At 63.4% G+C, this 57,671-nt stretch carries 46 protein-coding genes and 1 other RNA gene (1 of these 47 running past the window's edge); 23 read left to right on the top strand and 24 right to left on the bottom strand.

The features are described from left to right. Window positions 1-65 precede the first annotated feature (65 nt). A complete protein-coding gene (locus tag AC1ECK_RS21595; RefSeq protein ID WP_480322518.1) occupies window positions 66-1,319 on the bottom strand; it encodes a LysR family transcriptional regulator in 1,254 nt (417 codons plus the stop codon). A gap of 144 nt (window positions 1,320-1,463) precedes the next feature. Here AC1ECK_RS21595 and AC1ECK_RS21590 point away from each other — a divergent pair, with 144 nt between their 5' ends. From AC1ECK_RS21590 to flhC, 7 genes are all read left to right on the top strand, one after another. Then, a complete protein-coding gene (locus AC1ECK_RS21590; RefSeq protein WP_480322516.1) occupies window positions 1,464-2,315 on the top strand; it encodes an amidohydrolase family protein in 852 nt (283 codons plus the stop codon). 54 nt (window positions 2,316-2,369) lie between these two features. Continuing rightward, window positions 2,370-3,281 (top strand): substrate-binding domain-containing protein, encoded by a 912-nt coding sequence (locus AC1ECK_RS21585; RefSeq protein WP_480322514.1) that lies wholly within the window; start codon window positions 2,370-2,372, stop codon window positions 3,279-3,281. 75 nt (window positions 3,282-3,356) lie between these two features. Continuing rightward, a complete protein-coding gene (gene dctA / locus AC1ECK_RS21580; protein WP_480322512.1) occupies window positions 3,357-4,700 on the top strand; it encodes a C4-dicarboxylate transporter DctA in 1,344 nt (447 codons plus the stop codon). A 163-nt stretch (window positions 4,701-4,863) separates the two neighbouring features. Further along, window positions 4,864-5,904, top strand: coding sequence for a porin (locus tag AC1ECK_RS21575; protein ID WP_480322510.1), 1,041 nt, complete (start codon window positions 4,864-4,866; stop codon window positions 5,902-5,904). A 64-nt stretch (window positions 5,905-5,968) separates the two neighbouring features. Continuing rightward, window positions 5,969-6,994, top strand: coding sequence for an amidohydrolase family protein (locus AC1ECK_RS21570; protein ID WP_480322508.1), 1,026 nt, complete (start codon window positions 5,969-5,971; stop codon window positions 6,992-6,994). Between the two features lie 1,572 nt (window positions 6,995-8,566). Next, window positions 8,567-8,884 (top strand): flagellar transcriptional regulator FlhD, encoded by a 318-nt coding sequence (flhD, locus tag AC1ECK_RS21565; protein WP_480322506.1) that lies wholly within the window; start codon window positions 8,567-8,569, stop codon window positions 8,882-8,884. An 11-nt stretch (window positions 8,885-8,895) separates the two neighbouring features. After that, window positions 8,896-9,501, top strand: coding sequence for a flagellar transcriptional regulator FlhC (flhC, locus tag AC1ECK_RS21560; RefSeq protein WP_480322504.1), 606 nt, complete (start codon window positions 8,896-8,898; stop codon window positions 9,499-9,501). A 409-nt stretch (window positions 9,502-9,910) separates the two neighbouring features. Here flhC and AC1ECK_RS21555 read toward each other — a convergent pair whose 3' ends face one another. Next, window positions 9,911-10,093 (bottom strand): hypothetical protein, encoded by a 183-nt coding sequence (locus AC1ECK_RS21555; RefSeq protein WP_480322502.1) that lies wholly within the window; start codon window positions 10,091-10,093, stop codon window positions 9,911-9,913. A 290-nt stretch (window positions 10,094-10,383) separates the two neighbouring features. Between AC1ECK_RS21555 and AC1ECK_RS21550 the strand changes: the two genes are divergently transcribed. Further along, window positions 10,384-11,550, top strand: coding sequence for an NHL repeat-containing protein (locus AC1ECK_RS21550; protein ID WP_480322500.1), 1,167 nt, complete (start codon window positions 10,384-10,386; stop codon window positions 11,548-11,550). Between the two features lie 185 nt (window positions 11,551-11,735). Here AC1ECK_RS21550 and AC1ECK_RS21545 read toward each other — a convergent pair whose 3' ends face one another. The 3 genes from AC1ECK_RS21545 to AC1ECK_RS21535 all read right to left on the bottom strand — a co-directional run bounded on the left by AC1ECK_RS21545 (window position 11,736) and on the right by AC1ECK_RS21535 (window position 13,857). Next, complete coding sequence (locus tag AC1ECK_RS21545; RefSeq protein WP_480322498.1) at window positions 11,736-12,497, bottom strand: hypothetical protein; 762 nt, start codon at window positions 12,495-12,497, stop codon at window positions 11,736-11,738. Then, a complete protein-coding gene (locus AC1ECK_RS21540) occupies window positions 12,494-12,784 on the bottom strand; it encodes a hypothetical protein (RefSeq protein ID WP_480322496.1) in 291 nt (96 codons plus the stop codon). The genes AC1ECK_RS21545 and AC1ECK_RS21540 overlap by 4 nt, the downstream gene beginning before the upstream one ends. A gap of 113 nt (window positions 12,785-12,897) precedes the next feature. Beyond that, entirely contained in the window at window positions 12,898-13,857 is a 960-nt protein-coding gene (locus AC1ECK_RS21535; protein ID WP_480322494.1) for a LysR family transcriptional regulator, read from the bottom strand. A 130-nt stretch (window positions 13,858-13,987) separates the two neighbouring features. On the opposite strand from AC1ECK_RS21535, the gene AC1ECK_RS21530 reads away from it, so the two are divergent. After that, entirely contained in the window at window positions 13,988-15,154 is a 1,167-nt protein-coding gene (locus tag AC1ECK_RS21530; RefSeq protein ID WP_480322492.1) for a mandelate racemase/muconate lactonizing enzyme family protein, read from the top strand. Window positions 15,155-15,285: 131 nt separating this feature from the next. After that, window positions 15,286-16,668 carry a C4-dicarboxylate transporter DctA gene (gene dctA, locus AC1ECK_RS21525; protein ID WP_480322490.1) on the top strand — a complete coding sequence of 461 codons (1,383 nt, stop codon included), beginning with the start codon at window positions 15,286-15,288 and terminating at the stop codon, window positions 16,666-16,668. Window positions 16,669-16,965: 297 nt separating this feature from the next. Here dctA (AC1ECK_RS21525) and phaR read toward each other — a convergent pair whose 3' ends face one another. The 6 genes from phaR to AC1ECK_RS21495 form a co-directional block, all read right to left on the bottom strand. After that, the gene (phaR, locus tag AC1ECK_RS21520) at window positions 16,966-17,550 is read right to left on the bottom strand and encodes a polyhydroxyalkanoate synthesis repressor PhaR (RefSeq protein WP_480322488.1); all 585 of its coding nucleotides are present in this window, start codon (window positions 17,548-17,550) and stop codon (window positions 16,966-16,968) included. 141 nt (window positions 17,551-17,691) lie between these two features. Next, on the bottom strand, window positions 17,692-18,432 hold the full coding sequence (locus tag AC1ECK_RS21515) for a 3-ketoacyl-ACP reductase (RefSeq protein ID WP_480322486.1): 741 nt from the start codon (window positions 18,430-18,432) through the stop codon (window positions 17,692-17,694). Window positions 18,433-18,605: 173 nt separating this feature from the next. Beyond that, the gene (locus AC1ECK_RS21510; RefSeq protein ID WP_480322484.1) at window positions 18,606-19,787 is read right to left on the bottom strand and encodes an acetyl-CoA C-acetyltransferase; all 1,182 of its coding nucleotides are present in this window, start codon (window positions 19,785-19,787) and stop codon (window positions 18,606-18,608) included. A gap of 143 nt (window positions 19,788-19,930) precedes the next feature. Beyond that, complete coding sequence (gene phaC, locus AC1ECK_RS21505; protein ID WP_480322482.1) at window positions 19,931-21,790, bottom strand: class I poly(R)-hydroxyalkanoic acid synthase; 1,860 nt, start codon at window positions 21,788-21,790, stop codon at window positions 19,931-19,933. 437 nt (window positions 21,791-22,227) lie between these two features. Further along, window positions 22,228-23,124 carry a peptidoglycan editing factor PgeF gene (gene pgeF, locus AC1ECK_RS21500; protein ID WP_480322480.1) on the bottom strand — a complete coding sequence of 299 codons (897 nt, stop codon included), beginning with the start codon at window positions 23,122-23,124 and terminating at the stop codon, window positions 22,228-22,230. Then, entirely contained in the window at window positions 23,121-24,368 is a 1,248-nt protein-coding gene (locus tag AC1ECK_RS21495) for an RluA family pseudouridine synthase (protein WP_480322478.1), read from the bottom strand. The genes pgeF and AC1ECK_RS21495 overlap by 4 nt, the downstream gene beginning before the upstream one ends. Window positions 24,369-24,406: 38 nt before the next feature. Here AC1ECK_RS21495 and AC1ECK_RS21490 point away from each other — a divergent pair, with 38 nt between their 5' ends. Then, a complete protein-coding gene (locus AC1ECK_RS21490; RefSeq protein WP_480322476.1) occupies window positions 24,407-25,264 on the top strand; it encodes an outer membrane protein assembly factor BamD in 858 nt (285 codons plus the stop codon). 117 nt (window positions 25,265-25,381) lie between these two features. Here AC1ECK_RS21490 and rlmD read toward each other — a convergent pair whose 3' ends face one another. Continuing rightward, complete coding sequence (gene rlmD / locus AC1ECK_RS21485) at window positions 25,382-26,686, bottom strand: 23S rRNA (uracil(1939)-C(5))-methyltransferase RlmD (protein ID WP_480322701.1); 1,305 nt, start codon at window positions 26,684-26,686, stop codon at window positions 25,382-25,384. Window positions 26,687-26,886: 200 nt separating this feature from the next. Between rlmD and AC1ECK_RS21480 the strand changes: the two genes are divergently transcribed. Next, the gene (locus AC1ECK_RS21480; RefSeq protein ID WP_480322475.1) at window positions 26,887-27,750 is read left to right on the top strand and encodes an endonuclease/exonuclease/phosphatase family protein; all 864 of its coding nucleotides are present in this window, start codon (window positions 26,887-26,889) and stop codon (window positions 27,748-27,750) included. Window positions 27,751-27,776: 26 nt separating this feature from the next. On the opposite strand, the gene AC1ECK_RS21475 is transcribed toward AC1ECK_RS21480, so the two are convergent. Genes AC1ECK_RS21475 through surE form a run of 5 tightly spaced genes read right to left on the bottom strand, consistent with a single transcriptional unit; the run spans window position 27,777 to window position 32,431 of the window. Next, window positions 27,777-28,553 (bottom strand): 3'-5' exonuclease, encoded by a 777-nt coding sequence (locus tag AC1ECK_RS21475; RefSeq protein ID WP_480322473.1) that lies wholly within the window; start codon window positions 28,551-28,553, stop codon window positions 27,777-27,779. Window positions 28,554-28,558: 5 nt separating this feature from the next. Then, the gene (rpoS, locus tag AC1ECK_RS21470) at window positions 28,559-29,653 is read right to left on the bottom strand and encodes an RNA polymerase sigma factor RpoS (protein WP_480322471.1); all 1,095 of its coding nucleotides are present in this window, start codon (window positions 29,651-29,653) and stop codon (window positions 28,559-28,561) included. Window positions 29,654-29,664: 11 nt separating this feature from the next. Then, on the bottom strand, window positions 29,665-30,594 hold the full coding sequence (locus AC1ECK_RS21465; RefSeq protein ID WP_480322469.1) for a peptidoglycan DD-metalloendopeptidase family protein: 930 nt from the start codon (window positions 30,592-30,594) through the stop codon (window positions 29,665-29,667). A gap of 11 nt (window positions 30,595-30,605) precedes the next feature. Next, a complete protein-coding gene (locus AC1ECK_RS21460) occupies window positions 30,606-31,676 on the bottom strand; it encodes a protein-L-isoaspartate(D-aspartate) O-methyltransferase (RefSeq protein WP_480322699.1) in 1,071 nt (356 codons plus the stop codon). Then, window positions 31,673-32,431, bottom strand: coding sequence for a 5'/3'-nucleotidase SurE (gene surE, locus AC1ECK_RS21455; protein WP_480322467.1), 759 nt, complete (start codon window positions 32,429-32,431; stop codon window positions 31,673-31,675). Before surE ends, AC1ECK_RS21460 begins: the two co-directional genes overlap by 4 nt. Before the next feature lie 149 nt (window positions 32,432-32,580). Between surE and AC1ECK_RS21450 the strand changes: the two genes are divergently transcribed. Further along, window positions 32,581-33,555 carry an NADPH:quinone oxidoreductase family protein gene (locus AC1ECK_RS21450; protein ID WP_480322465.1) on the top strand — a complete coding sequence of 325 codons (975 nt, stop codon included), beginning with the start codon at window positions 32,581-32,583 and terminating at the stop codon, window positions 33,553-33,555. Between the two features lie 122 nt (window positions 33,556-33,677). Here AC1ECK_RS21450 and AC1ECK_RS21445 read toward each other — a convergent pair whose 3' ends face one another. From AC1ECK_RS21445 to ffs, 5 genes are all read right to left on the bottom strand, one after another. After that, window positions 33,678-34,901, bottom strand: coding sequence for a CaiB/BaiF CoA transferase family protein (locus AC1ECK_RS21445; protein WP_480322462.1), 1,224 nt, complete (start codon window positions 34,899-34,901; stop codon window positions 33,678-33,680). A gap of 4 nt (window positions 34,902-34,905) precedes the next feature. Beyond that, entirely contained in the window at window positions 34,906-35,502 is a 597-nt protein-coding gene (recR, locus tag AC1ECK_RS21440; RefSeq protein WP_480322461.1) for a recombination mediator RecR, read from the bottom strand. 148 nt (window positions 35,503-35,650) lie between these two features. Beyond that, window positions 35,651-35,977 (bottom strand): YbaB/EbfC family nucleoid-associated protein, encoded by a 327-nt coding sequence (locus tag AC1ECK_RS21435; protein WP_480322459.1) that lies wholly within the window; start codon window positions 35,975-35,977, stop codon window positions 35,651-35,653. 61 nt (window positions 35,978-36,038) lie between these two features. Next, complete coding sequence (locus tag AC1ECK_RS21430) at window positions 36,039-38,732, bottom strand: DNA polymerase III subunit gamma/tau (protein ID WP_480322457.1); 2,694 nt, start codon at window positions 38,730-38,732, stop codon at window positions 36,039-36,041. A gap of 251 nt (window positions 38,733-38,983) precedes the next feature. Continuing rightward, window positions 38,984-39,082: signal recognition particle sRNA small type (gene ffs / locus AC1ECK_RS21425), an RNA gene on the bottom strand. Between the two features lie 374 nt (window positions 39,083-39,456). Between ffs and trxA the strand changes: the two genes are divergently transcribed. From trxA to AC1ECK_RS21385, 8 genes are all read left to right on the top strand, one after another. Further along, window positions 39,457-39,783, top strand: coding sequence for a thioredoxin TrxA (gene trxA, locus AC1ECK_RS21420; RefSeq protein WP_006048864.1), 327 nt, complete (start codon window positions 39,457-39,459; stop codon window positions 39,781-39,783). A 208-nt stretch (window positions 39,784-39,991) separates the two neighbouring features. Further along, window positions 39,992-41,260: a transcription termination factor Rho gene (gene rho, locus AC1ECK_RS21415; protein WP_074298516.1), complete on the top strand. Its 1,269-nt coding sequence runs from the start codon at window positions 39,992-39,994 to the stop codon at window positions 41,258-41,260. A gap of 245 nt (window positions 41,261-41,505) precedes the next feature. Next, window positions 41,506-42,018: a MerR family transcriptional regulator gene (locus tag AC1ECK_RS21410; RefSeq protein WP_480322697.1), complete on the top strand. Its 513-nt coding sequence runs from the start codon at window positions 41,506-41,508 to the stop codon at window positions 42,016-42,018. Beyond that, entirely contained in the window at window positions 42,015-43,571 is a 1,557-nt protein-coding gene (locus AC1ECK_RS21405; protein ID WP_480322454.1) for an MFS transporter, read from the top strand. Before AC1ECK_RS21410 ends, AC1ECK_RS21405 begins: the two co-directional genes overlap by 4 nt. 3 nt (window positions 43,572-43,574) lie before the next feature. Beyond that, window positions 43,575-44,432, top strand: a complete 858-nt coding sequence (locus tag AC1ECK_RS21400; protein ID WP_480322452.1) for a M90 family metallopeptidase — start codon at window positions 43,575-43,577, stop codon at window positions 44,430-44,432. Between the two features lie 208 nt (window positions 44,433-44,640). After that, entirely contained in the window at window positions 44,641-44,904 is a 264-nt protein-coding gene (locus AC1ECK_RS21395) for a type B 50S ribosomal protein L31 (RefSeq protein WP_480322450.1), read from the top strand. Between the two features lie 306 nt (window positions 44,905-45,210). Then, window positions 45,211-46,983, top strand: coding sequence for an ArnT family glycosyltransferase (locus tag AC1ECK_RS21390; protein ID WP_480322448.1), 1,773 nt, complete (start codon window positions 45,211-45,213; stop codon window positions 46,981-46,983). Between the two features lie 2 nt (window positions 46,984-46,985). Further along, on the top strand, window positions 46,986-48,365 hold the full coding sequence (locus tag AC1ECK_RS21385; RefSeq protein ID WP_480322446.1) for an MATE family efflux transporter: 1,380 nt from the start codon (window positions 46,986-46,988) through the stop codon (window positions 48,363-48,365). Between the two features lie 21 nt (window positions 48,366-48,386). Here the strand turns inward: AC1ECK_RS21385 and AC1ECK_RS21380 are convergent, their stop codons facing one another. Continuing rightward, on the bottom strand, window positions 48,387-48,809 hold the full coding sequence (locus AC1ECK_RS21380) for a carboxymuconolactone decarboxylase family protein (protein WP_480322444.1): 423 nt from the start codon (window positions 48,807-48,809) through the stop codon (window positions 48,387-48,389). Continuing rightward, window positions 48,761-49,219, bottom strand: coding sequence for a MerR family transcriptional regulator (locus tag AC1ECK_RS21375; RefSeq protein WP_480322442.1), 459 nt, complete (start codon window positions 49,217-49,219; stop codon window positions 48,761-48,763). Before AC1ECK_RS21375 ends, AC1ECK_RS21380 begins: the two co-directional genes overlap by 49 nt. A 154-nt stretch (window positions 49,220-49,373) precedes the next feature. On the opposite strand from AC1ECK_RS21375, the gene AC1ECK_RS21370 reads away from it, so the two are divergent. Together AC1ECK_RS21370 and pbpC are read left to right on the top strand one after the other, a co-directional pair. Beyond that, window positions 49,374-55,532 carry an alpha-2-macroglobulin family protein gene (locus AC1ECK_RS21370; protein ID WP_480322440.1) on the top strand — a complete coding sequence of 2,053 codons (6,159 nt, stop codon included), beginning with the start codon at window positions 49,374-49,376 and terminating at the stop codon, window positions 55,530-55,532. A 197-nt stretch (window positions 55,533-55,729) separates the two neighbouring features. Continuing rightward, window positions 55,730-57,671: the 5' portion of a penicillin-binding protein 1C gene (gene pbpC, locus AC1ECK_RS21365; RefSeq protein WP_480322695.1), read on the top strand. It continues 278 nt past the right edge of the window; the window shows 1,942 of its 2,220 coding nt (coding positions 1-1,942); the start codon lies at window positions 55,730-55,732; its stop codon lies off the right edge, out of view.

Here is a 57,671-nt window from a genome sequence, read left to right as displayed (position 1 = left end):
AATGACAGCAAAGTCGAGAGTTTACAGCTATTTACGCTTCCCGGACCCGAAACAGGCTTTACATATTACTCCGCGAATCGCCCTACGCGGTCCCGTTCGTCGCTGCATTCTTCTCGCAAAACTTCGACAAACGCCTGTTGCACAGCCGTTCCCAGCCAGTCGGTTCGCACGGTATATCCTACCGAGCGGCTGGCCTCCGGCGTCTCCAGTTCCAACGCGACCAGCTCGCTCCCCGGATAGGCATCGCGAATCTGCGCACGCGAGAGCAGCGTGATGCAATCGCTCTCTATGAGCATGGCGATCATCATCGCGAGCGAACTCGTTTCGACCACGAGGGTCGGCTTGACCGGCAACCGGCCGAAGATCGCATCGATCACCGCACGCCGCGGCACGTTGTGTTGAGGCATCACCCAGTCGTAATCGGCGAGGTCGAGCACGCCGACCGCTTTGCGCTTCGCCAGGCGATGCCCCTTGCGCACGGCCACCACATAAGGATCGGGAAAAAGCTCCATTTCGAGCGCTGATCCCGTCAGCCGAGGCTCACGTAAGCCACCCACGATGATGTCGATCGAAGCGCTGCGCAACTCGCGCAGCAAATGAGCATGCGAGCCCTCTTCCACGGTCACGTGCGCCGCGGGATACCGCTCGCGCAGCCGTTGAATGGCACGAGCGACGAGGCGCGGCGGCATCAGCGGCAACACGCCGATCGCAATCTTCCCGGTGAGTTGCCCGCGCGCATACGCGAGGTCGTCGCCGGCCTGGGCGATCTCATGGAGCGCGAGGCTCAGGCAGCGCGCAAACTCGATTCCCGCGGGATTCGCCGACACGCTATGCACGCGCCGCCTGTACAGCGACACGCCGACGTTCTGCTCGATCTGCCGCGCCGCCCGATGCACCGCCGGTTGCGAAACGCCCAGCAGAAGCGCGGCTTCCGCCGCCGACCCCGTGTTGGCAATCGCGATGTGGCAGCGCACCTGCGCATCGGTCAGACGACGGCAAATCTTGGCCGCGCCCGTTGCCGCAGGCTGGCCGGTCAGGTTCATCACGGCGCGCTCCATCTGCTCGAGCATGCGGCGCACGCGCCGCTGCAGGATCACACCTTCGCCCGTCAGTTCGCTGCCGCCGAAGCCGCGCTCGAGCAATTTCCCGCCGAAACTCGCCTCCAGCTTGCTGATAGCGACGCTCACCGCCGGTTGCGTGCGCCCCGCGCGCACCGCCGCCTGACCGATGCCACCGGCTTCGCAAACCGCATCGAACAGAAAAAGACGCCTCAGCCGAGCCTGATCGTCGTCCGTCGACGCATGCTCCAGAGCCTCCATCCACCCTCCAAACCGACCGCGTAAAAACCCTTAGCTTAACGCAAATTTATGGGCTGGGCCTCACTTCCTATTAAGGAGTTCGGCGCTATCGCACTTACAGTTACGTCCATTCCATTCGATAAGTTTTCCGCCAGGAGCCCTTTCATGTCCGTCGTGATCGACACTCACACTCACGCAATTTCCGCGGATAAACAACGTTATCCGCTCGCGCCGGTCGGCGGTCATCAGTCGGAGTGGTCCGCGAAACGCCCGGTCAGCTTCGAGGGCCTGCTCGCATCGATGGACGAAGCGGGTATCGACCGTGTCGTGGTCGTGCAAGCCTCCACGGTCTACGGCAACGACAATAGTTATGTCGTCGAGGCGGTTCGCGCCCATGCCGACCGCTTCGCGGGCGTGTTCTCCATCGACGTACTGGCGAGCGACGCCGTCGCGCAGATGCAACGCTGGCTCGACGCGGGCCTGTCCGGTCTGCGTCTGTTCACGACCGGTAGCACGATGCCCGGTCAGGCCGGTTGGCTCGACGACGAGCGTTCGTTCCCGGTGTGGGAATACGCGCAGCGCCACAACGTGTCGATCTGCCTGCAGATGACCGCGCAAGGCATCCCCGCACTGCTGAACATGCTGGCGCGCTTTCCCGGCATCCGCGTGCTGCTCGATCACCTCGCCCGCCCGGAACTGGCCGAAGGGCCGCCGTATGCCGCCGCCGCGCCGCTGTTCAGCCTCGCGCCCTATCAAGGCGTGTACCTGAAGCTGACGAATCGCACGATCGCAGAAGCGGCACGCGGCGCATCGACGCCCGGCGCGTTCTTCCCTCGTGTGCTCGACGCGTTTGGCGCGCATCGCATCGCCTGGGGCTCGAATTTTCCGGCTGCCGAGGGTGCGCTGCCCCAGTTGCTCGAAGAAGCCCGCGAAAGTCTGTCGATGTTGCCCGCAGAAGCACGCGAAGCGATTTTCGGCGGCACCGCGCGTACGGTTTATCCGGCGCTCGCCGCCTGAGTTCGCTTGAAACAGCGGGATAAATCCACTTTGAACCAGACAGGAACAACGCTCGTGAGCACGCCTCTCCAACCTCCGCGTTTGAAAACCGCGCTGAAGACCTACCCGCATACGCAGCCTCTGAAAAGCGCAGAGTTGACCGACCCCGCCGTCGAGCTGGCGTTCGAAGAGGTCGAGCCGATTCATCGCGCGTTTGCACCGATGGCGCGGGCTCAGGCCTACGACGTCAGCGAGCTCGCGATCGTTACGTATCTGCAAGCAAAAGCCTATAACAAGCCGCTCGTGCTTTTGCCCGCGGTCGTGGCCGCGCGCTTTCAGCAGGCATGCATTATTTATAATGCGGCACGGGGCAAACTCGACGTCGGCAGCCTCGCGGGCAAGAAAGTCGGCGTGCGCGCTTACACGCAGACCACCGGCATGTGGGTACGCGCGATTCTCGGCGAGACTTATGGCGTGCCGCTCGATCAGGTCGAATGGGTGACAATCGAAGGCGCGCACCTGGACGAATATACCGATCCGTCTTTCGTCAAACGCGTCGGTCCCGGCAAACAACTGTTGTCGATGCTGCGCGAAGGCGAACTCGACGCCGCCATCCTCGGCAACGATCTGCCGGACGGCCCGGAATTCAAACCGCTGATCGACAACGCGGCAGCCGCGGACCGCGAGTGGTACGCGCAGCATCGATACGTGCCGATCAATCACGTCGTGGTCGTGACGAAGGAAGTGGCCGACTCGCAGCCGCAAGCCGTCCGTGCGGTTTACGATCTGCTCAAACGCGGCAAGGCGTCTGTCGCCGCGGCGAACGAAGGCAAGCCGGACAAGCTGCTGTTCGGCTATGACGCACTGCGCGGGCCGCTCGAAGAAATGCTTGCGTTCTGCGAGCAGCAGCGCCTGTTGCCGCGCAAGCTGAGTGTCGACGAGATCTTCGCCGACAGCGCGGAAATTCTGGGCGATGCCGGCCTCTAGCCGGGCATCCGATCGTTTCACGCGTCAAGATTCCTGAGCGAACCCAAGTTCGCCGCAGTTTGTTACGGAGACACCATGAGCTTGCCCCGCCAGTCCGCCACATCGAAACCGAGGGAACGTCGGCCGTTCTATCGCGACCTGTCCTTCCAGGTGTTGGCCGGCATGGCGCTCGGCATCATCACCGGTTACTTCTTCCCGAAGTTCGGCATCAATCTGCAACCGGTGGGCGACGCATTCATCCGCATCATTCAGATGCTGATTGGACCGATCATCTTCTGCACCGTGTGCAGCGGCATTGCTGGCGTCAACGACTTCAAGAAAGTGGGCCGCGTGGCGATCAAGGCGTTGGTCTATTTCGAAGTGGTGACCTCGCTCGCGCTGGTGCTGGGCCTCGTAGTCATCAATCTGCTCAAGCCCGGCGTCGGCATGAACGTGGACATGCATAGCGTGCACTCGGCCGCCGTCGACACCTACGTGGCCCAGGCGCATCACGTCATCACCACCAGCGAATTCCTGCTCAATGTGATTCCGCACACGGCGATCAGCGCATTCGCCGGCGGCGACGTGCTGCAGGTGCTGTTCTTCTCCGTGCTGTTCGCCTTCGGTCTCGCGGCGATCGGCGAGCGCGCACAGCCCGCGTTGAACCTGATCGATGCGGTGTCGGGGTCGCTGTTCTGGATCATCGGCCTGACGATGAAGATCGCGCCACTCGCCGCATTCGGTGCGATTGCGTTCACGGTCAGCAAATTCGGTTTCGGTACGCTGATCTCGCTGGGCAAACTGGTGCTCGAGTTTTATCTGACCTGCGCGCTCTTCATCCTGCTGATTCTATGGCCGATCGCCAGACTGAACGGTTTCAGCCTGCTGCGTTTGACGCGCTATATCGGCGCAGAGCTGCTGCTCGTCATCGGCACGAGCTCGTCGGAGACGGTGTTCCCGCAACTGATCGACAAGCTCGAACGGCTCGGCTGCGAGAAGTCGGTGGTCGGGCTCGTGCTGCCGACCGCCTACACCTTCAACCACGACGGCACGTGCCTGTATTTCGCCGCTGCCGCCGTGTTCCTTGCTCAAGCCACCAACACGCCGATGAACTGGCACGACCAGCTCGTGCTGCTGGCCGTGCTGCTGCTCACGTCCAAGGGCGCGGCCGGGGTCTCGGGTGCGGCGATTGCCGTACTGGCTGCGACGCTCGCTGCATCGAACACGATTCCGGTCGAATCGATCGCGCTGATTCTCGGCATTCACAAAGCCATGTCGAGCGGCTTCGTGTTCACCAACATTGTCGGCAATAGCGTGGCGACCATTGTCGTGGCCAACTGGGAAAAAGCGCTCGACCGCGTTGCGCTTCGCAATGAACTGAAGACCGGCTTCAGACCCGTCGAGACACCACAGGCCCATCTCAAGCAAATGAGCGGCTAGAAGCTGCATCGTTTGCGGGCCGGCGGCACATCCCAGTGAATGCCCCCGGCCCTGATAAACAGAAGTTCAAAGCAGGTTATTTATTTAGTCATACGAATGGTATGGAAGCACTGCTGTGGCGGGCCGTATCGAAAACACAATTACATTAAACCGGAGACACATGATGAAAAAGAAGGTTTGGAGATCCATTGGAGTGAGCGTGTCGGCAGCGGCCGGCACATTGATCGCGCTGCCGGCTCATGCGCAATCGAGCGTACAGATATACGGCACGGCAGACGGCGGCGTACGTTACCAGACAGATGCGGTCAAAGGCGGCGGCTCGGTAGTGACGATGAATTCGAACGGCTACTACAGTTCCAACAAACTCGGCTTTCTCGGCAAGGAGGATCTGGGCGACGGCTGGAATGCGCACTTCCGGCTCGAAAACGGATTTAACCTCGGCAACGGGGCGTTCGACAATACCACCGGCACGCTTTTCAACCGGCAGTCATACGTCGGTCTAGGCAACGTGAAGTACGGCGCGCTCGATCTCGGTCGCCAGTACACGATCTCGCACGACATCATCAACATTTACGATCCGTTCGGCTTTCACTTCACCCCTATCCTGCCGTTGACCAACGCGTCCGACGGCACACGCAACAACAACGCCATCAAGTACAAGAACAACTTCGGACCGCTGCTGTTCGAAGTGGACAACTCGTTTGGCGGCGTGCCGGGCAATTTCAGCAGCGGCGCGACACGCTCGGCGGGGATGAGCTACCACGCGGGGCCAGTCGACGTCGGCGGCGTGTACGGACACCGCAACATATTGACCGGCACGGCCTATCTGAGCGACAGCTACTACATGGCGGGCGTCGGCTACCAGATCGGTCCGGTGCGCGTGTCGGGCGGCTTCATGTCCGAAGATCTGAAAAATCCGACCACGCCGCACCAGGTCACCAACAACGCATTCGGCGGTCTCACGTGGACCGTCACGCCGGCACTCGTCTTCACGGGCGGCTATTACCAGACCGCCGTGTCGAACGATAAAGCCAACCTGCGTGGCCTCTCCATCCTTTCGCTCGCCTACCTGCTGTCCAAGCGCACCACGCTCTACAGCGAAATCGACTACACCTCGTACAAACACGCCGTGGTCAGCACCTTGAACCCGGCCGGCGCTTCCAGTCAGACCGCCGTGACGGTCGGTCTCGACGTGCTGTTCTAGCACCTCAGATTCACATGCAGACGCGCGTAGTCGATGCGCGCGCCCGACGACCCAGGAGCCATTCATGATCATCGATATTCACGGGCACTACACGACCGCGCCCAAAGCGTTGGAGAGCTGGCGCAATCGCCAGATCGCTGCAATCGGCCAGCCCTCCAGCATGCCGAAGCCGTCGGAGCTGAAGATCAGCGACGAGGAACTGCGCGATTCGATCGAGACCAACCAGTTGCGTCTGATGCGCGAACGTGGCCTCGATCTCACCGTGTTCAGTCCGCGCGCGAGCTTCATGGCGCACCATATCGGCGATTTCGAAGTGTCGAGTACCTGGGCGGCAATCTGCAACGAGTTGTGCTACCGCGTGAGCGAGTTGTTCCCGCAGAATTTCATCCCCGCGGCGATGCTGCCGCAAAGCCCCGGCGTCGACCCGGCTACCTGCATCCCCGAACTGGTGAAAAGCGTCGAGCAATACGGCAACGTCGCGATTAACCTCAATCCCGATCCTTCGGGTGGACACTGGACCAGCCCGCCGCTATCCGATCGTTCGTGGTATCCGATCTACGAGAAGATGGTCGAGTACGACATTCCCGCGATGATCCACGTGAGCACGAGTTGCAACGCGTGTTTTCACACCACCGGCGCGCACTATCTGAACGCCGACACGACCGCATTCATGCAGTGCCTCACGTCGGATCTGTTCCATGATTTCCCGACGCTGCGCTTCGTCATTCCGCATGGCGGCGGCGCGGTGCCGTATCACTGGGGACGCTTCCGCGGCCTCGCGCAGGAAATGAAAAAGCCGCCGCTCGAAGAGCATCTGCTGAACAACGTGTTCTTCGATACCTGCGTGTACCACCAACCCGGCATCAACCTGCTTACCGAAGTCATTCCGGTCGACAACATTCTGTTCGCGAGCGAGATGATCGGCGCGGTACGTGGCATCGACCCTTACACCCAGCACTATTTCGACGACACGAAGCGCTACGTCGAAGCCGCCGACATGTCGAGCGAGCAACGCTTCAAGATTTACGAGGGCAACGCCCGCCGCGTGTATCCGCGCCTCGATGCCGCCCTCACCAGACAAGGACGTTGATCATGGTCGAACTCGGCGTCGTTTATCGGGAGTCGTTCATCGCAACATCGCTCGCACGAATGCGGACGTAGCCGAGTGTGGCGCCGACAAGCTGACCCGCGCGCAGTCCGGTCGCGTAGGCAAAGTCGAAAAGGAAGCGCAGTCGCTGCTCCGTCGGTCGCACCGAATTCCCAGATGAACTTCCCGTGCGGTGCGTAGGGAGGAACACCTTCCGCATCGGGCACACCGTCAAAACCGTCTACCTGCCTCCTGTCGCAGCCTGGAAAACGTGTAGATGTGACGCCGGTCGCAGTTGCGCGAACCAGGTCTGCCACCAGTGCTGGAAAATATCGCACGTCGGCGCCGCCGGTGGAACTACGGCTAGCGTGCAGAGCCCACCCCCATCGAGACCGGATAACCGCCGCTCGAGACTAGCGCCAGCGCTGCGCGCTGCAAGGCGGGAGTTGCCGTGTCGGGAGTGCTCGCGCTGACGCTTGCGGCGTCCGTAGCGCATGCAGTGAGCAGTGATATCGCGGCCATTGTGGCCGCAATTCCTGAAGCGCGCAGTGCGCCCGTGATCGTAGAAATCGCCATTCTGCCCTCCGCTGTCGATATCGCGTTGACGATGATGCAGTCAGCCTTGCTGCTGCCTTTCTCACTATTTCAACGACACGGGCGCATGAAACTTGAGACGGGTGGACCTTACGCTTTCTTTCGAAGCCGGAGATCCCGGGGCCAGAAGCAGGCGCCTGGCACACCGAGGCCGACATCAAGCCACCGTGTATTCGATTCTTCACGCGACTTCAGCACCGGGTCTTTTGTGATGCCGTCCGTGTAGCAGCAGGCGATGGCTCATGGCCTTGTTTGGAAAGGGTGTGGTGGGTGCGTTACGGCTGCGGGACAAGCAAGGCTTCGGAGAACATCAGACTCGCCTTTACTCATTGCTGGTCCTACGCCGGGTATAAGTTAGCACTGCAGTACAACTAGGAAGCGCTCATGGGAGCACCTTTTTCGGCACGGTGTTTCCACCGCTGGACACATCGTCTGCCCCGAGCGACTCGGGTACGCATCTAGCAGAGAGGACACCGCTTTACATCAGGCTGGTCGGCGAGGCGTACGCGTATCGGAAGACCTCCATCAAATGTAACAAGCATTGATGCATGACCCGGTAAAAAACATGTATCACCAAGATGCGAAAACGACATCCGATGCTGTTGGCTTTCTGCAACAAGGGATAAAAGTACGGCTCCGCGGCCGTCGACTTAGCTTGGCAAGCAAGCTGTCGCCAATCTGCCTTACGGTCTGAAAAGCCTTTCTGCTATTAGGTTATGGCGCGCCAACAAGCTTCGTAGCATTCTCGATCAAGATAAATTTTTCCTGTTTTTACCGCTTCGATAGATTGTGAAAGAAACGGTCAAATTAACGTGCTTGCACCTCGCCATCGGTCAATTTTATGATGCTGTCAAGTTGTGACAAATTGTAAATTTCGTATCACAAGGGTCACCGGGCGATCGAAAAAGACGCTCGGGAAGTACAGATTTCGCACGGCAAAATGCCGGCGTAAAAAACGGGGTTTTCGAAGAGCGGGAAACCATGAATAGCAGCGAAGCGCTTGACTCGATCCGCGAGATCAACCTGTCATACATGATTTTTGCGCAACGCATGCTGCGTGAGGATCAGTCTGTCGCGATGCTTCGGCTCGGACTCTCACCCGAAGTGGCCGCTATCGTGGCGAACCTTACGCTTGCGCAAATTATCAAGCTCTCCGGATCGAACCAGCTATTGTGCGCGTTCCGGCTCAACGATCACCTGTTGCTGTCCGCGTTGACGCAACCGTCGACGCATGCGGACGTGGGAGCGACCCACGCCGCTATCCTGCTTGCGGGTCAGCCGGCCGAACAGTTGGCGTGAGGGGAAAGACCATGCTGCACAAAAGCATCTGTGACGACGCCCAGGAAGTCCTGCGTGCGATCAGCCTGATTGAACTGGGGGCCCGGATGCAGTTGCTCGAAACGGAACTGACGTTATCGCGCGACCGCATGATCCGTCTCTATCGCGAACTGAAAGGCGTTCCGCCGCCGAAAGGCATGCTGCCGTTTTCGGCGGACTGGTACATGACGTGGATGCCGAACATCCATTCATCGCTCTTCTACAACATGTATCTGTTCCTCAGGGATCAGGCGGGTTGTTCGCGTCTTGATGCACTGACGAAGGCTTACCGTTTGTACGTCGAGCATTGCGAGAGCAATCAGCTCGAGGTGGTCGTGAGCCTCACGCGTGCGTGGACGCTGGTACGCTTCTTCCAGGCGGACATCCTGCAGCGGACGCCATGCTGCCGGTGCACGGGCATGTTCGTCGCGCACAAACACGATCCGCAGTCGAATTTCGTGTGTGGCGCGTGTCAACCGCCGTCACGTGCCGGCAAGACGAAGAAAGCCGCGACTGCGCACAACGCGGAACTCGAACGCGCGCAACGCGCTGAAGAGAACGTCGCCGATGATCTGGAGAGGCAGTCGCTAGCTGCCTGAGTGGTGAGGGGCGTCCATCGATAGCATCGGCACATCGACGCTCAACGCGCCAGGCACGCAGACGTGTGTGCTCATACCGTCACGAGCGTGCGCTGATGGTGACTCAGCCGGGCCGCAATACAGCCCGCCGCACAGGTTGAGCAAGGGCCGGCCCGAATCCGCTTCGAGCCTGCGCCATGCGCCGTACGCCTGACGTGTCATAAGCACGTAGGCCGGGCCCTCGGAGGCCACGCGAAAGAGCCACGTATCTCGTCTATCTCGTCTATCTCGTCTATCTCGTCTATCTCGTCTATCTCGTCTATCTCGTCTATCTCGTCTATCTCGTCTATCACGGCTATGTCGCGCCGCTCGCGTCGCGGCAATCTTCAGATGTATCGGAGCATTTCGTGAAAATCGTCCGGACGATCATTCAGCAGAGCATGCGGGAATTCATGCTGCCTGTTTCCTGATAGTTTGCAACTGGACGCAGCAGCCGGCTGAGGAACTGCTTGGCCAGACGCAGCCGAAGCTGTCGAAAATGCTGTGCTGCCAGCCTCGCGGCGCGAGCGAAGCGCAGATGCTTTTGCATGCCCGCGCTGATCTGCGCGCCCACGATCGATATTCACCGCGTGCCTTGCAGGGCATGGAATATTCTCCGTCTCCGCTTCGTTTAGGTAATACGGTCCGCCCGAGCGCGTTCGTTCCCCTCGGACGCCCGTCCGCAGTTGTCTTTCCTGCAAGACGATCGGCCTGTCGTTGACGCCGCGCGCCACATCGACGCGTTCGGCGGCGGGTCCGCTCGTCCGTGCCACCCAGCGCCGGGCGCAACCGTTCGCGTCTGCCGCATGCCACCCTTGGCGTCGGCTGGTGTGCTCGCGGTCGCGATCTTCTTGGAGAATCGTCATGAATCGCGTTTTCTCTGGTCCTGAGTCCAGCGAAAGACCGTGGCTATCCGCGCATACGGCTCGCCGCAAAGGGTTGGCCAAGGCTGCACTAACGGCCGCGCTCTGTGCGCTCATCGTGTCCGGCGCAAGCGGCCCCGTGCTGGCCGAGGATGCTCAGTTGCTGCCGCCCGCGGCGGTCACGTCGTCCACGGTGCCGCCGAACGGCGATGTCAATCCGTACGGTGTCGCGTTCGTCCCGCAAGGTTTTCCGTCTCACGGAACCATCGGAGCGAGCGATCTGCTGGTGTCCAATTTCAACAATGCGAAGAACCTTCAGGGCACGGGCACGACGATCGTCAAGATCGTGCCGAACGGCAATCCGCTCGTGTTCTTCCAGGGGCCGGCTGGACTCGGCCTGTCGACAGCGCTGGGCGTGCTGCGCGCCGGTTTCGTCCTGGTCGGAAACGTCCCCACGGTCGACGGCACGTTTGCGACCATCCAGCCCGGCTCGCTGCTGGTGCTCAACCGGACAGGCAACGTCGTCGCGCAATGGACCCCCGCGAACGCGGGTCTCGACGGTCCGTGGGATCTGACGATCTTCGATCTTGGCGATCGCGCGAAGGTCTTCGTATCGAATGTGCTCAACGGCACAGTGGTGCGTCTCGACCTCGCGATCGACGACAACGGGGTGCATCTGCAAGGCAGCACGCGAATCGCGTCCGGTTACCCGTTCCGCGGCGATCCGGCGGCGCTGGTCGTCGGTCCGACCGGACTCGCTTACGATCCACAGCGGGATGTTCTGTACGTGGCGTCGACGGTCGACAATGCGATCTTCGCGGTCTATGGCGCCGGCAGTACACGGCACGACGCCGGCAAGGGTGTGCTGATCTACGCGGACAATCAGCATCTGCACGGACCGCTTGGGCTCGCGCTTGGCCCGAATGGCCATCTGTTCACGGCTAATGGGGATGCGATCAACGGTGACGCGAAGCAACCTAGCGAAATCGTCGAGTTCACGCCGCAAGGGCGCTTCATCGCGCAGCTCTCGGTAGATGCAGCGCAAGGCGGCGCCTTCGGACTTGCCTTCTCGCGGGTGAGCAATGGCGTGGTGCATTTTGCGGCTGTCGACGACAACGTACCCAATATCACCGTGTGGAGTCTGCCGTTCGACAACACCAGCCCTTGAGGACGACTTGTAACGTAAAGCGCCGATCCGTGGCCGCGTTCGCACGCACTGACGACATAACCGGCCACGATCGCCTCGCATCAGGTAGGCGGAGACTCCCGATCTCTGCCTAAATGAGCGCCATGCGAAGCCGAATACATCCTTACGACTAAACAGCGGCGACCTCGCACAGGGTCGTGGCCGTGTCACGAATTCAGCGAACGCTTCCGAAATCTTCGGCGTTCAAGTCCATTGCGCAATTGGCCCGCGACAAACGCACTGACGATGAGAGACAAGTAGAAGGTCACGAGATCGTGACGCCAGACATTCAGGGCGAGCTGATGCGCAACCAGGATTGGATCGGGGGCTGCAAGCACTACGCTTTTCGCCTCGACAGTTCGCATCATCCGGATAAAACCTGCCGCGGACAGCAATGGCAACAGGACGACCAATGCCAACAGTGCAGGCTTCATGCGGCGCGCCCACGGGAGGTGGCGCAAGCGAAACCATAGTCCGAGACATCCGTGTATCCATCCGGGCGCGAGCAGCGCAAGCTGCAAACCCTGCGTACCACTCGTCAGCAGGAGGATCACGACACGCTCATAGTCAGGCTCGAAGCCATAGAGCGAGGACGCGAGCCGGGTCGTCACCGCATGGCGGATAAGCAGCAGCGGCAGGCTGAGTCCGGCCCACAGGCGGACCCACTCGGCTAGCGGCAACACCCAGTGACGGCGCCCGTATATCGTGCGGACGGCCAACGCAAAATGGAGCGCGGCGGCACCGTACAACGCGATCGTTCCAGGTGCGCTACGCCAGAGCCGCAGCGCTAAAACAAGACCACGTCCGGCGAGTTCGAGTGACCAGATCCCGAGCGCATGATTGATCAGATGGAGAAAGAGATAGATCAGCAACACCACGCCGGACCCGAGTTGCAGCCGACGCAGAACGGCTTGCATCTGCGCCGTCATGCCGGCGTCCGGCGAGCGTTGTGCGACACGCGACGAGCAAACGCCGCCCTGCCCCCATGTTTTCCCGCACCACCGATAAAACCGCGGCGTAACCGTCCAGACAGATCATGCGCCGGCGACTGCGGCGCGGCAGACTCGCGCTGACTCGCCGCGCCCTGAGCCACCGCTTCGGCGAAGCGCTGTAATGCCGATACCGAGCCGCATACGCTCTGGTATTCCTCGCGGCCGATCCTGCCGTCGAGGATGACGGCCAATCCCGATGCACGGGCCATGTCGACGATGTTCATTTGATCACCCATTTTGTGTCTGTCCTACCTGCAAGACCGTGGGGATGCGTCGATTATTCCCTGATTCGAGAGGATGCAAGTGAGCGCGGTCCAACGGGCCCGATACCGGCGGCTCAGGGCTTTCGGCCAGGCTTCTTTCTTTGAGCGTAGATCAAGGCCCCCGTCTCTACCGGGACGAACGGCGCCTGAAAATGATCGATCAGAAAATCAATGAACGCCCGGGCGCGCGCGGTCTGATTTCGCTGACTGGGATAGTAGACAAACAGGTCGGCTGACGGCAGCGGTGTGTCTGGTAAAACCAGCTTTAGCCGGCCGCTCTGGACGTATTTCGCCAGATCCCATTCGGAACGGATCAAGATTCCGTGCCCGTCGAGTGCCCACCGCAGAACAATATCGCCGTCATTGCTCGAAAGCGCTCCTTTGACTTTCAGCGCTTCGAGGTGGTCGCCCTGTATGTATCTCCAGACGCCATAGGCGTCGTCGTTCTGGCGATGAACGATGCAACGGTGCTCTAGCAGATCTTCGACACGCTTCGGCGTCCCAAAGCGCTCAAGGTATTTCGGAGAGGCGCACAGGAAACGACGGTTGCTCATGATGCGCCGGGCGCTGAGGCGGCTGTCGGGAAGCTCGCCAAAACGGATCGCCATGTCGAACGCAGCTTCAATCAGATCGATCGGCCGGTCGGTTACCTCAAACTGGATTTCCACCTTGGGAAAGCGCTTCGCGAAATCGGAGACGAGGGGCGCGATGGTCGTGCGCCCGAAACCAAGCGTCGCGTTGATACGCAGAAGACCATGGGGATCGGAGCGAGACCCGGATATCTCCTCTTCCATTTGCCGGACTTGCCCCACGATCTGCATCGCGTAGCGCAGGTAAGTCTCGCCTTCCGGCGTCAGGCTGACGCTCCGGGTTGTCCTGTTGACCAGTCGAACCCCCAGTCTCTGTTCAATCAACCCGAGGCGCTTGGTTGCGGCCGGCGGGGTTAGATCGAGCGCCCGCGCCGCGCCGGACATGCTTTTGAGTCTGGCGAGGAGAATAAAGAAATCGAAATCGGACGCGACGTCAGTTGTCATTTTCGTTATTCACCAAAGGTAAAAAATGAAATGAATTTCAGTGAAGTATAACGTCTCGTTTCGCGGATAAGCTACGTCCCATTGCAGCCCGAAGCATGCAGTACGTGCTCAAAACTCAGGAGACACCGCCATGAGAATCGTTGAAATCCGCGAAAAGACCGTTCCGATCAGTTCCCCGATCCGCAATGCCTACATTGACTTCAGCAAGATGACGCTGAGTCTCGTCGCCGTGGTGACGGATGTCATCTGGGACGGCAAGCCAGTGGTGGGTTACGGCTTTAATTCCAACGGCCGCTACGGCCAGGGCAAGCTGATGCGCGAGCGTTTCATTCCGCGCATTCTCGAGGCCGATCCCGCCAGCCTCGTCAACGACGCCGGCGACAACCTCGATCCACACAAGATCTGGGCAACCATGTTCACCAACGAAAAGCCGGGTGGCCACGGCGAGCGCTCGGTCGCCATCGGCACCATCGACATGGCGATCTGGGATGCGGTAGCGAAGATCGAAGGCAAGCCGCTGTTCCAGTTGCTCGCGGATCGCTATGGCAACGGCCAGCCGGAGCGCAAGATTTTCGTCTATGCGGCGGGCGGGTACTACTACCCCGGTCAGGACCACGAGAAGCTGAAAGACGAGATGCGCAGCTACATCGACCGGGGCTATACGGTCGTGAAGAAGAAGATCGGCGGCGCGTCGCTCGATGAGGATCTGCGTCGCATCGACTCGATCCTGAGCGTGCTCGGTGACGGTCAGAAACTGGCCGTCGACGCCAACGGTCGATTCGACCTCGACACCGCGATCCAGTACGCGAAGGCGTTGTCGCAATACGACCTGTTCTGGTACGAGGAACCGGGCGACCCACTCGACTACGAATTGCAGGCAACGCTTCGCAACTACTACGACAAGCCGATGGCGACCGGCGAAGACCTGTTCTCCATGCAAGACGCCCGCAACCTGATTCGCTACGGCGGCATGCGCCCGGATCGCGACTGGCTGCAATTCGACTGCGCGCTGAGTTACGGTCTGGTCGAATATCTGCGCACGCTCGACATGCTGCGTCAGCACGGATGGTCGCCGAGCCGCTGCATTCCGCACGGCGGGCACCAGATGTCGCTCAATATTGCAGCCGGCCTCGGTCTCGGTGGCAACGAATCCTATCCGGACCTGTTCCAGCCCTACGGCGGCTTCCCTGACGGCGTGAAGGTGGAGAACGGCTACATCAGCATGCCCGATCTGCCCGGCATCGGCTTCGAAGGAAAGGCCGATCTCTTCGCCGAGATGCAAAAGCTATCTGCATAAGCCGTCAACCGGCAAACGCGCCGACAAGAAAGTCGGCGCGGCGTTCACAACAATAAACAAACTGAACGCAGGCGAAAGGGGTCGTGCCCGACCTTACTTTCATTAAAAGATACCACGCATAGGAGACAGTCATGCGGGTTTCAAAGATCGGAAAAGCGCTTTCCAGGCTCTATGTACAGGTTCTGATTGGCATTATTGCCGGCGTGCTCGTCGGCCATTTCTACCCTGACATCGGTTCTCAGCTCAAGCCACTCGGCGATCTGTTCATCAAACTGATCCGGATGCTGCTTGCCCCGATCATTTTTGCATCCGTTGTGGTCGGTATTGCCCGCATGAATGATCTGCATGAGGCCGGTCGTGTCGGCGTCAAGGCGATTCTCTACTTCGAGGTTGCATCGACGATTGCGCTCGCCGTTGGCCTCGTCATCGTGAACGTGATCAAGCCGGGCAGCGGTATGAACATCGACCCCGCGCATATCGACGGCCTGGCGATTGCTGCCTACACCCACGCGGCACAGCAGCATACGATGCTTGAGTTCTTCATGAGCATCGTGCCAAACAGCATTGTCGGAGCGTTCGCCAATGGCGACATCCTGCCGATTATTTTCTTCTCGCTTCTTTTCGCCATCGCTCTGGCCAGGCTAGGTCCCGGTACTGCACCCTTTGTCGACATGCTCGACATGTTCCTTCAGGGCATGTTCGGTGTCGTTCGGATCGTGATGTATGTCGCGCCTATCGGTGCCTTCGGTGGCATGGCATTCACCATTGCGACGTATGGGATCGGCACGCTGGCATCGTTCGGACAACTGATGCTGTGCCTCTATCTGACCTCGATTTTCTTCGTGGTCGTGGTACTCGGTCTGGTGATGCGGTTGAGCGGCCTTTCCCTGTGGAAGTATCTTCGCTACATCAAGGACGAGATCTTCATCACCCTCGGGACAGCCTCGACCGAAGCGGTGCTTCCGCAGATGCTTTTCAAAATGGAGAAGCTGGGGTGCTCGCGCCCGGTAGTCGGCATGGTGCTACCTACCGGCTATACCTTCAATGCCGATGGCACGGCGATCTATCTGACCATGGCCTCGATGTTCGTTGCGCAGGCGATGAATATCCATCTGACGATCTGGGATCAGTTGCTGCTTCTCGGCGTGCTGTTACTGACATCCAAAGGTTCAGCAGGCGTGGCGGGAGCCGGATTTGTCGCCCTGGCTGCCACGCTCGCCTCGATGCACAAGATTCCTGTTTCCGGGTTGGTGCTGCTGCTAGGGGTGGACCGCTTTTTGAACGAGGCGCGTGCAGTCACGAACCTGATCGGCAACGGGGTGGCGACCATTGTGGTGGCTCGATGGGAAGGCGCGCTGGATATGAACAAGGCCCGCGCAATGCTCAACCGCACCGACACGAGCGTTGGCGCACTGGAGTCTGGCGATGAGGTGCCGGTAGACCAGCCGAGCGAACCTGTTTTGCTCAAGCGCGGCCGCGATGGTTTGAGGGAAAAGACCCCAGGAGCTTTCTGAGAGCGCTCATCCCCCTTCCGGCAGCATGGATCGCCACAAGCGAGCCGGCCAGGATTTACGCCCGGGCGCAGTTGGTTGTTGCGTGCATGCGAGATGCGCGACGGCGGCGGAGCGAAAACACGCCTTGCGCACGCAACCTGTTATTGTGAGGCGCCACGGGCACATCTCACCCGGGCAGCTCGCTCACACGCCGCCTCCCGCCCACCAGAGCCACATAACCGAGCCGCCCGCATGGCCGGCTTATATCGCGCGCCCTGAGACAACCTCGACAAGCCAGCCGCTTCGCCCCAATCGCCGCTACTTCTTCTCCGGCTCCGGATCCGGATTCGTCTGCGGATTGGCAGGCGTGAACGGGAACGTGCTGAACATCGACTTGGCCTGGTTCTGCATCTGCTCCTGCATCTGCACGAACATGTTCTTCGACTGCTCGATATAGCTGGTCATCATGCCCTGCATCATCGGCGCCTGCATGTTCATGAACTGCGACCAGACTTCGGGGTTCATGGCCTTGCCTTCATACAGGTTCTTCGACTGGTCGGCGAGCTTGGCCTGAATGTCGATGAATGCCTGGATGTTCTTCTCAAGATACGTGCCCATCATGCCCTGCATCGCGTGTCCGTAAAAACGGATGATCTGCGAGAGCATCGACGACGAGAACATCGGCAAACCGCCGCTCTCTTCTTCAAGAATGATCTGCAACAGAATGGCGCGCGTCAGATCCTCGTTGCTCTTCGCATCGATGACCTTGAAATCCTCCTGATCCAGCACGAGCTGCTTGACGTCGGTCAGCGTGATGTACGTGCTTGTCTCGGTGTCATAGAGCCGACGGTTCGGATATTTCTTGATGAGTCGTTCGGCAGTTTTCTTTGTAGTAGTGGTCATTTAACGCCTTTGAGCGCCATTGAAGCGCAGAAACGGCGTCCTGTCGCACGAGCAATCGGGCCTTCGATTGCGCGCGCGAGACGCCGCCGGAAACACCTGAACCATGCAGTGCCGCCGTCTCGCGACGGCGCACTTCACGGATCAGCCCATGTGCAGACCGCCATTCAGCGAGAAATCGGCTCCCGTGGAAAAACCCGATTCGTCCGACGCGAGCCACGCTACGATCGAACCGATTTCATCCGGCTGGCCGAGACGGCGCACCGGAATCGTCGCGACGATCTTTTCCAGCACATCGGGGCGGATCGACTTGACCATATCCGTGCCGATGTAGCCCGGCGAAACGGTGTTGACCGTCACGCCCTTGGTCGCCACTTCCTGCGCCAGCGACATCGTGAAACCGTGAATCCCGGCCTTGGCCGTCGAGTAGTTCGTCTGCCCGAACTGGCCCTTCTGCCCGTTCACCGACGAGATGTTGATCACCCGCCCCCAGCCGCGCTCGACCATCCCGTCGATCACCTGCTTGGTGACGTTGAACAGACTCGTCAGGTTGGTGTCGATCACCGCCGTCCAGTCTTCGTGAGTCATCTTGCGGAACACGACGTCGCGCGTAATGCCCGCATTGTTGACCAGCACGTCGATTTCGCCGACTTCGGCTTTCACCTTGTCGAACGCCGCCTTGGTGGAATCCCAGTCGCCGACGTTGCCTTCCGACGCGATGAAGTCGAAACCGAGCGCCTTCTGCTCTTCGAGCCACTTCACGCGGCGCGGAGAGTTCGGGCCGCAGCCGGCGACGACCTTGAAGCCTTCCTTGTGAAGGCGCTGGCAAATGCTCGTGCCGATGCCGCCCATCCCGCCCGTTACATACGCAATTCGCTGTGCCATAAACCACACTCCGTTATCGTTTTTCGAGGCGCCGACCGGCAACCTCTTCCCTCGCCTTTACTGCATTATCTCCGTTGCCGCCGGGCGACCGGCTGGCGAGGCCACCAACACACCGCGCGCCACCTCGTCTCTTGCCGCAGACGAAGCGCGCGCGGCCCTCCTGCTCCGCTCGCTCAGAAGCGTTCGACTGCCAGCGCCACGCCCATGCCGCCGCCGATACACAGCGAGGCGAGGCCCTTTTTGGCGTCGCGCTTCTGCATTTCATACAGCAGCGTCACGAGAATCCGGCAGCCCGACGCGCCGATCGGATGGCCGATCGCAATCGCACCGCCGTTCACGTTGACCTTCGAGGTGTCCCAGCCCATTTGCTGGTGCACGGCGAGCGCCTGAGCGGCGAAGGCCTCGTTGATCTCCATCAGGTCGAGATCGGCCGGAGTCCAGCCTGCGCGCTCGAGACAACGGCGCGAAGCCGGCACCGGGCCCATGCCCATCACCTTCGGATCGACACCGGCGTTCGCGTAAGCCTTGATGCGTGCGAGTGGCGTCAGACCGAGCGCTTCGGCCTTCTTGGCCGACATCACGAGCACCGCGGCGGCGCCGTCGTTCAGGCCGGACGCATTGGCCGCCGTCACCGTGCCTTCCTTCGAGAAAGCAGGCTTCAGACCGGCGAGCGACTCGGCGCTCACGCCGTGGCGCACGAACTCGTCGGTGGCAAAGCGCAGCGGCTCGCCCTTGCGTTGCGGGATCTCAACCGGCACGATCTCGTCGTCGAAGCGGCCGGCCTTCTGCGCCGCTTCAGCCTTGTTCTGCGACAGGGCCGCGAACGCATCCTGCTGCTCGCGCGTGATGCCGTATTCCCTGGCGACGTTCTCGGCCGTCACGCCCATGTGGTACTGGTTGTACACGTCCCATAGGCCGTCCACGATCATGCTGTCGATCAGCTTGGCGTCGCCCATGCGGAAGCCGTCGCGCGAGCCCGGCAGCACGTGCGGCGCGGCGCTCATGTTTTCCTGGCCGCCGGCCACCACGATGTCTGCGTCGCCGGCGATGATGGCGTTGGCCGCCAGCATCACGGCCTTCAGACCCGAGCCGCAGACCTTGTTGATCGTCATGCCGGGCACCGCCAGCGGCAGCCCCGCCTTGATGAGCGCCTGACGCGCCGGGTTCTGGCCCGAGCCCGCCGTCAGAACCTGCCCCATGATGACTTCGCTGACCTGCTCGGGCTTCACGCCCGCGCGTTCGAGTGCAGCGCGAATCGCGATGGCGCCGAGATCGGGTGCGGCGATTTTCGCCAGCGACCCACCGAATTTGCCGACTGCCGTACGCGCGGCCGATACGATCACTACATCAGTCATTTCAGTTTCCTCCGGACTTCGCGGCCAACCGCTGCGTCGCCCGTCAAGTTAAAAATCCATTCACCTGCACAGTGCCGCTCTAACCCGCTTTAACCCACTCACCGCTCCAACCGACCAATACGCGAGCGCTCGTATGCGGCGTGTCATTCGCGTTGCATCACATAACGTCCGGGCGCCGCCTCGATCACCGGGAAATCGGCCGAGCCCGCGGTAGCACGCGCCTTGACCTTCTTGCCGCCATACTGATCGAGCCAGCGGGTCCACTCGGGCCACCAGCTACCGGGCACTTCGGTTGCCTGTTCGAACCAGTCGTCCGGATTCTCCGGCAAATGCTTGTCTTCTGTGGTGAGCACCCAATAGTTGCGCTTGTTCTTGGCAGGCGGATTGATCACGCCCGCGATATGCCCGGATGCCCCGAGCACGAACTCGAGCGGCCCGCTCAGCAACGGCACCGAAGCATAGGCCGTGCGCCACGGCACGATATGGTCCTCGCGTGAACCGTAGATGAAGGTCGGCACGTCGATCAGCGACAGGTCCACCGTCTCGCCGCACACCGTCAACGCGTTCGGCTCGCGCAGACGATTCTCCAGATACGTGTTGCGCAAGTACCAGACATACATCGGGCCAGGCAAGCTTGTCGAATCGCTGTTCCAGTACAGCAGGTCGAACGGCGTCGGCGTGCGGCCCTTTAGATAGTTGTCGACGACATAGTTCCATACGAGGTCGTTCGGGCGCAGGAACGAGAACGCATTGGCGAACTCGATGCCGCGCATCAGGCCAGGTTGCGTGCCGTTCTTGCCGCCGATGGTCTGCTCGCGCATCTGCACATGCGCTTCGTCGACGAACACATCGAGCACCCCTGTGTCCGAGAAGTCGAGCATCGCGGTGAGCAGCGTCATCGAAGCAGCCGGATGTTCGCCGCGCGCCGCTGCGACAGCGAGCGCCGTGGCGAGCAGCGTGCCGCCGACGCAGAAACCGAGCGTATTGATCTGCTCGCGCCCGCTGATCTTGCGCACGGTATCGAGCGCGGTGAGCACGCCTTCTTCCGTGTAGTCGTCCCATGTCTTATGCGCAATCGACGCATCCGCGTTGCGCCAGGAAATCAGGAACACCTGCTGCCCCGACTCGAGCCCGTGAGCGACGAGCGAATTCTCGGGTTGCAGATCGAGGATATAGAACTTGTTGATGCAAGGCGGCACGATCAAGAGCGGCCGCTCGCGCACGCTCGCCGTGCGCGGCTTGTACTGGATCAACTGGATCAGGTCGTTCTCGAATACCACCGAGCCTTCGGTGTTCGCGAGGTTCTTGCCGACCACGAAACGCGACTCGTCGGTCTGCGAAATCTTGCCGCGCTGCAGGTCGCTGAACAGGTTGGCGACACCTTGCCGCAGACTCTCGCCGCGGCTCTCCAGCAAGGTCTTCTGCGCTTCGGGATTGAGGGCGAAGAAGTTGCTCGGCGAAGCCGCAGCGGTCCACTGCTGAACCGCGAAGCGAATCCGCTCGCGCACCTTCGGCTCGGCGTCGAGCGCTTCGACCAACTCCTGCAGGTAGCGTGCGTTGAGCAGATACCATGCGGCGGTAAACGCATGCGCCGGCGAGGCGCTCCATGCGTCCGCGCTGAAGCGGCGATCCTTGAGTTCGGGAATCTTCGGCGTGGCGTCGGCCGCCTGCTGGATCAACTGCATGGCTTCGCGCGAATAGTCGGCTTGCAGTTGCTGCAGACGCTCGGTGGGAATCGCTGCCGTGGGCAGCTTGAGACCGGCAAACGGCGCCATCGCTGCGGCAGCATTGCCGAAGTCGGGCATGGCCGGCATGGAAGGCATCTGTGGCATCTGGAATGCGCCGCCGTTGCCTGTGGCGGGCACACCAAGGGAACGCCACGCGTTCATCCACGCGTCGAATAACTGCTGCGCTCCGGCGGAAGCCGTACCGGCCTGCTGCTGGGTACGCTCCGTGGTGGAGTCCGTGCTTGAGGAAGTCGAGGAATGTTGTGATGCTGCCATACCTGCTTTTGACCGGTGAGTCCTCGCGGACGGTTGAGAGGCAGGTTTCCAGCGCACGTGGGCGATTGCTCGCGACCTCGTCACGCCCTGTCCCGTGTGTGGGGGACATTCTTGCTCCCCATCGCAAGGCATGTCAATGCTTGTTCCCGATTTTGCCGCAGTGCGATAGTTTTATAATTATCGTTTTCCCCATGTATTTCATCGCGCTATTGAGATGCGCTTGAACGAGTGGGCAAAAAAAGCAAAAGGCCCGTATTACAGGGCCTTTTACAGATTAAACGTGACGAACGGCGCCACTTCGCGAGGTTCTCCATTCGCTGCGCCGCAGTGGGCGTATGCGCTTTGGCGGCGCAACAAAAATGCCCGCCGCGCACCCCCGAACAAACCCTTATGCACCCCGCGTGTTATAGCCGGCAGCAGTGCAGCAAGTCCGCCGGTTAATCCGCCAGCCAGATCATGGCGGCCATGCGACCCGTGACGCGATCGCGCCGGTATGAATAAAAGCGTTCGCGCTGAGTCACCGTGCATGCATCACCGCCGCTAATCTCCGTCACACCGAGCCGATGCAAGCGCAAACGCGCCAGCGCGGGAAGATCGGCGAGATATTTGCCCGGTGCGCCGGGGCGCGGCACGAATGCCTGCGCGGTGGCTTCACGCTGCGCGGCATCGGCGCCGTTCATGAACGCGTCACGCACGTCTGCGCCGACTTCGAACGCCTGCGGTCCGATCGACGGTCCTAGGTACGCATGCAACGAGCCGGGCTGCACACCGGCGAGCTCGGCCACGCGCTGCGCGGTCTTCTCGACGACACCCGCGGCGAGGCCGCGCCACCCCGCATGCGCGGCGCCCACGGCGCGGCCCTCGGCATCGCAGAAGAGGACGGGCATACAGTCGGCGATCATCACCACGCAGATCGTGCCCGGCCGGTTGGTCACGCTGGCATCGGCGCGCGTGAGCGGCGCGCCCTCCCGGGCCCGCATCAGCACTTCGTGCGCGTCGACCACCTCCGCGCCGTGGATCTGCTCGAGCCATGCCGCCTCGGCGCCACCGCTCAAAGCCATCAGACGTGCGCGGTTTTCGGCGACGCAAACCGGATCGTCACCGGCCAGCCGGCCAAGGTTCAGGCCGCCCGGCTGATCGACGCCAGCGCGCCAGCGGCCATAGGGCGGCAAGCTCACGCCGCCGTTGCGCGTGGTCACCAGCGCGCGTACGCGCGGCGCGACGCGCCAGTTGGGTTGCAGCACGTCGGCGAGCGTCAGCGCGGGTACCGCGGACTCATGTGGCGCCGATTCATGCGGCGCCGCTTTAGGCCCGCCCGATTCAGGCTGCGTCATACGTGGTCGTCCTCATCGTCGTCTTCAGCATCGAGTCCGTCATCGAAAGACGCTTCGTAACCTTCCGCTTCCTCGTCTTCGTAATACGACTCGTCGAATTCGCCTGCATCGTCGCGACCCAGTCCGAGCGCGGCCGACAACGCTGCCATATCGTCCGGCACCTCGGCGCGCCACTGCATCTCGCGGCCGGTCTGCGGGTGAATCAGGCCGAGGCGCCACGCGTGCAGCGCCTGGCGCGCGAAACCGTCCGGCAGCGGCGTCACCGAGCGCTTGCCGCGCGCGCGTCCATAGATCGGGTCGCCCAGCAACGGATGACCGATGTGCGCGCAATGCACGCGAATCTGATGGGTGCGCCCGGTTTCGAGGTCGCAGTGGATCGCCGACACCGGCTGGCGCTGCCAGATCACCGTATCGACGCGCCGGAAATGGGTGCGCGCAGGTTTGCCCGAGGCGCTCGTGACCACCGCCATGCGGGTACGCTCGCGCGGATCGCGGCCGATCGGCGCATCGATCGTGCCCTCCTCCGGCATGGTGCCCCATACGAGCGCCAGATAGCGGCGCTTGACGGTGCGCGCCTGCAATTGCCGCACGAGGTCGGTCTGCGCCTCGAGGGTGCGCGCCACCACCATCAGCCCGGAGGTTTCCTTGTCGAGCCGGTGCACGATACCGGCGCGCGGCAGACCGGAGGCGGCCTCGCCGTAACGATGCAGCAAGCCGTTCAGGACCGTGCCGCTCCAGTTGCCCGCCGCGGGATGCACCACCATGCCGGCGGGTTTGTTGATCACAACGAGCGTGTCGTCCTCGTAGACGACGTCGAGGGGCACGGGCTCGGGCGTGAACGCGAGCTGCTCGGGCAGCAGATCGGGCACGAGCTCGATGCTCGCGCCGAGCGGCACCGGCTGGCGAATTTTCGCGGGCACGCCGTCCACCCGCACACGTTCCGCTTCGATCCAGCTTTGCAGCCGGTTACGCGAGAATTCGGGGAACACCCTGGCGAGCACCTTGTCGAGCCGCTCGCCGGCCAGTTCGTCGGGCACGGTGACCACCCGCGGCGTGTTGTCCACGGCTTTGCTGGCCACGGTCGGCACCTCGCTCGCGGCTTCCTGAGGCACGAGCGCGTCGCTGTCAAGATCGTCGTCTAACGAATCCCTACCCAACGCGTCGGAGGGGTCAGCGCTTGGGCTATAATCTTTGTTGCTGTTCCGGGTACCAGTAGCGGGAACCGGATTATTTGAACGGGTCATTGAGTCTGGGTCACCTGGACGTAAAGCTAGACTGGAAAATGCGAGCCTTGAATATCATTACCGAATTGGCCCAAAAGACGGCGGCCCGAAGCACCGCAGCCCGGGTGGCGCGATATTTTGCCTGCCTCGCGGCCGTCGCACTCGTGGCGGCCTGTCATGGTCTGCCGGAAAAGACCGATGAAACGGCAACGTGGCCGAACAACAAATTATATACGGAGGCGCAGGACGCCCTGTCCGGTGGCGACTGGGGCAAGTGCGCGAAATATTTCGAGATGCTTGAGGGCCGCGATCCGTTCGGCCACTTCGCGCAGCAGGCGCAGATCAACGTCGCCTACTGTAACTGGAAAGACAGCGAAAACGACTCCGCCAACCAGGCTATCGACCGCTTCATCCAGTTGCACCCGGGTCATCCTGATATTGCCTACGCGTACTACCTGAAGGGCATGATCAACTTCAACGACGACCTTGGTCTGTTCGGCCGCTTCTCCGGCCAGGACATGAGCGAGCGCGATCCGAAGTCGTTGCGTGAATCGTATGACGCGTTCAAGGTTGTGGTCGACAAATATCCGAACAGCAAGTACGCACCGGATTCGGCACAGCGCATGCGCTATATCGTGAACGCGCTGGCGTCGCACGAAGTCCATGCAGCGGACTACTACTACCGCCGTGGCGCCTACGTTGCCGCAATCAACCGCGCGCAGCTCGCCATCAAGGATTACCGCAACGCACCAGCCATCGAAGACGCGCTGCACATCATGATGCTCTCGTATCAGAAACTGAACCAGCCGCAACTGGCCGACGATACGAAGCGCGTGCTGGCCGGCACCTTCCCGGATAGCCCGTACATCACCGGCCATGCCCGGCCGGGTCAGCAAAAGTCGTGGTGGCAGTTCTAAGCCCTACGCCTGACGAAAAACGCCACGACCCTAAAGTCGTGGCGTTTTTGTTTGTACGGCATTTGCGCGAAGTCTAACGCGCGAACGACGGCGGCAAGGCCGCCGTCAGCCATCCGCTCAGTCGCGCTCGAACAGCGCAATCGACTCCACGTGCGAGGTGTGCGGGAACATATTGACCACGCCGGCCCCCTTGAGCCGGTAGCCGGCTTCGTGGACCAGCAAACCCGCATCGCGCGCGAGCGTCGACGGATTGCAGGACACATAGACGATGCGTTTGGGCAGCGGGCCGTCGCCGCTCTGGGCGATCTCGGCGAGCGCCTTCGACACCGCCAGCGCACCTTCGCGCGGCGGGTCGATCAGGAATTTATCGAAGTGACCGAGCGCCCGCATATCGTCGGCGGTGACCTCGAACAGGTTCCGGCAGGCGAACGACGTGTGCCCCGCCACGCCGTTTTCCTCGGCGTTCGCAAGCGCACGTGTGGTCAGGATTTCGCTGCCCTCGATACCCACCACTTCCTTCGAGATCCGCGCGAGCGGCAGCGTGAAGTTGCCGATGCCGCAAAACAGATCGAGCACCCGGTCGCTGCGCGAAGGCGCCAGCAGGCGCAGCGCGCGGCCCACCAGCACCCGGTTGATCTGGTGATTGACCTGCGTGAAATCGGTCGGCTTGAACGGCATGCGGATGTCGTACTCCGGCAGCGTGTAGTCGAGCCGGGCGTCGAGCGGATAGAACGGCGTCACCGAGTCCGGTCCTTGCGGCTGCAACCAGAACTGCACGTTGTGCGCATCGGCGAACTCGCGCAGCAGTTGCTCGTCGGCCGCGTTGATCGGCTCCAGAATGCGCAGCACCAGTGCCGTCACTGATGAGCCGACGGCGAGTTCGATCTGCGGCATGCGCTCACGAATCGACAGCCCTTCGACCAGCCGGCGCATCGGCACCAGCAGCGCCGAAACGTGCGGCGGCAGTACCTCGCAGGAGGTCATGTCGGCGATAAAGCTGCTCTTGCGCTCGTGGAAACCGACCAGCACGCCGCCTTTCTTGGCCACGTGGCGCACGGTCAGACGCGCCCGGTAACGATAACCCCATGACGGGCCGTGAATCGGCCGGTACACCGTCTCGGGCCGCAGCTTTGCCAGATGCGCCAGATTGTCTTCGAGCACGCGCTGCTTGACGGCGATCTGCGCCCGCACGTCCAGGTGCTGCATCGAGCAGCCGCCGCAGGTGCCGAAAAACTGGCACTGCGGCCTGGTGCGCATCACGCTCTCGCGCAATACGTCGACCACTTCCGCCTGTTCGAAACTAGGCTTCCTGCGATAGCTCAAATAGGTAACACGCTCGCCGGGCAGCGCGCCCTCGACGAAAATCACCTTGCCCGGCGTGCCGTCTTCGTTGACGGTCCGTCCTACGCCGCGCGCTTCCATGTCGAGCGATTCGACTTCGAGAATCGGGGCGATAACGGGTGCGACGGACGCGCCTGCCTCGGCGGACGCTTTTTTCTTGCCTCTGGAGGGGCGGTTCGAGGCACGATGGGGGGCAATCTGAGACACCTGCGGCTTCCTGACAGACTGTTGGGGGAAGGCGAGATTGTAGACGAACCACAACCGGCGACGGAGATTTGACGATGCGACTGATGAACTGGAATGTCCAGTGGGGACGCAATGCCGCGGGCGAGGTCGACCTCTCGCGCACGCTCGCCGAGGCGCGCCGGCTGATCGATTTCGACGTGCTATGCCTGCAGGAAATCACCCGCGGCTTCGGCGCGCTGCCGGGGCATCCTGGCGAAGACCAGTTCGCCGAACTCGCGGCGGCCCTCCCCGGCTTTAGCGTGTTCGAGGCGATCGGAGCCGATCTGCCGCCGCGCGCACCCGTGGGTGCGGGCGCTCGCCGCCGGCAGTTCGGCAACGCGCTGGCGACGCGCCTGCCGGTCGAACGCATCACCCGCCACGCGCTGCCGTGGCCGGCCGACCCGGCTGCGCCGTCGATGCAGCGCGCCGCGCTCGAAGTGGTGCTGCAAGGGCCGGGCGGCCCGCTGCGGGTCGTAGTGACGCATCTGGAGTTCTATTCGTTGACACAGCGCCTTGCGCAAGTCGACGCGCTACGCAAGCTGCAGCAGGAAGCGGCCGGTCATGCGGCGCATCCTGCGAAAGCGGAAAACGTCGAAGGGCCGTTCGCGGACACCGCCCGGCCGGTCAGTGCGATCGTCTGTGGCGATTTCAACAGCGCGTTTGAGAGCGACGCGTATCGGCGCATGCTGGAGCCGCTGCCGGACAGCCCAGCTTTCATCGACGCGTGGATAGCGCTGCATCCGGGCGAAACACCACCACCGACGGCTGGGGTTTACGACAAGGTGCAGTGGTCATCCGGTCCGCTGACCTGCGACTTCGTCTTCGTCACCGAGGATTTGCGGGGGCGGCTGCGCCGCTGCGAGATCGACGGCGTCACGCAGGCATCGGATCATCAGCCGATCCTGCTGGAGCTGGACTGAAGACACCGGTAGACACCACGCACCGGCTAGTTGTCGAACGCCGCCAGATACTCGGCCCAGTGCGCCGCCGGTTCCTGCGCGAGCGAGCTTTTCACCAGCGCGATTTCGTCCGCGTATTCCTCCGCGGAGAAGCCGCCGCGCATCAACTGGAAGCGGCAATACAGCAGATACGTGTTGACCACATCGGTCTCGCAGTAATTGCGGATTTCCTCGATGCGCCCCGCCTGGAACGCATGCCACACCTGGCCGCCGTCCATGCCGAGCTTGCCGGGAAAGCCGCACATCCTGGCGAGCGCATCGAGCGGCGCGTTGGCGCGCGTCTGGTACATCGCCAGCACGTCCATCAGGTCCGTGTGACGCGCGTGGTAGCGGCTGATGTAGTTGTTCCACTTGAACTCGCGGTCATCCTCGCCGAGGTCCCAGAAGCGGCTCGCGGCAATCCCGTTGACCAGCGCCCGATAGTTCAGCACCGGCAAATCGAAGCCGCCGCCGTTCCACGACACCAGTTGCGGCGTGTACTTCTCGATCACCCGGTAGAACGACTGCACCAGCGCCGCTTCGCCGTCTTCGAGCGTGCCGAGCGAGCGCACGCGAAAGCCGTTGTTGTCGCGAAACACACAGGAGATCGCCGCGATCCGTTGCAGATGATGCGGCAGGAAATCGCTGCCGGTCTTTTCGCGGCGCGCGGCAAACGCGTGCTCCGCGACTTCGGCATCGCTCAGCGTGGCGGGCAAATCTTCGAGGCGGCGAATGCCGGCGACATCGGGAATCGTCTCGATGTCGAAAACAAGAATCGGTGTCATCGGTTTTATAAAACGGCGTCCTTGCGCACACCGTTGGAGGCGAAGAAGCGCTTCAGGCGAACCAGCGCTTCCTGCTGGATCTGGCGCACACGCTCGCGGGTGAGGCCCATTTCATCGGCCAGCTCTTCGAGCGTGGCCGGCTCGATATGATTGAGGCCGAAGCGGCGCTCGATCACGTGGCGGTGCTTGTCGGACAGGCGGGCAAGCCACGCGCGCGTCAGCGTCTCCAGTTCGCGGTGCTGTACTTCGGCATCCGGCGACTGGCTCTGATCGTCGGACAGCAGGTCGAGCAGGCTGCTCGCCGGATCGAGATCGAGCGGCGCGTCGAGCGAAGCGGTGTGTTCGTTCAGCGCGAGGATGTCGGTGACTTCGTCGGTCGTCTTGCCGGTCAGGTAGGCGATGTCGTCGATGCTGGCATCGCGCCGGTCGGCCGCTTCGCCGGAGTTCATCGAGTTCTTTTCCAGATGGCGCTTGGCGCGCAGCACCTGATTGAGTTCGCGAATCACGTGCACCGGCAGACGCACGGTGCGCGCCTGGTTCATGATGGCGCGCTCGATGCTCTGACGGATCCACCAGGTGGCGTACGTGGAAAAGCGGAAGCCGCGCGTAGGATCGAACTTCTCGATCGCATGCATCAAGCCGAGGTTGCCCTCTTCGATCAGATCGAGCAGCGGCACGCCACGGTTCAGATAGCCTTTGGCGATACTGACGACGAGGCGCAGATTGCGCTCGATCATCACCTGGCGCGCCTCGAATTCGCCGGCCTTGGCGAGCCGCGAATAGCGCTGCTCTTCTTCCACGGTCAAGAGCGGCTTCACACTGATGCGGTTCAGGTAATGCTGAATCGTGTCAGCGGTCAGTTCGGCCTGCAGCAGGGCGCGGAAATCGTCCGCGTCGGGCGCGGCATCAGCCGTGCTTTCGCGCGCTTCGCCGCCCTCTTCCGCACCGCCCTGGCGCTCGTCGAGATCGCGTGCGTTGTCGAGATCGTCGACGCTGTCGTCTTCGATCTCCGAAGCACCGCCGTCCTCCACCGTGACATGCGTGGCGCGGCTGATCTTCTCAGACTCGGCTTGCGGTGGGCGACGCTTCGATTTCGGCATGGTCGTATCGCTTATTGCGGCGGCAAATACTTCAGTGGGTCGACAGGCTTACCCTGCCGGCGAACTTCGAAATGCAACATCACACGGTCCGAATCGCTATTGCCCATTTCGGCGATCTTCTGCCCCTTGGTCACCGCGTCTCCCTCTTTTACCATCAAAGCGCGGTTATGTGCATACGCCGTCAGATAAGTTGCATCATGCTTGATGATAATGAGATTGCCGTAACCGCGCAGCCCATTTCCAGCATAAACGACGCGACCATCGGCCGCCGCTTTCACCGAATCGCCGGCAGCCCCGCCGATATTGACGCCCTTGTTGCTCGAATCGTCGAACGTGCCGAGAATCGGACCGCGCACCGGCCACGCAAATGCGATGTTGCCGGTGGAAGCCGCGCTCGTATCGCTCGCGCCGGTTTGCGGCGGGATCGTCGTGGCGGTCGAACCCGCGCCATACACCGGCGGCACCGCCGCCACGCCAGCCACACCGCCCGGGCCCGGCGCCGGCGAGCTGCCGAGCGGCGCCGTCTGCACACCGCCGCCGACGATCGGCGAGGTGGCCACGCCCGGCGTCAGCGCCGCGACGTTCGCGCCCGGGGGCGCGACGCGCAGCAACTGATCGACTTCGATCTGGTTCGGGTTGCTCAGGTTGTTCCACGTCGCGATGTCGCGATAGTTCTGCCCGTTCTCCAAGGCGATCCGGTACAGCGTATCGCCCGGCTTCACCCGGTAATAACCCGGAGGCGGCGGGCCTAGCGGCACGGGCGTCGCCGGCTGCTGCGCGGCCTGGGTGCCGAGGGCGCCGGATTTATCGACGACCGGCGCGTTATCGAGCCGTGTCGCACAGGCCGTCAACAGGGAAAGCGCGACCACGCACACGCTACGCTGGGCTACGGTCAGGCGGACATTCAGGCTGGTTGTTTGCATCGCGCGCAACTTACTCATGGCCATCGGTTTCAGATCACTCCGGATTTTAAGGGTACAAAGAAAACGCGATCAAGCCGCGACTCGCGCCACTGCGCCGGTCCCGTGCGCTCGACGAGCGTGAGCACCTGCTGCGCCTGGCCGTCCTGCGTGCCGACCGGTGCGACGAGGCGTCCGCCAATGGCGAGCTGCTCGAGCAACGCCTGCGGCACGTCGAGTCCGGCCGCGGCGATCACGATCGCGTCGAACGGCGCAGCCGCCGGCAGACCGATGCGGCCGTCACCGTAGTGCAGCCGGAGATTCGGAATGCGCAGCGGACGCAAGTTTGTCTTGGCACGCTCGTAAAGCGGTTTGATGCGTTCGATCGAATAAACATCGCGTGCGACCTGGCTCAGCACCGCCGCCTGGTAACCGCAACCTGTGCCGATCTCGAGCACGCTCGTGAGCGTGCGGCCGGCCGCTGCCAGCTCGATCATCCGGGCCACCACCGAGGGCTTGGAGATGGTCTGGTGATGACCGATCGGCAAGGCCGCGTCCTCATAGGCCTGGGTAGCGAGTCCCGGATCCACGAACATATGGCGCGGCACCACCGACATCGCATGTATCACGCGCTGATCGCTGATGCCGTTTGCCCGCAGGCGTTCGACCATGCGTTCGCGAACCCGTTCCGAAGTCAGCGCGAGCGAGCCGTTCAAAGGTACATTGGGCGCCGTGCTGCGTTCGGCAGGCCGCACGCTCGGGTGCGTCACAACAGGCTTGGGTGCGGGGCGCTTCGCGGCTGATACGGCGGCCGATGCGGTGGCCGACGTCACGCCCGCTTTGCTGACCGAAGATGACGCCGGCTTGGCAGCCGGCCTCGTTGCCGGCTTTATTGCCGGTTTAGCCGCGATCGGCGCCGGCGCCTTGGCCGGCTGACGCGCGCTGCGATTGGCGGCCGCTTCACTGCGCGCCGGCGTCTTGGCCCGCGCCCCGCTTGCACGCGGCTCGGTGGCGGCGGCGAGATTCGCCGCGCGCACCTCGCCGGGGCGTCCTTCGGGCCGGCGTGGCTCGCGCACCAGATCCTCGAGGCCAAGCGGAAAGCGCTTTGCGCGCTCGTTGGTCATGAAGCGCCGCTCCCGGCGCGTAGCCATTCGCGCGCCGCGGGCAAAATCTCGGTATGGGTCAGATCGAGTTGCAACGGCGTGATCGACACGTGGCCGTTGGCGACAGCATGGAAGTCGGTGCCTTCGCTCGCGTCGCGCGCGCTGCCGGACGGACCGATCCAGTAGATCGGCTCGCCGCGCGGGTTGGTCTGGCGGATCACCGGCTGCGACGGATGCCGCTTGCCGAGACGGGTGATACGCCAGTCGCCGAGCTGCTCGTACGGCAGATTGGGAATATTGACGTTCAGCAACGGGGTTCCGGGCAACCGGTGCTCGAGATAATGGGCGACGATTTCCGCGGCGACACGGGTGGCGGCTTCGAGATGCCCCCAATCCTTGTCGACCAGCGAAAACGCAATCGCCGGCACGCCGAACATGATGCCCTCGGTAGCCGCGGCGACCGTGCCTGAGTAGAGCGTGTCCTCACCCATGTTCTGGCCGTTGTTGATGCCGGAGACGACCAGATCGGGCGTATGGTCCAGCATGCCGGTCAGGGCGATGTGCACGGAATCGGTCGGCGTGCCGTTCACGTAATAGAAACCCGCCGACGAGCGCAGCACCGATAACGGCCGCGAGAGCGTCAATGAGTTCGAGGCGCCGCTGCAGTTCTGCTCGGGCGCCATCACAGTGACATCGGCAAATGCCTTGAGCGCCTCGTAAAGCGCAGCGAGGCCTGGCGCCAGATAACCGTCGTCGTTGCTGAGTAGGATTCGCATGCGGCGATTGTAACCGAGGAAAGAAGACGCGCGAACGACACGCCGGGCATCGCGAATCAAGTGCATGCCGGACGGTAAAAACGCACGGTCGTTCGGCTTGATTTACACTTCAGAATACCTTGCCGATCCCCGATCGAAATGGAGACACAATGCGCGCGATTCGCTGCAACCAGTATGGCCCGCCGGAAAGCCTGGTGGTCGTCGATCTGCCTGACCTGACGCCGCAAGCCGGCGAAATCGTTATCGACGTCAAAGCGGCCAGCATCAATTTTCCCGACGTGTTGATCATCGAGAACAAATACCAGTTCAAGCCGCCGCTGCCATTTACGCCGGGCTCGGAAGTGGCCGGTGTGGTGCGCGCGGTCGGCGCCGGGGTGACGCAGTTTCAGCCGGGCGCGCGGGTCGTGGCGTTCACCGGCCAGGGTGGGTTTGCCGAGCAGGCCGTCGCACCCGCCGCGGCCTGTGTGCCGCTCGCCGAGGGCATCGACTTTTCGATCGCGGCGGCCTTCACGCTCGCGTATGGCACGTCGCACCACGCGGTGGTCGATCGCGGCGCGCTGAAAGCGGGCGAAACGATGCTGGTGCTGGGCGCGGCCGGCGGCGTTGGACTCGCGGCAGTGGAAATCGGCAAAGCGCTCGGGGCGCGAGTCATCGCCGCGGCCTCCTCCGCTGAAAAGCTCGCGGTCTGCGTGAAGCACGGCGCCGACGCGACCATCAACTACAGTTCCGAAGACCTGCGCGAGCGCATCAAGGCGCTGACCGACGGCAAAGGGCCGGACGTGATCTATGACCCGGTGGGTGGGATCTACGCGGAGCCGGCGTTCCGCAGTATCGGCTGGCGCGGCCGCTATCTGGTGGTGGGTTTTGCGAACGGCGAGATTCCGAAATTGCCGCTCAATCTGACGCTGCTAAAGGGCGCCAGTCTTGTCGGCGTGTTCTGGGGCGATTTCGCCAGGCGCGAGCCGCACCACAATGCCGCGGCGTTCAAACAAATGACTGAATGGATTGGCGAAGGCAAGCTGCGGCCGTACGTCTCGGCGCGCTATCCGCTCGAGGAAACCGGACGGGCATTGCGGGAGATGGCCGAGCGCCGCGTGGTGGGCAAGGTGGTGATCACGCCGTAGGCAAGCTTGGCGGCTCGAACGCTTGATGGCTCGATTGCTGGATGGCTTGATAACCGCTACGTCCTGAACCAGAAAACGGCATGCGCCCACTCGACCGCACGCCGTTTTCTGTTCACTCGCGCTCAGACAATCTGCTGCGCGTGCAAGCGGGCAATCTGCTCAGCGTCATAGCCGAGCGAGCGCAACACCTCATCCGTATGCTCGCCTAGCTCCGGGCCAAGCCAGCGCGTTTCGCCGGGTGTCCCGGAGAGCTTCGGCGTGACCGCCGGCAAGGTGATTTCCTTGCCGTCCTGCCATTTGAAGCGCTGGATCATCTGACGCGCCATGAACTGCGGATCGGTAAACATATCCGCCACGCTATAGATGCGGCCCGCCGGAACATCCGCGCCGTTCAGTACGTCGAGCGCCTCGTCGATCGTGCGGGTGGCCAGCCAAGCGGCGATCGACGCATCGATTTCCTGAGTGCGCGGCACCCGGCCGCCGTTGTACGCGAGCGCGGGATCGTTGGCCAGATCTTCGCGTTCGATGGCGAGCATCAGACGCTTGAAGATCGGATCGCTATTGCCGCCGATCACAATGCTGCCGTCGCGGCACGGATACGTGTTCGACGGCACGATGCCCGGCAACGACGCGCCGGTGCGCTCGCGCACCATGCCGTAGACGCCGTACTCGGGCACCACGCTTTCCATCATGTTGAAGACCGCTTCGTAGAGGGCGACATCGACCACCTGCCCTTTGCCGCCGTTCACCTGACGATGATGCAGCGCCATCAGCGCGCCGATCACGCCATGCAGCGCGGCAATCGAATCGCCGATCGAAATGCCGATGCGCGGCGGCGGCAAATCCGGATAGCCGGTGATATGGCGCAGCCCGCCCATCGATTCGGCAATCGCGCCGAAGCCAGGGCGGTCGCGATACGGTCCCGTCTGTCCATAGCCGGACAGGCGCACCATCACGAGGCCGGGGTTTTCGGCTGACAGCACGTCGTAGCCGAGGCCGAGTTTCTCGAGCAGCCCAGGGCGGAAATTCTCGACCACGATGTCGGCTTCTTTCGCCAGCCGCCGCACGATCTCCTTGCCCTCCTCGGCCTTCAGATTGATCGTCACGGAGCGCTTGTTGCGGGCCTGCACGGCCCACCAGAGCGAGGTGCCGCCGACTTCCGGATAGAGCTTGCGCCACTTGCGCAGCGGATCGCCCCCCTTCGGGTCTTCGATCTTGATCACGTCGGCGCCGAACTCGCCGAGAAAGCGCGCCGCGAACGGGCCGGCGATCAGCGTACCGAGTTCGAGCACCTTCACGCCCGCGAGCGGGCCGGCAGGACGTGCCGCGTCAGGGGTTGAGCTCATGTCTTTATAGCGAGCGCCGGTCGAGCATGGCGCGGGCAATCGTGCCGGCGTCCACATATTCGAGCTCGCCGCCCACCGGCACGCCGCGTGCGAGACGCGTCACGGCGAGTCCGCGAGACTTGAGCGTCTGCCCGAGATAATGCGCCGTCGCTTCTCCTTCGTTGGTGAAATTGGTTGCAAGCACGACTTCCTTGACGATGCCGTCGCAGGCGCGCTTCACGAGCCGGTCGAAATGAATTTCCTTCGGCCCGATGCCGTCGAGCGGGCTCAGACGCCCCATCAGCACGAAATACAGACCGCGATAGGTCATGGTCTGCTCGAGCATGATCTGGTCCGCGGGCGTCTCGACGACGCACAGCAGCGTCGGATCGCGCTCCTCGTCGCTGCAGACCTCGCAGATCTGCGCCTCGGTGAACGTGTTGCACTTCTCGCAGTGCTGCAGGTGTCCGGTCGCAAACAGCAGCGCATGGCCGAGTTTTTCCGCGCCCTCGCGATCATGCTGCATCAGGTGATAGGCCATGCGCTGCGCCGATTTTGGCCCGACACCGGGCAGCGCGCGCAGCGCTTCGACGAGCGCCGACAAGGCGGAAGGTTGTTTCATGCGGAATCGGCGGCGGCGAAGTGGGGGTGGCCTGAGTGTGACCTGGGTGTGACGTGTAGCGGCGGACGGGCCCGCGCGCCGCGGTCTGCCGGCTGAGCTTTCGGCACAGCAGGCAGACCGCCGGACTTCAGGCCCTTCCTGTCTGCGCTCAGAACGGCAGCTTGAAGCCCGGCGGCAGGGGCAGGCCCGAGGTCATGCCGCCCATTTTTTCCTGGGCGGTAGCTTCAGCCTTGCGCACAGCGTCGTTGAATGCGGCGGCAACGAGGTCTTCCAGCATGTCCTTGTCGTCGGCGAGCAGGCTCGGGTCGATCAAGACGCGGCGCACGTCGTTCTTGCAGGTCATCGTCACCTTGACGAGACCTGCACCCGATTGCCCTTCCACCTCGATCTGCGCGAGCTGATCCTGCATCTTCTTCATGTTTTCCTGCATCTGCTGAGCCTGCTTCATCAGCCCGGCAAGTTGGCCTTTCATCATGGACGTGCTCCTTCTTGATAGCGTGAAATCCTGGGGGTGTGGCGCTATGATGCGCCGCGAATCAATGCGTTGACGAGGCGCTGCCGGCAGCGTCCGGTGCGATCGGCCGGATCGAGCCGGGCACGATGCTCGCGCCGAACTCGCGGATCAGCGACTGGACGAACGGATCGGCGCCGATCTCGCGTTCGGCGTCCTTCTGGCGCTGCGCGCGGGCGGCGGCGTCGAACGCCGCGGCCGTACGGCGCGCCGGGCCGACTTCGACCAGCACCTCGACTTCCTTGCCGAGCCGTTCGGCGAGCGCCGCCTTGAGCTTGGCAACCTGCGAGGCTTCAGCATACTGCGGGACCGGCACGTTCAGCTTGAGCGTGCCGCCTTCGAGCGCCATCAGTTCGCTGTTGAAGGCGAGCTGATAGGAAATGCCTTTGAGCGCGAGGCCCACCGCGAGCGCCGGCCAGTCGCCATTGAAGCCGATGGCGTCGAGCGGGATCGCAGGCGGCAGCGGACGCGTGTCGACGGGCGCCGGCGCGGGCGCGGCGGCCGGGACCCGGACGTCGTCGGGACCGACATCGAAAACCGGCATGTAGCCGTCGTCGGGCGGACCGAAGTAATCGTCCTCGGCTGAAAGCGGCACGTAGTCGTCGGGGGGCATATCGTCCCACGGCGCCACCGGCGGCAAGCTCTCGCCGCCCTGTGCGCCTTGCCCGCCGTTACGCGGGGCCGGCGAGGCCGGGCCGCGTGCGGGCGCGGCGTCCTGGGCGCGACGTGGTGCACCGGGTGTCGGCACCGGCACGTTCACGCGGGGAGCGGCAGGCTTTGGCGGGACGACCGGCGCGGCGGACGTCGGGCGGCCGCGATCGGAAGACACTTTCATGCCCGCGCTGCGCAACACATCGAGCGCTGCGCTGGCGCCGCCGGCGCGGCGCGGTGCGGCTTCGGCTGTGAGATCTGTGGGAACGGCCTCAGCGGCGGACGTGTTGTCGCGAGCGGCAGGCGTTGCTGGCTCTACCGGCGCGGCTGACTGGGATGCTGCCGTCGTAGTTGACGCCACCGAGGCTGGCATGTCTACGGCGGAAATTGCCGGAGCAGTTGCAACGGGGCTGGCCGTCGACATTGCAACGGGCGCATCGGCGCCAGCGGACCCGATCGTCCCGCTTACCGCTCCATCCTGCGCCGACGTAGCAGGCTCGCGGCTCGGCGCGGTGTGCACCGATGCGCTAGCAGCCACTGCTGGGCTTTCAGCTTGATCGTTGACGACTTCAGCGGACGTAACCTGGATTTCCACGGGCGCCGAAGCCTCGGCGGCACTTGCCACCATTTGCGTCGGCACGCTCACCGTGTCCGGATGACCCGCACCTTGGTCTGTAGCCAGCCCGATTGCCTGATCAGATTCGGGAGCCGCTTCGGCGCGCGCCGCCGCACGCATTTCAGTGCTCACCTGTTCAGCCTGCGCGGACTGAGTCAGCGCGCCTTTTGCGTCGATGCCGGACGCCGCGCTAGCTGACGCCGCGTGGGTCACGCCGAGCGCAGCGCCACCCGCGCCAGCGACCTCGCCTTGCGCAACCGCCCGCACTCGCGCTGCGGTCACAGCCGGCGCGCCGCTACGCTTTGCCCCGCCCGCGCCCGGCACACCCGCCGGACGTGCCGCAGCCGCCCCACCGCCACCGCCGCTGGGCGCCGGCTCGAACGCCAGCATCCGCAGCAGCGTCATCGTGAAGCCGGCGTATTCGTCCGGCGCGAGGCCGAGCTCGCTACGGCCAATCGTCGCAATCTGGTAGAACAACTGCACCTGCTCGGCGCTCAACGCCTCGGCGAAACGGCGCAAATCGGTCGCTTCCGGCCACTCGTCCAGCACCGACGACGGCGCAAACTGCGCCCACGCAATCCGATGCAGCAAGCTCGCCAGATCCTGCAGCGCGGTCGAAAACGACAGGCTGCGCAACGACATTTCGTCGGCGACAGCCAGCACCGCCTGACCGTCGCCGTCGGCGAGCGCGTCGAGCAGACGGATCAGATAACTCTGGTCGAGCGCGCCGAGCATGCCGCGCACCGCTTCTTCGGTCACCTGGTTGGCCGAGTAGGCAATCGCCTGGTCGGTCAGCGACAACGCATCGCGCATCGAGCCGTCCGCCGAGCGGGCAAGCAGGCGCAATGCCTGGGCCTCGAACGGCACATGCTCCTCGCCGAGAATATGCTCGAGATGCGACACGATGTGCCCAGCCGGCATCTGCTTCAGGTTGAATTGCAGACAGCGCGACAGCACGGTGACCGGAATCTTTTGCGGATCGGTAGTCGCGAGGATGAACTTGACGTGCGGCGGCGGCTCTTCCAGCGTCTTCAACATGGCGTTGAATGCGTGGTTCGTCAGCATGTGCACTTCGTCGATCATATAGACCTTGAAGCGCGCATCGACCGGCGCATACACCGCCCGCTCCAGCAGGGCGGCCATTTCGTCGACACCGCGGTTACTCGCCGCGTCCATCTCCACATAGTCGACAAAGCGCCCTTCGTCGATCTCCCGGCACGCGCGGCACACGCCGCACGGCGTGGAGGTCACGCCGGTTTCGCAATTGAGCGCCTTGGCAAAGATGCGCGAGAGCGTCGTCTTGCCGACGCCGCGGGTTCCGGTAAACAGATAGGCGTGATGCAGGCGCCCGCCGTCGAGCGCGTGCGTGAGCGCGCGCACCACGTGCTCCTGTCCGACGAGCGAAGCGAAATCCTTCGGCCGCCATTTGCGTGCGAGAACTTGATAGGTCATCGGGAAATTGTATCAGTAACGATAGCGCGCAAAGACGAATCGACCGCGTGCGGACACGCGCCGCCGCCTCATTGAAAACGACTGGCGAATCGATAGCAACAACAAGTGGGATGTTACGCGGGATAGCGCGTCAAACGCAGCGCAGAAACGCGAGGCAGAGACCGGGGCAATGCGGTAAAGCGCATAAGACTGCGAAGAGGCAACCGCAGCCGGACAAAAACACACTTGGGGGAGAACGACAGAAAAAGGAAGGTGACGAGCCCGACCCTCGGCACTGGTGGAAAACGGCTGTGGCTGCTTCGTTCCCGACCTGACCAGGTTGACCGCCCCTCCATGCGAGGAGGCCCGTCACGAAAGATTCTACCATCGGTCGTCACGCCGCGCGACTGTTAATGTAAACAAAGTCGGACCGAAGCCCACTTGTGTTCGCCCTCGTCACCACCAGATATGGTATGCAATCGAAGTAAGCACCCAACCGGCAGCCCTTGCCCCTACTGCCCGCATGAGTACTATCACCACGGGCAACGCATAGCAATTTAGGCTAAACTGACGTACGAATGTCCCGTAAAGCCGAGCATTCTGCGCATTCCGGAGCGCTTCGAGAGGATCGCCCGCGAGTGTTTGAGCGCGGCTCCCTTTGCGGCAACGCGAACGGAAGTTTTCTTAGTTTGGTGTATCGTGGCGAGCAATCTAGGCGGCCTCGATCCGAGAGAGGTATTCATACATGAGCGAACAAATCAAGCATATCAGCGACGCATCGTTCGAACAGGACGTCGTTAAATCCGACAAACCCGTGCTGCTCGACTTCTGGGCCGAATGGTGCGGTCCGTGCAAGATGATTGCACCGATCCTCGACGAAGTCGCGAAGGACTACGCTGACCGCCTGCAGATCGCCAAGATCAATGTAGACGAACATCAGTCGACGCCGGTCAAGTTCGGCGTGCGTGGCATCCCCACGCTGATCCTGTTCAAGAACGGCGCGGTCGCGGCGCAGAAGGTCGGCGCCCTGTCGAAGTCGCAACTCACCGCTTTCCTCGACGGCAATCTGTAATTTGCTTTAATCCCAGGCACCGGCTGCCGTGTTGTCGCCTGACAACACGGCAGCCGTGAAGATGCTCATACGCCGCGCTGGCGGAAATTGGCGTGTGCTATGCTAGAATCCGCAAAACGTCGAAAAGACGCTTAAGTCCCTGAGCGGTTCCGCTCACTCTCCTCCCAGATTTCATTTCAGGTCGCACCTTCTCCTGCGGGTTCTCCGTATGCATTTATCCGAGCTTAAGACTCTGCACGTGTCCGAATTGATCGAGATGGCCAATGGCCTCGAGATCGAAAGTGCGAACCGCCTGCGCAAGCAGGAACTGATGTTCGCCATTCTTAAAAAGCGCGCCAAAACTGGCGAAACGATCTTCGGCGACGGCACGCTCGAGGTGCTGCCTGACGGCTTCGGCTTCCTGCGTTCGCCGGAAACCTCGTATCTGGCGAGCACGGACGACATCTATATCAGCCCGTCGCAAATCCGCCGCTTCAACCTGCATACCGGCGACACGATCGAAGGCGAAGTGCGCACGCCGAAAGACGGCGAGCGCTATTTCGCGCTGGTGAAGGTCGACAAGGTCAACGGCCAGCCGCCGGAAGCCTCGAAGCACAAGATCATGTTCGAGAACCTGACGCCGCTGCACCCGAACAAGGTGCTGCTGCTCGAACGTGAGATGCGCGGCGAAGAAAACGTGACCGGCCGCATCATCGACATGATTGCGCCGATCGGCAAGGGTCAGCGCGGCCTGCTGGTCGCCTCGCCGAAGTCCGGCAAGACCGTGATGCTTCAGCACATCGCGCACGCGATCAAGCAGAACCATCCGGATGTGATCCTGTTCGTGTTGCTGATCGACGAACGCCCGGAAGAAGTGACCGAAATGCAGCGCTCGGTGGCCGGTGAAGTGATCGCCTCGACGTTCGACGAACCGGCTGCGCGGCACGTCCAGGTCGCCGAAATGGTGATCGAAAAAGCCAAGCGCCTCGTCGAAATGAAGAACGACGTGGTGATTCTGCTGGACTCGATCACGCGTCTTGCACGCGCCTACAACACGGTCGTGCCGGCTTCGGGCAAGGTGCTGACCGGCGGTGTCGACGCCAATGCGCTGCAACGTCCGAAGCGCTTCTTCGGTGCGGCTCGCAACATCGAAGAAGGCGGCTCGCTCACCATCATCGGTACGGCGCTGATCGAAACCGGCAGCCGCATGGACGACGTGATCTACGAAGAGTTCAAGGGCACCGGCAACATGGAAGTGCACCTGGAACGCCGTCTGGCTGAAAAGCGCGTCTACCCGTCGATCAACCTGAACAAGTCCGGCACGCGTCGCGAAGAACTGCTGATCAAGCCCGAGATCCTGCAAAAGATCTGGGTGCTGCGCAAGTTCATCCACGACATGGACGAAGTCGAGGCAATGGAATTCCTGCTCGACAAGATCCGCCAGACCAAGAGCAATTCCGAGTTCTTCGACATGATGCGGCGCGGCGGCGGCAGCTAATACTGCCCCACACCGCCCTGCCGATCACTGGCAACCGGCACGCTGCACGCGTTGCCCACGCCGCGAAACCGCCCGCCTCTGCGCGGGCGGTTTTTTTTCGCCCCTTCAGAACGTGACGTCGGCGCAGCGGCACAGCCGTGCACGCAGACGGAGACGAGCCGAAACCGGACATCAGCCGGCAAACCTGTACGTGAACGTACACGTTGCACTATACTACCCACAATCCTTTCCAGCCTCACACCATCATGTCGCAAGAGCGGCCCACCCTGCTGACCGTGCGCGACGCCGCCGAGCGCCTGAACGTCACGCCGCGCACGCTGAAGTACTACGAGGAACGCGGCCTCGTTTCGCCCACGCGCAGCGAGGGGCGTTACCGCCTTTACGACGAAAACGACCTCGAACGCTTCGCTCGCATTCTGCGGCTGCGTTCGCTCGGCTTTTCGCTGCACGGCATCATGGAAATGCTCAAGCGCCCGCTCGAACCCGGCGAAGGCGGCCGCAATCGCTTTTCCACCGAATCGCTGCAAGAGATTCGGGACGCGCTGACACAACAGGTCAGCGCGCTCGACGCACGCATCGAAGCGATGCGCCGCGAGTTGAAGGAAGTGCAAACCCTGAAGGGCGAACTCAGCCACGACCTGGACTACGTGGAGCGGCGCCTCGCCGGCGAAAACGCCGACACGCTGCTCAAGCAACGCCGCGAAGCCCATGCGAAGCGTGCGCCGAAGAAGTCCGGAACGCGGGACGAACCGGCATGAGCGCCGCCGCGCCACGCGTGCCGCTGTTTAGCGTGGAGAAGCTGCGCGGCGACTTCTTCCCGTGGGTGCTGGCAGTCGTCACCGGCCTCGACTATTTCGACAACGCCATCTTCTCGTTCTTCACCAGCTACATTGCCGGCGGCGTCAATGCCTCGCCCGACGAACTGGTGTGGTCCTCGAGCGCGTATGCCGTGGCCGCCGTGCTCGGCATCCTACAACAGCAATGGTGGGTCGAGCGTTTCGGCTACCGGCGCTATGTGGCGGGCTGCATGCTGCTGTATTCGGTGGGCGCGATCGCGGCGGCGCTCTGCGAAACCTCGTTCGAATTGGCCTTTGCGCGCGGTTTTCAGGGCTACTTCATCGGCCCGATGATGGGCACCTGCCGCATCCTGATCCAGAGCAGTTTCACGGCGCAGCAGCGGCCGGTGGCCACGCGTGCCTTCCTCGTTCTGATCGTGCTGAGCAGCGCGCTTGCGCCGCTCGTCGGCGGGCAACTCGTCGCGCATTTCGACTGGTGCGCGTTGTTTGCCAGCACGGCGCCCGTGGGCGTACTGTTCGCCGTGCTGGCGCTGCTCGCGTTACCGAATTCAGGCGAGCGCCAGCCCGAAGAACGCGGCTCGGCGCACTTCTGGCCGTACCTGATTTTCGCGTTCGCGCAAGGTGCGCTGCAAATTGTCATGCAGCAACTGCGCTTCCAGTTGTTCACCGGTTCGCCCGGCCTGATCCTGCTGACCATCCTCGGGATCGGCGCGCTGGCCTGGTTTGCCTACCACCAGTGGCATCACCCCAACCCGCTCGTGCGCCTGCACGCCTTGCGCGAGAAGACCTTCCAGGTCGGCATCGTGCTTTATATGTTCTATTACTACCAGTCGACCGCCTTCAGCTATCTGATTTCACGCTTCCTCGAAAGCGGTCTCGGCTATCCGGTGGAGAATACCGGGCAGCTCGTCGGCGTGACCTCGCTCATGTCCGCCAGCGCCTTGTTCGTCTACCTGCGCTATTCGAAGCTGCTGCCGCGCAAGAAGTGGGTCATCGTGCCGGGCTTTGCCCTCGCCGCCTTCGCCGCGGCGTGGATGACACGCATGGAACCCGGCGTCGGCGAGGCGGCTCTGCTGGTGCCGCTGCTGCTGCGCGGGCTGTTGTTACTGTTTATCGTGCTGCCGGTTGCCAATCTGACGTTTAGAATCTTCGCTATCGAGGAATTCACGCACGGCTACCGGCTCAAGAACATCGTGCGGCAATTGACGATCTCGTTTGCCACCGCGTCCATGATCATCATCGAGCAGCACCGTCAGGCGCTGCATCAGGCGCGGCTCGCCGAGTTTGTGAATCCGTTCAATCCGGTGTTCCAGAACACGCTGGCCGCGCTGACCAACAGCTTTGCGGCGAGCGGCCGCTCGCTCGCCGAAGCACATGCGCTGGCGATCGGACAGATCGCCAGGATGGTCGCGCAGCAGGCGAGCTTTCTGACTTCGCTCGACGGCTTCTATTATCTGATTGGCGTAGCGGTCTGCGGCGGAATCTTCGCCGCGTGGCAAAAACAGATCGACTGAGCGATGTTATCGAAACTCACCCACTGGCTTGACTCGCGCCGCCGCGAGCGCGCGCTGCGCAACCATCCGATTGACGAGCCGCTCTGGCAGGCCACGCTTGCCGGTTTGCCGTTCCTGGCTCATCTGGACGCCGCGGACCTCGCGCGGCTGCGCGAACTGAGCAGCCTCTTCATTGCGCAAAAGGAATTTTCCACGGCGCACGAGCTCGAGCTGACCGAGGCGATGACCGTCGCGATCGCCGCCCAGGCGTGCCTGCCGGTGCTCAACCTCGGCCTGGACCTGTATCGCGGCTGGGTGGGCGTGATCGTCTACCCGGGCGAATTCGTGATCCGCAAAACGGTCGAGGACGAAGACGGTGTGGTCCATGAAGTTGAACATGACGCCAGCGGCGAAGCCTGGGAAGGCGGCCCGGTCGTGCTGTCCTGGGAAGATGCGCAGATGACGGACGCAACGGACGAGAAGGACGCCTACAACGTCGTGATCCACGAGTTCGCCCACAAGATCGATATGCTGACCGGCGAAGCGGACGGCCACCCGCCGCTGTTTCGCCGCTGGCACGCGCCGCTCGACGCCTCCGTCTGGGCCGATGTGTTCGACCACGCTTACGATCACTTCTGCAGGAAGATCGACTCCGTGCCCGAGCGGCGCTGGGCGCGCTTCGAGCGGGAATCGCTGATCGACCCGTACGCGGCGGATCATCCATCGGAATTTTTTGCCGTTTGCAGCGAGGCGCTGTTCGTCCAGCCGCACGCCTTCGAGGCCGAATATCCGGAGCTGTACCGGCTGCTGGCCCGCTATTACCGGCAGGATCCAGCGCGAGTGGGCGCGCTCCAGGAGCAAAAACCGGTTGGCGGCGGCTAAAGGCGCTGCAACCGAAGGACCAGAGCGCCTCCCGGACGGGAAAAACCTCGCAAAAAGTCGTCAAGCGACTGATTTTCTGGCATAATCGCCGTTTTTCGACCTTAGGCAAGTGGCTCGCGCCAAAATGCTTTCGCGAATCCAGTGAGTATCAAGTAACCGGAAACGTGGCTGCACGCGGGTTGGCTACCGCCAGACTAAAGGAATTACCATGAAAGAAGGCATTCACCCGAATTACCGCGAAGTCCTGTTCGTCGATATGTCGAACGACTTCAAGTTTGTGACCCGCTCCACGATCCAGACGCGCGAAACCGCCGAATTCAACGGCAAGGAATACCCGCTCGCGAAGATTGAAGTGTCGTCGGAATCGCATCCGTTCTACACCGGTCAGCAAAAGATCATGGACACGGCAGGCCGCGTCGAAAAGTTCAACAAGAAGTTCGGCTCGCGCGCTACCGGCAAGGCAGCCAAGTAATACCCGCCTCGTCACCGGCAGCACGCCGGACGGGTGTTCAAGCACCAGCACAAAAGGGCAGCGTAAGCTGCCCTTTTTTGTCGCCTGGTTTTGTCGCCGGAAATTGCGCAACGTGCCTGCCCGGCAGGGTTCTGACCCGAGCCGTTTGCGCATGGTTACAGGACTTCGCGCAACGTTGCGCTCTGTTACCGGTCGTGACGCGCTGCGCGCGCCACGTCTACAATGCCGGATGCTGCGAAGCGGCCATGCTGCCGGGCACCCTGCCCGGCGCCGGCCGAAGCGCCTATCCGAGATCAACAAATCCGCATGAGATCAGTCGTTCGCCTCACTGCATCCGCCACGAGCGCCCTGCCGCGCTGGCTGTTGCTGACCATCAGTATTGTCTACGCAGCGTTCGGCCTGTTCGGCCGCGATCCGTGGAAGAACGAGGATGCGGCCGGCTTCGGCGTCATGTGGACGATGGCCAGCGGCAACGCCCACGACTGGCTGCTGCCGAATCTGGTCGGCAAATACATCACTGACAACGGCCCGCTCGGCTACTGGCTCGGCGCCAGTTCGATCCGCGCGCTGGCGCCCTGGGTCGACGCCAGCAATGCCTCGCGTGTCTTCACGGGTTTGCTGTTTTGCGGCGCCTGCGCGTTCGTCTGGTATGCCGCCTATCTGCTTGGCCGCCGTCCCGAAGTCCAGCCCTTCAAATACGCGTTCGGCGGCGAGCCGGAACCGCGCGACTACGGCCGCACCCTGGCCGACGGCGCGCTGCTGATTCTGCTCGCCTGTTTCGGGCTTGCCGAGCGCGGTCACGAAACCACCCCGCAACTGTCGCAGTTCGTGTGCATCGCGATGCTCCTCTACGGACTGGTGCGAATGATCGACAAGCCGGTGCAAGGCGCGCTCGTGTGGGGCCTCGCGCTGGGCCTGGTGGCGCTGGCGAGCAACCCCGTGCTGGTCGGCGCGCTGCTGGTCGGCACGCTCGTCATGACGATCGTCGTACCTGAAGCGCGCACGCGCTGGCTGCTGCTCGCCGGCCTGCCGGTCGCGCTGGTGCTGTCGATGTCGTGGCCGGTAGCGGCCCTCTCCGCCTATCCCGACGACGCCGTCTGGTATCTCAATCAATGGGTGAGCAGCAGCCTCAACGCGTTTGCCGGGCCGCCCGGCTCGGTGGCCCGCTATGCGCTGAAAAACCTGCCGCTCTTCACCTGGCCCGCCTGGCCGCTGGCGATCTGGGCCTGGGTCAGTTGGTCCGGCTTGCGGCGCGCGCCGCACGTCGCGATTCCGCTGTCGGTCATCGCGCCGCTGCTGATCCTCGTCGTGCTGCAGAGTCATCAGACCAACCTACTGTTCATGCTGTTGCTGCCGGCCCTCGCGGTGCTGGCGGCGTTCGCGCTGCCTACGCTCAATCGCGGCACCATCAACGCGATCGACTGGTTCGCGCTCCTCAGCTTCACGATCCTCGGCAGCACCGTCTGGCTGTTCTGGATAGCCGGCCTCACCGGCTTCCCCGCGCCGCTCGCCCGCAACATGGCGCGCTACGCGCCGGGCTTCGTGCCGCAGTTCAAGCTGCTCTCGTTCGTCTGCGCGGTCGCGGTGACGGTGTGCTGGTTCGTGCTGGTCCGCTGGCGCCTCGCGCGCCATCCGAAAGTGCTGTGGCGCAGCGTGGTGCTGTCCTCCGCCGGCACCACGCTGATGTGGGTGCTGGTGATGACGCTGTGGCTGCCCATCGTCAACTACAGCCGGACCTATAAGGACGTGGCCGAGCAGATCGCCAGCCATCTGCCGGACGACTATAGCTGCATCTCGCCGGTGCGCCTCGGCAACGCGCAGATCGCGACGTTTGCCTACTTCGGCCACATGCATTTTGCGTTCAATGAAGACTGCGATGTGATCCTGCGCCAGGACACGCAAGACTTCGGCGAACCCAGTTCGATGTCCGACTTCGTCTGGAAACTGGTATGGGAAGGCCGCCGCGTGGCCGACCGTGACGAACGCTTCCGTCTCTATGTACGCATCGACCGGCCGAAGCCGCCCGCCAAACACCGCGCCTGGCGCCCCCGGCAAACCGCTCCGGCCGATCCGGACTGACGATGTTCGCCGACGTGCGCAAAATCGCCGGGCTCGCGTGGCCCGTGCTGATCGGCCAATTGGCGATCATCGCTTTCGGCGTGATCGACACGGCGATGGTCGGCCGCTACTCGGCAGTCGATCTTGCCGCGCTCGGGCTGGGTTCGTCGATCTACATCTCGGTCTTCATCGGCCTGACCGGCATCCTCACCGCGCTGCAGCCGATTGCCGCGCAGCTCTACGGGGCGCGCCGCTACACCGAGATCGGCGAGCAGGTGCGCCAGTCGCTGTGGCTCGCGCTCGCGCTGATGACGATCGGCTTCCTGATCCTGTATTTCCCCGGCCCGCTGCTGCATCTGGCCCGAGTGCCGGCCGCGCTTCATGAACGCACGGTCGCGTATTTGCAGATCCTCGCGTTCGGCTTGCCGGCGAGTCTCGCGTTTCGCGTCTACGGCTCGACCGCCAATGCGATCGGCAACCCGCGGCTCGTGATGATCCTGCAGATCGGCGCCCTGCTGCTGAAAGTGCCGCTCAACACCTGGTTCATCTTCGGCGGTCTCGGTGTGCCGGCGCTCGGCGGTCCGGGTTGCGCGCTGGCCAGCATTATCATCAACTGGGTACTGGCAGCGCTCGGCATGCTGTTGCTCACGCGTCTGGATGTGTTCCAGCCGTTCGAGATCTTCAGGCATTTCTGCTGGCCGGTGTGGCGGCTCCAGCTCGCGCAGTTGAAGCTCGGCCTCCCAATGGGGCTTTCGTACCTGATCGAAGTCACCTCGTATACCTTCATGGCGCTGTTCATTGCGCGCTTCGGCACGACCACACTCGCGGGACATCAAATCGCCGGCAACGTCGGCGCCGTGCTGTATATGACACCGCTGTCGATCGGCATCGCCACTTCCACGCTCGTGGCCCAGGCGCTCGGCGCGCATCGGCATGAAGCGGCGCGCACCCTGTCGCGACACGGCATCCTGATGGCGGTGCTGATCGCCTGTGGCTATGGGGCCATCGTGCTGACGCTACGGCCGTTCATCATCGCGGGCTACACACCGAACGCCCAGGTCGTGGCGGCGGCCATGCCGCTCGTATTGATCGTGGCGTTCTATCACGTGTTCGATTCGCTGCAGGTAACGACCGCTTTCGTGCTGCGCGCCTACAAGGTGGCGGTCGTGCCCACCGTGATCTATGCCGTCGCGCTATGGGGCGTTGGGCTCGGCGGCGGGTATCTGCTCGGCTTCGATATCGGCGGCTCGATCCCTGTCTGGTTGACCGGCGCACGCGGCTTTTGGGCCGCCAATATGACAAGTCTCGCGATTGCCGGTTGCGGGTTATCGCTCTACTTGCGCACGGTCAGCCGCCGCTATCTGCAGGCGGATCTGCAGGCGCAGGTCGATAAGGTAACTTAGGGGCAGCGTAGGCGCCGCCCATCAAGCCGCCTCACTGACTGCCTCGCCGCAGCGCTCTTGCGCATCGTGCCGCTCGAACACCTCGCGCGCCGCAAACAGCGCGTTCAACGCCGCCGGAAACCCGGCGTAAAGCGCCATCTGCATAAACACTTCGACGATCTCCTCACGCGTGCAGCCGACATTGAGCGCCGCCTCGATATGCACTTTCAACTGCGGCTGCGCACAGCCGAGTGTCGCCAGCGACGCGATCGTCGCAATCTCGCGCGAACGCAGATCGAGTTGCGGCCGGCTGTAGATATCGCCGAAGCCGAACTCGATCAGCAGCCGCCCGAAATCCGGCGCGATCGGCGCGAGCGCGGCGATCACCATTTCGCCGGCGGCGCCGTCGATTTCCTTCAGCTTGTCCCAGCCCCGGGTGTAGCGGTCGTTCTGTGCATGTTCCATGGTGAGTCCCTATCTGATTGAGTGTCATCGGTCTGTCGTGTCACCGTGCGCTCAGCCGCTTCGTAGTACGCGATCTTGTCGACGATCGCATCCAGGTTGGTCTGCAACTGCGCGATATGCGCGAGCACGGCGTCGCGATGCGCCTCCAGCAGCTCGCGCCGCGCGCGGGTCGTCGCCTCGCCCTGGGCCCGCAACGCGGCGAACGCCTGCATCCCGGCGATCGGCATGCCGGTCGCCTTCAGGCGCATCAGGAACTGCAGCCAGTCGAGGTCCGTGGGCGAATAGAGACGGTGACCCGCCTCGGTGCGTCCGACGGCCCGGATCAGGCCCGCCTGTTCGTAGTAGCGCAGCGTATGGGTGGAGACGCCGGTTGTCGCGGCGACCTGGCCGATGGTGAGTGCTTGTGACATGACGGAACTCAGGTTAGGACTTCGAGTGCACTCTAAGTCAAGCGGCGCGCGATGTCATTCGCAAGCGGGAGATTTCGAGGCCAGACAAGGTTGGGGATACTGAGAATCGTCCGGTAGAATCGGCAGCAATCTGTAAGCCACGGGAGCGCGGTCGATGCGAAGCGGCACCCTCAGACGAAAGTGGATGTGGGCAACGGCAGCGGCGCTCGGCTTGCTGACGGCGTCTTCGTGGCGCGCCGATGCAGCGCGCATCACCAGCGTCTCGCCGCAAGGCAAGGTCGCGCAGGTCCGGCAAGTGGTCGTCAAGTTCGACGAAGCGATGATCGCGTTCGGCTCGGCGGCGGCCCCCGCTCCCGCGCAGGTGCATTGCAACGACGCGGCCGCCGCCGCCGGCCAGGCTCACTGGGTCGACGACAAGACCTGGGCGTGGGACTTCGCGGCGGACCTGCCGCCCGGCCTGAGTTGCACCGTCGCGCTCAACGAAGGGTTGAAGTCGTTTGCCGGCCACGCCATCACGGGGCCGCACCGCTATGCGTTTCAGACCGGCGGGCCGTTCGTCCAGGAGATTCGTCCCGGCGACGGCGAGATCGAGGAAGACCAGGCGTTCGTGTTGCAGTTGAACGGACCGGCCACGGATGCCTCGGTGCACGATCATGTGTGGTGCGAATCGAGCGGCCTCGGCAACCGTATCCCCGTCAAGAAACTCGACGACGCTGCGCGTGCGGCGCTGCTCAAGCACTTCCACCTGAAAAAATATGCGGATCGCATCCTGACGCTCCAGTGTCAGCAGACGCTGCCCTCCGCGACCAAAATGCAACTGGTCTACGGCGCAGGCGTGGCGGGCCCGAGCGGGCTCGCCAACGACGTCGAGCGCCGCTTCGACTACACCGTGCGCGAACCGTTCGCCGCCAGCTTCTCGTGCGAACGCGACAATGCCAAGGCGCCGTGCACGCCGCTGCGCCCGGTGCAGGTGCGGTTTAACGCGCCGATCAGCCGCGCCGACGCCGAAAAGCTCACGTTGAAGGGTCCCGGCGGCACGATTTCACCGACCTTCAAGCCCGACGACAAGGATTCCGAAACGTCGACGGTCGAATTCGCCGCGCCGCTGCCCGAGCACGCCGAGCTCACCATCGAGATTCCCACCAACCTGAAAGACGTCAGCGGCCGCGCGCTCACCAACGCCGATCTGTTCCCGCTCAAGAGCGCCACGGCGCCGATGCCGCCGCTCGCCAAATTCTCGTCGGGGACCTTCGGCATCGTCGAACGTTTCGCGGAGCCGGACATGCCCGCGCTCGTGCCGGTCACGCTGCGCAACGTCGAGGCCGACCTGCATGTGGCCGGCCTGAACGCCGGCAACGCGCAGTTCAGCAAACTGCGCGTCGACGCGGACACCGATATCCGCCACTGGATGCGTCTCGTCGACCAGTTCGACGGCTACTCGATGAACCGCTCGAGCATCGACAAACTGATGCCCGGACTGCTGCAGCGCTCGAAGAATCCGGTGTTGGTGCAGCGCCCGCCCGACGAAGCCGCCGACGATAACAGGAAGGACCCGGAAATCGACATCCGCTCGCTGTCGCTGCTCGCGGGACAACGCGGCGTCGAAACCCTCGCGTTGCCGAAGGAAGACCCGAAGGCCCTGCGGCCGTTCGAAGTGGTCGGCGTGCCGGTGACGAAGCCCGGCTTCTATGTGATCGAACTGGCCTCGCCCGCGCTCGGCGCCTCGCTGCTCGGCAAGCAAGCGCCCATGTACGTGCGCACCGCGGTGCTCGTCACCAACCTGGGCGTGCACTTCAAGCAAGGGCGCGAAAACAGCGTGGTGTGGGTGACCTCGCTCGACAAGGGCCAGCCCGTGCCGAACGCGGCGATCCAGGTGAGCGACTGCAATGGCGCGGCGCTCGCCTCCGGCAAGACCGACGCGCACGGCGTGCTGACCATCGACAAGACGCTCGCACCCGTGCAGGAATGCGGCGATACGAGTTTCGAAGGCCTGTTCGTCTCGGCGCGCGTCGACGACCCGAAGAGCGGCGCCGACATGGCGTTCGTGCGTTCGGACTGGAATCGCGGCATCGAGTCGTGGCGCTTCAACGTACCCACGGACACCAGCATCGAGCAGACGGTTCGCGCCCATACCATCTTTGACCGCACACTGTTGCGCGCCGGCGAGACAGTTTCGATGAAGCATCTGATTCGCGTCGAAACCTTGCACGGCTTCGCTTATCCGCAGAAGTATCCGACCCGGGTGACGATTCGCCATCTCGGCAGTGGCCAGACTTATCATCTGCCGCTCAAATGGGCGGCCGACCACAGCGCCGATTCGAGCTTCACGATTCCCGTAGCGGCAAAACTGGGCGAATACAGCGTCACGCTCGACGATGGCGATGCGGACGCGACGGCGGCGTCCGGCGCGCCCTCCGGCGCGGCGAACGGCAACGGCGACGACAACAACAGCGGTGACAGCAACGATAGCGGCGACGCCGGCGACAGCGACAATAACAGCGCCTTGCCGCACATGAGCTACGAATCCGGCAGCTTCCGCGTCGAGGAATTCCGCTTGCCTGTCTTCAAGGGCACGCTTGCCGTGCGCGACGAAAAGATCCATCCGCTGGTCGCCGCGAAACAGGCGCCGCTCACGCTGCAGATCGCCTATGTGTCGGGCGGCGCGGCGGCGAATCTCCCGGTGCAGGTGTCGGCATTGCTCAAGAGCACGACACCCGGCTTCACCGACAGCTTCCCGGACTTCAGCTTCACGCCCTACACGCCGCAAACCGGTGACGACACCTCGGCCTCGGACGACGAAGACAGCGACTCGCAACAACCCGCCGACGACGGCGCCAGGCTGATCGCCGACAAGGAGGCGGTCACGCTCGATCGCAACGGCTCCGGCGGCCTTACGCTGAAGAACCTGCCGCACGTCGACGCCCCCAAACGCCTCGCGCTGGAGGCGACCTTCGCCGATCCGAACGGCGAGGTGCAGACGATCTCCGGCAGCGCGACGCTATGGCCCGCCGCGGTGGTGGCGGGCATCAAGTCAGGGCAATGGGTGTCGGTGGGCAACACGGTGCCGGTCAAGGCGCTGGCGCTCGACCTCCAAGGCAAGCCGCGCGCCGGCGTGGCGCTCGACGTGCATGGCTACGCGCGCATCACGACGACCTCGCGAAAGCGCATGGTCGGCGGCTTCTACGCCTATGACAACCACACCGAGACAAAGGATCTCGGCTCGCTGTGCAGCGGCAAGAGCGACGACCACGGCCTGCTTGCCTGCGAGGCGAAACTGCGCGACGCGGGCAACATCGACCTCGTCGTCACGGCCAAGGACGGCGACGGCAATGTATCGACGGCAAGCAGTTCGGTGTGGGTCACGCGGGAAGACGAGTTGTGGTTCGGTGGCGAGAACACCGACCGCATCGACGTGCTGGCCGAGAAGCCGTCGTATGAACCCGGCGAGACGGCGCGCTTCCAGGTGCGCATGCCGTTCCGCTTCGCCACCGCGCTGGTCGCGGTCGAACGCGAAGGCATCCTCGAAACGCACGTCGTGCAACTGGACGGCAAGGATCCGACCGTCGAGCTGAAAGTCGACGAGGCCTGGGGGCCGAACGTCTACGTGTCGGTGCTGGCCTTGCGCGGGCGGATTCACGAAGTGCCGTGGTACTCGTTCTTCACATGGGGCTGGAAAGCACCGCTCGAATGGGCCCGCGCGTTCTGGTACGAAGGCCGTCAATACGAAGCGCCGACGCCGCTCGTCGATCTGTCGAAGCCGGCCTTCCGCTACGGCATGGCCGAAATCAAGGTGGGCACGGCCGCACACAGGCTGGCGCTGACCGTCACGCCGGATGCGAAGTCCTACACCGTGCGCGGCAAGGCGCACGTCAAGGTGCACGTGCAGATGCCGGGCGGCAAGCCCGCACCGGCGGGTACGCAGATCGCCGTGGCGGCCGTCGACGAAGCCCTGCTCGAACTGATGCCCAACCAGAGTTGGGACGTGCTCGACGCGATGCTGGCGCGGCGTGCTTACGGCGTCGAGACCTCGACCGCACAGATGGAGATCATCGGGCGCCGCCACTTCGGACGCAAGGCGGTGCCGGCCGGCGGTGGCGGCGGTCACAGCGCGACGCGCGAACTGTTCGACACGCTGCTGTTGTGGAACCCGCGTGTGACGCTCGATGCGAACGGCGATGCCACGCTCGAGGTCCCGCTCAACGATGCGCTGACGAGCTTCCGGATCGTCGCCGTCGCGGCGCTCGGCCCGGGCATGTTCGGCACCGGCAGCACCTCGATTCGCAGTACCCAGGATCTGCAACTGATCTCGGGCCTGCCGCCGCTCGTGCGCGAAGGCGACCTGTTCCGCGCACAGTTCACGGTGCGCAACACGACCGTCCGCGCGATGAAAGTAGTCGTGACGCCAAACGTGCCGGGCTTGACGCTTGCCGCACAAACGGTGGACCTCGCCGCAGACTCGGCACGCGAAATCGCCTGGACCGTGACGCCCCCCGATGGCCTTGCCGATACGCCATCCGGCGCCCTCACGTGGACCGTGGCGGCGGCTGAGCAAGGCGGCCCGCATGCGAGCGATGCGCTGAAAATCGCGCAGCGCGTCACCGCTGCCGTGCCCGTCACGGTCCAGCAAGCGACGCTCGCTCAAGTCGACGGCACGCTGTCGTTGCCGGTGGCCGCGCCGCCTGACGCAAGCACAACTCAGGCGGGGGCGATCCGCGGCGGCATCGCGGTGTCGCTGCAGTCGAAGCTGTCCGACGGGCTGCCCGGCGTGCGCCGCTGGTTCGAACGCTATCCGTACAACTGCCTCGAACAGCAAACTTCACGGGCGCTTGGACTTCGCGACCCGGCGCAATGGCAAGCGGTGGTGGCACGCATGCCGGTGTATCTGGACCGCGACGGCCTCGCCAACTACTTCCCGCCGAGCGACGACAGCGGCAACCACGGCAGCACGACGCTCAGCGCCTATCTGCTCGCCGTGACCGACGAAACGGCCCGGCTCGATCCGCGCTTCGCACTGCCCGACGACGTGCGCGGCAAGCTCGAAGCGGGCCTCGTGAGTTTTGTGCAAGGCAAGATCCAGCGCGATGTCTGGGCGCCCCGCAAGGACCTCGAACTGCGCAAGCTCGAAGCGCTCGAAGCCCTGTCGCGCTACGGGATGGCGCAGCCGAACATGCTCGAGTCGATCGAGATCGCGCCGAATCAATGGCCGACTTCGGCGCTGCTCGACTACTACGCGATTCTGTCGCGCGTGCAGGGCATTCCCCAGCGCGACGACAAGCGCGCCCAGCTCGAACAGATCCTGCGCGCACGGCTCACGTATCAGGGCACCCGTCTCACCTTCTCGACCGAAGCCAGCGACGATCTCTGGTGGCTGATGACCGGCACCGAAGACAACGCGGCCCGCACCGCGCTGACCTTCGTCGACGCGCCCGCGTGGAAGGACGAGATGCCACGCCTCGTCGCCGGTCTGCTGGCGCTGCAACGCAACGGCGCGTGGCAGACCACGACCGCCAACGTGTGGGGGTCGCTCGCGGTGCAGCGCTTCTCGCAGGTCTTCGAGAGCACGCCGGTTAGCGGGCAGACGCGGCTGCAACTCGGCACGCTCGAGAAAACGATCTCGTGGAATCAGGCCGCAGCGGCGACGACAGCCAATGCAACCACGCCGGCGACTTCAGCCGCGTCCGCGACGCCTGCCACCCAAACCAGGGACAGCCATAGCCAGCTTCTGCCGTGGCCGCCTGCCAACCAGGGCAGCGCGTCGCCGTTGATCCTGACTCACGACGGCGCCGGCAAGCCATGGGCCACCATCGAAAGCCTCGCCGCCGTGCCGTTGAAAACACCGTTCGCAGCCGGCTACCGCATCACCAAGACCGTGACGCCGCTCGACCCGGCGGTCAAAGGCGTCTACACGCGCGGCGACGTGGTGCGGGTGCATCTGGACATCGATGCGCAGACCGACATGACCTGGGTCGTCGTCAACGATCCGGTGCCGGCCGGCGCGACGATTCTCGGCTCGGGTCTGGGACGCGATTCCACGGCGGCCACGCAAGGGGAAAACAGCAGCCCGGACGCCGGGCGTGGCCCATGGCCGGCGTTTATCGAACGCGGTTTCGACGCTTACCGGGCGTACTACGATTATTTGCCGAAGGGCAAATTTTCAGTCGAGTACACGGTGCGGCTCAACAACGTCGGCACGTTCGGTCTGCCGCCGACACGCGTCGAGGCGCTCTATGCACCGTCGACGTTCGGCGCGTTGCCGAATGCGCCGCTGGTGGTCCAGCCTGCTGCGGGCACCGCGCCTGCAGCCCCGAAGTGAGGCGACGCGAGACGCAGGCTGATCTCGCAGCGCGAATGGAAGCGATGAACGACGCACACAGCACACGGCATGTCACTCACCCCCTGGTACGACACCAGGAGCGGGCCAGCATGTCCCATTCAGGGCAAAGCGGCTTCGTTGCCTGGCTCGGAATGGCTGGCCACTGCGTCCCGCGCGCGCCGCGCCTGCTTGCCCGCATGGCGCTATGCGTCGGCCTGTTCGGCACCTCGGCGAGCGCGTTGGCCCTGCCCTCGTTCGATCAGGTCCACGCACGCTGGCGCAGTTCGGACTGGGTGCTGCTCGCGCGCGACGGCGAACCGCTGCAGCGCACGCGCATCGACAACACCGAGCGCCGCGGCGACTGGATCGCGCTCGCCGATGTCTCGCCGGCGCTGCGCCAGGCGATCGTGGTGTCGGAGGACAAGCGCTTCTACGAACATAGCGGCGTCGACTGGCGCGGCGCCGCCGGCGCTGCCTGGGCCAACCTGTGGAATACGCGTACGCGCGGCGCCTCGACCGTGACGATGCAGTTGACTGGCCTGCTGGACGACGACCCACAACGTTCAGGACAACGTTCGATTGCGCAGAAGGCCGGCCAGGCCGTCAACGCCCTGTGGCTCGAGCGGACATGGCGCAAGGACCAGATCCTCGAAGCGTATGTGAATCTGGTGCCGTTTCGCGGCGAGACGATCGGCTTGTCGGCGCTCTCGATGACGCTGTTCGGCAAGGCGCCCTCCGGTCTCGACGAGCGTGAAGCGGCGGTGGCCGCCGCGCTGATCCGCGCGCCGAACGCCTCCTATGCGAAGGTCAGCGAACGCGCCTGCCGGATTCTGCGCGACATGCAGGCGGCCGGCCAATGCGCGAATCTCGGCGGCTTCGTGCAACTGGCATTCGCCCGTCCCGCGCCCGCATCGCTCTCGCTTGCGCCCGATAACAACTCGCTCGCGCCGCATTTCGCCCGGCGCGTGGCGGCCGAGGTGCATCCGGCGGCCGGCGACCGCATCAGGTCCACGCTCGACGCGAACCTGCAACGCTTCGCACGCGACACGCTCACCCGCACCCTGCTCGAACTGAACGCCCGCGCGCATCCGCGCAATGTGCAGGACGGCGCGGTCGTGGTGCTCGATAACGCCAGCGGCGAGGTGCGCGCATGGGTCGGCTCGTCGGGCGCGCTGTCCGGCGCCCGCGAGGTGGATGCGGTGCTTGCGCTGCGCCAGGCCGGCTCGACGCTCAAGCCGTTCCTGTACGCCGAGGCGCTCGACGAGCGGCGGCTCACCACGGCGTCGCTGCTCGACGACGCACCGCTTGATCTGGCCGCCGGCGGCGGCCTGTATATCCCGCAGAATTACGACAAGGACTTCAAGGGCTGGGTTAGCGTGCGCACGGCGCTCGGCTCGTCGCTGAACGTGCCGGCGGTGCGCACGCTGGTCATGGTGACGCCGCACCGCTTCGCCAGGACCCTCACCGCGCTCGGCTTGCCACTCACGCAGAGCGGCGACTACTACGGCTATAGCCTCGCGCTCGGCAGCGCCGACGTCACCCTGCTGGCGCTGACCAACGCGTACCGGGCTCTCGCGAACGGCGGTCTGGCGGCACCGACCGTCGATCTGCCGGGTCGCGCTGCGCCGCGCGCCCCGGCAGCGAAGGCACCCCAGCGCGTCTTCAGCGCCGACGCCAGTTTCATCATCACCACCGTGCTGTCGGACAACAACGCGCGCACCCGCACCTTCGGGTTCGACAGCCCGCTCGCCACGCGCTTCTTTTCCGCCGTCAAAACCGGCACCAGCAAGGATATGCGCGATAACTGGACGGTCGGTTTCACCTCGCGCTATACGGTGGGCGTGTGGGTCGGCAATGCGGACGGCACGCCGATGTGGGACGTGTCGGGCGTGACCGGTGCCGCGCCGGTGTGGGCCGCGCTCGTCGGCTACCTGCATCGGCGTTTGCCGAGCACGACGCCGGCCATGCCACCGGGGGTGATCGAGACGCGCATCGCGTTTGAAAACAACGCAGAACCCGCGCGCAACGAGTGGTTCATGCGCGGTACCGAAACCCCGCTGGTCGGCCTTGCAGCGGATGCGGACGCCGCCGCGCGCCGGGTCTCGACGCGCGGCGCGGTGCGCATCGGCACGCCCACCG

It is taken from the genome of Paraburkholderia sp. SSBN10T (genome assembly GCF_056619545.1).
This window is presented reverse-complemented; position numbering and strand designations above follow the sequence as displayed.

Bases quoted from the DNA above. Each gene is read 5' to 3' on its own strand.
- flhC (WP_480322504.1), top strand. From the start codon at position 8,896: ATGCTGCACAAAAGCATCTGTGACGACGCCCAGGAAGTCCTGCGTGCG.
- AC1ECK_RS21445 (WP_480322462.1), bottom strand. From the start codon at position 34,901: ATGAGCTCAACCCCTGACGCGGCACGTCCTGCCGGCCCGCTCGCGGGC.
- AC1ECK_RS21480 (WP_480322475.1), top strand. From the start codon at position 26,887: ATGCGACTGATGAACTGGAATGTCCAGTGGGGACGCAATGCCGCGGGC.
- phaC (WP_480322482.1), bottom strand. From the start codon at position 21,790: ATGGCAGCATCACAACATTCCTCGACTTCCTCAAGCACGGACTCCACC.
- phaR (WP_480322488.1), bottom strand. From the start codon at position 17,550: ATGACCACTACTACAAAGAAAACTGCCGAACGACTCATCAAGAAATAT.
- AC1ECK_RS21380 (WP_480322444.1), bottom strand. From the start codon at position 48,809: ATGGAACATGCACAGAACGACCGCTACACCCGGGGCTGGGACAAGCTG.
- AC1ECK_RS21490 (WP_480322476.1), top strand. From the start codon at position 24,407: ATGCGAGCCTTGAATATCATTACCGAATTGGCCCAAAAGACGGCGGCC.
- AC1ECK_RS21495 (WP_480322478.1), bottom strand. From the start codon at position 24,368: ATGACCCGTTCAAATAATCCGGTTCCCGCTACTGGTACCCGGAACAGC.
- AC1ECK_RS21465 (WP_480322469.1), bottom strand. From the start codon at position 30,594: ATGAGTAAGTTGCGCGCGATGCAAACAACCAGCCTGAATGTCCGCCTG.
- dctA (WP_480322490.1), top strand. From the start codon at position 15,286: ATGCGGGTTTCAAAGATCGGAAAAGCGCTTTCCAGGCTCTATGTACAG.
- AC1ECK_RS21400 (WP_480322452.1), top strand. From the start codon at position 43,575: ATGTTATCGAAACTCACCCACTGGCTTGACTCGCGCCGCCGCGAGCGC.
- AC1ECK_RS21545 (WP_480322498.1), bottom strand. From the start codon at position 12,497: ATGACGGCGCAGATGCAAGCCGTTCTGCGTCGGCTGCAACTCGGGTCC.
- AC1ECK_RS21450 (WP_480322465.1), top strand. From the start codon at position 32,581: ATGCGCGCGATTCGCTGCAACCAGTATGGCCCGCCGGAAAGCCTGGTG.
- rlmD (WP_480322701.1), bottom strand. From the start codon at position 26,686: ATGGAAGCGCGCGGCGTAGGACGGACCGTCAACGAAGACGGCACGCCG.
- rpoS (WP_480322471.1), bottom strand. From the start codon at position 29,653: ATGCCGAAATCGAAGCGTCGCCCACCGCAAGCCGAGTCTGAGAAGATC.
- trxA (WP_006048864.1), top strand. From the start codon at position 39,457: ATGAGCGAACAAATCAAGCATATCAGCGACGCATCGTTCGAACAGGAC.
- AC1ECK_RS21460 (WP_480322699.1), bottom strand. From the start codon at position 31,676: ATGACCAACGAGCGCGCAAAGCGCTTTCCGCTTGGCCTCGAGGATCTG.
- AC1ECK_RS21590 (WP_480322516.1), top strand. From the start codon at position 1,464: ATGTCCGTCGTGATCGACACTCACACTCACGCAATTTCCGCGGATAAA.
- AC1ECK_RS21390 (WP_480322448.1), top strand. From the start codon at position 45,211: ATGAGATCAGTCGTTCGCCTCACTGCATCCGCCACGAGCGCCCTGCCG.
- AC1ECK_RS21530 (WP_480322492.1), top strand. From the start codon at position 13,988: ATGAGAATCGTTGAAATCCGCGAAAAGACCGTTCCGATCAGTTCCCCG.
- AC1ECK_RS21405 (WP_480322454.1), top strand. From the start codon at position 42,015: ATGAGCGCCGCCGCGCCACGCGTGCCGCTGTTTAGCGTGGAGAAGCTG.
- AC1ECK_RS21540 (WP_480322496.1), bottom strand. From the start codon at position 12,784: ATGAACATCGTCGACATGGCCCGTGCATCGGGATTGGCCGTCATCCTC.
- AC1ECK_RS21385 (WP_480322446.1), top strand. From the start codon at position 46,986: ATGTTCGCCGACGTGCGCAAAATCGCCGGGCTCGCGTGGCCCGTGCTG.
- AC1ECK_RS21550 (WP_480322500.1), top strand. From the start codon at position 10,384: ATGAATCGCGTTTTCTCTGGTCCTGAGTCCAGCGAAAGACCGTGGCTA.
- AC1ECK_RS21575 (WP_480322510.1), top strand. From the start codon at position 4,864: ATGAAAAAGAAGGTTTGGAGATCCATTGGAGTGAGCGTGTCGGCAGCG.
- rho (WP_074298516.1), top strand. From the start codon at position 39,992: ATGCATTTATCCGAGCTTAAGACTCTGCACGTGTCCGAATTGATCGAG.
- AC1ECK_RS21475 (WP_480322473.1), bottom strand. From the start codon at position 28,553: ATGACACCGATTCTTGTTTTCGACATCGAGACGATTCCCGATGTCGCC.
- AC1ECK_RS21595 (WP_480322518.1), bottom strand. From the start codon at position 1,319: ATGGAGGCTCTGGAGCATGCGTCGACGGACGACGATCAGGCTCGGCTG.
- AC1ECK_RS21395 (WP_480322450.1), top strand. From the start codon at position 44,641: ATGAAAGAAGGCATTCACCCGAATTACCGCGAAGTCCTGTTCGTCGAT.
- AC1ECK_RS21370 (WP_480322440.1), top strand. From the start codon at position 49,374: ATGCGAAGCGGCACCCTCAGACGAAAGTGGATGTGGGCAACGGCAGCG.
- AC1ECK_RS21410 (WP_480322697.1), top strand. From the start codon at position 41,506: ATGTCGCAAGAGCGGCCCACCCTGCTGACCGTGCGCGACGCCGCCGAG.
- AC1ECK_RS21430 (WP_480322457.1), bottom strand. From the start codon at position 38,732: ATGACCTATCAAGTTCTCGCACGCAAATGGCGGCCGAAGGATTTCGCT.
- AC1ECK_RS21515 (WP_480322486.1), bottom strand. From the start codon at position 18,432: ATGGCACAGCGAATTGCGTATGTAACGGGCGGGATGGGCGGCATCGGC.
- AC1ECK_RS21570 (WP_480322508.1), top strand. From the start codon at position 5,969: ATGATCATCGATATTCACGGGCACTACACGACCGCGCCCAAAGCGTTG.
- flhD (WP_480322506.1), top strand. From the start codon at position 8,567: ATGAATAGCAGCGAAGCGCTTGACTCGATCCGCGAGATCAACCTGTCA.
- dctA (WP_480322512.1), top strand. From the start codon at position 3,357: ATGAGCTTGCCCCGCCAGTCCGCCACATCGAAACCGAGGGAACGTCGG.
- AC1ECK_RS21375 (WP_480322442.1), bottom strand. From the start codon at position 49,219: ATGTCACAAGCACTCACCATCGGCCAGGTCGCCGCGACAACCGGCGTC.
- surE (WP_480322467.1), bottom strand. From the start codon at position 32,431: ATGCGAATCCTACTCAGCAACGACGACGGTTATCTGGCGCCAGGCCTC.
- recR (WP_480322461.1), bottom strand. From the start codon at position 35,502: ATGAAACAACCTTCCGCCTTGTCGGCGCTCGTCGAAGCGCTGCGCGCG.
- AC1ECK_RS21435 (WP_480322459.1), bottom strand. From the start codon at position 35,977: ATGATGAAAGGCCAACTTGCCGGGCTGATGAAGCAGGCTCAGCAGATG.
- pgeF (WP_480322480.1), bottom strand. From the start codon at position 23,124: ATGACGCAGCCTGAATCGGGCGGGCCTAAAGCGGCGCCGCATGAATCG.
- AC1ECK_RS21535 (WP_480322494.1), bottom strand. From the start codon at position 13,857: ATGACAACTGACGTCGCGTCCGATTTCGATTTCTTTATTCTCCTCGCC.
- AC1ECK_RS21510 (WP_480322484.1), bottom strand. From the start codon at position 19,787: ATGACTGATGTAGTGATCGTATCGGCCGCGCGTACGGCAGTCGGCAAA.